The following is a 52,432-nucleotide window of genomic DNA, read 5'->3' on the forward strand; positions in this document are numbered from 1 at the left end:
GGGGTTCTACGCCGGAACCCCAGAAAATTCCGTCATTCCACATTGTGAACGTCAATCGGTTTGTTGCCTGACGTGCCGAGCGAGTAACTCAGTCGGTAAATGCCTGCCCGAACTGCCGTGCCCGCTTTACATCGTCGGTATGCAAGTAAATCGACGTGGTCGAAATCGACGCGTGACGCAGGTTATCTCGTACGGCGCTCAGCTCAACCCCTCTGGCGATCGCGTGGGTCGCATGGGTGTGCCGCATCCAGTGCGGAGAGGCCCGATGCAGCTTTTCAGCCAGCACCGGATGGTCGTTCTTGATAATCTGCGCGACGAGCCGAAAAAACCGGCGCATGACTTCCCACAGCCGCAAGGGCTTGATGCCGGCATCGGCGTCGTCAAGGCTGCCAATCAGGGACGTGGTCGGATTCCAGTGAGCACGGCTGACAGGAAGCCCCCGCTCCTGCAGATATCGGTCCAGCGCTGTGCGCGCTAGGGGTGTCAGGGTAACGCGGGCTGGCTTGCCGCCCTTGCCGACCACGTGCAGCCAGTGATCACCGGCTGCGTCGACTTCGATGCTGCGCAGTGTGGCGTCAGCCAGTTCGCTGATCCGCAGTCCCGTTGCGTAGCCGAAATCCAGCATGAACCGCAACCGTTGCGCAGCGGGCGCCTGCCAGCCGTACGACCACTCGAGCCCGTTGGCGATGGTGCGCGTCAGCATCCATTCTCCTTCGGTGAAAGCGTGCGAGGTTTCAAGAGCCATGGCGCGCTTGCTGCCGCGTACCTTGATGCCGGAGAATGGGTTGGCCACGACGTAGCGCTGCTCGACCAGCCAGCGGAACATGGCGCTGAGCACGGCAAGCGCATGCGCAATCGAACGGGCCGAGAGGTTGTCGACAAACGGGCGCCAGTCCGTTGATGTGCGCGGCCGCGGTGGCCCGACCCAGCGTTCTCGCGGTGTAGGTCTGCGCAGAAACGCCCTGTAGTCGGTGGCATCCCGGGTGGTCAGCGAAGACAGCGCCTTGCCGCGAGCAACGATGCCCCAGAGAATCAGCCGTTCGGCTTCCTTGCGGTAGGCCCGCTGCGTGGCCGGGGATTCGTGCAACGCGAGCCATGCCTGGATAGCGTCGTAATCGTTGTCGACGCCGAGGATGCAGGCCGACACCGGTGCGCGGAAGGCGCCGGCGGATCCGTCGATCTCGTGCGGTAGCCGTAGTTGCTCCCAAGGCGTCACGACTGACTGCCGATCCGCGATGATCAGTGCGCGGGCCCGCTCCGTGAGCGCCGGGTACGCGGCAAAGAAGGCCTCGATCCTTCTTGCACTGGCCGGCCCGAGACCCGGAATGACGGTCCACCACTGCCGGCGACGCGGAATCCGTACCGTGAGATCGGCCAGGGTCCGGATGCCGGCCGCGTGCAGGGTGCGGGCAGCGCGATTCGGCAGCCAGTGCGCAATGTCGTCGCCGATCTGCGGAGCTGGCGCAGGCATGATGCGCAGTAGCTCGACAGCCTGCGTGGTGGCGCGCGCATGATGCATACGCTTTTGGGCCGGGCATTCGAACAGCGTGGCCAGATCTGCCCGCTGTCGGTTACGGGCATAAAGTGCCAGTTGCCGGCGGATCTGGCCGATGACGCCGCGGGCTGACTGGCTGTGGCTGAGCCGATCTTGCATGTACCGGTGTGCCGCCTCACGCGAGGATGCGCCCTCGTACCAGGCACGCAGCGCTGCCAGTGCATCAGCATCAGGAAAGTCGGTCGGGATGTCGGCGGCGGACGGGCTCGTGGGGCGCGTTTTCATGTCATCGAGTTTAATATGGAAACAATGCCACAGAGATAATAAAGCTTATCTCTGTAGAATGCGGGAGTTCAATATTTCTGTCGTACCCCATGTCGTGATATCACAAAATTGAAGGATCTGACGTTGCGTGGAGAGGATGGTCGATGATCAACAAGAATAAGCTGCTCAGCGTCTTTTCCGACGCCGAACAGGAAGCCCTGTATGGCCTGCCTGATTTCGACGATGCGCAGCGGCTGGAATACCTGGCATTGACCGAATCCGAACTGGCGCTCGCCAGTAGCCGGCCCTCCATACCCGCGCAGGTCTATTGCATCTTGCAGATTGGCTACTTCAAGTCCAAGCACGCCTTCTTCCGCTTCGATTGGGACGAGGTTGAGGACGATTACGATTTCGTGTTGAGCCGCTATTTCCACGGCGAGCCGTTCGAACGCAAGCCGATCACCCGGCACGAGTACTACGCCCAGCGCGAACAGATCGCTGAACTGTACGGCTATCGACCGTGGGTGGCCGCCTTCCTGCCGCAACTCATGCAGCAGGCCGCGCAGATCGTACGTCGCGACGTGACACCGGGATTCGTCGCCGCCGAGCTCATCGTGTGGCTCAATGAGCACAAGATGATCCGGCCCGGCTACACGACCTTGCAAGAGCTAGTCAGCGAAGCCCTGTCCGTCGAACGTCGGCGGCTGGGCGACCTGCTCACCGGCGTATTGGACGAATTGACCCAAACCGCGCTAGACCAACTTCTGGTGCGCGATGATACTCTGTCGAAACTGGCGGCGCTGAAACAGGATGCCAAGAATTTCGGCTGGCGTCAGATGGTCCGCGAACGCGAAAAGCGCGGCACGCTGCAGCCGTTGCACGAAATCGCCAGGACGCTGCTGCCCCGGCTGGATATCTCGCAGCAGAACGTGCTGTACTACGCAAGCCTGGCGAACTTCTATACCGTCCACGACCTGCGCAACCTGAAGGCGGATCAGGCGCAGCTCTACCTGCTGTGTTACGCCTGGGTGCGCTTCCGACAGCTCACCGACAACCTGGTCGATGCGATGGCCTTCCACATGAAGCAGCTCGAGGAAGAAAGCAGCGCGGGCGCGAAACAGTCACTCATCGCCGAGCAAGTAAAACGCCATCGGGAAACGCCGCAGATCGGCCGCCTGTTGTCGCTCTATGTGGACGACAGCGTAGCCGATCCGACGCCGTTCGGCGAGGTGCGTCAGCGCGCCTATAAAATCATGGCCAAAGATGTGCTACAAAACACGGCGCAACGCATGACGGTCAAGCCGCTGAGTCAACTGGCACTACACTGGTTGGCGGTGGACGGCCTAGCCAAACGTATTCGCCGTCACCTGCGCCCCTTGTACGTCGAGCTCGACTTCGTCGGCACCTCCCCAGACAACCCGTGGCTCGCGGCGCTGGCTTGGGTCAAGGGGGCCTTCGCCAAACAGCAGCGCCTGTCACAACGACCGCTCGCCGAATGTCCCGCGGCCACGCTGCCGAAGCGCCTGCGACCGTACCTGCTGATCTTCGGCGCTGATGGTCAGCCGACCGGTTTGCACGCCGATCGCTACGAATTCTGGTTGTACCGCCAGATCCGGAAGCGCTTCCAGTCGGGAGAGATCTATCTCGACGACAGTCTGCAACATCGTCACTTCTCCGACGAGCTTGTTTCGATGAACGAGAAGGCCGACGCGCTGGCGCAGATGGAGATCCCGTTCCTGCAGCAGCCAATCGATGCCCAACTCGATGCGTTAGCGGCCGAGTTGCATGCACAATGGCTGGCCTTCAACCGAGAGCTGAAACAGGGCAAGCTTACGCACCTGGAATACGACAAGGATACGCAGAAGCTGATTTGGCGCAAACCGAAAACCGAGAACCAGAAGGTGCGTGAGCAGGCATTCTACGAGCAACTGCCATTCTGCGATGTTGCCGACGTGTTCCGCTTCGTCAACGGCCAGTGCCAGTTCCTGTCGGCGCTGACGCCATTGCAGCCGCGCTACGCGAAGAAGGTAGCGGACGCCGATAGCCTGATGGCGGTTATCATCGCTCAGGCAATGAACCATGGCAACCATGTCATGGCGCGCACCAGCGACATTCCGTACCACGTTCTGGATAGCACCTACCAGCAGTATCTGCGTCAGGCGACGCTGCATGCGGCCAACGACTGCATCAGCAACGCCATCGCCGCGCTGCCGATCTTCCCGTACTACTCGTTCGATCTCGATGCGCTGTACAGCGCCGTCGATGGGCAGAAATTCGGCGTCGAGCGACCGACCGTGAAGGCGCGTTACTCGCGCAAATACTTCGGACGAGGCAAAGGCGTCGTCGCCTACACGCTGCTGTGCAATCATGTCCCGTTGAACGGCTACCTAATCGGCGCGCACGAGTACGAGGCGCATCACGTGTTCGACATCTGGTATCGCAACACGTCGGATATAGTGCCGACTGCGATCACCGGCGACATGCACAGCATCAACAAAGCCAACTTCGCTATCCTGTATTGGTTCGGGTTGCGCTTCGAGCCTCGCTTCACAAACCTCGATGACCAGTTGCAGGAATTGTATTGTATCGACGACCCGGCGCTGTACGAGAAATGCCTGATTCAGCCGATCGGACAAATCGATCGGCAGCTCATCACCAGTGAGAAGACAAATATCGATCAGATCGTCGCCACGCTGGGCCTCAAAGAGATCACGCAGGGCTCGCTGATCCGCAAACTATGTACGTACTCGCAGGAAAACCCGACACGTCGCGCGATTTTTGAGTTCGATAAGCTCATTCGTACCATCTACACGTTGCGTTACCTGCGCGACCCGCAGCTCGAGCGAAACGTGCATCGCTCCCAAAACCGCCTCGAGTCTTACCATCAGCTTCGTTCGACCATCGCCCAGGTCGGCGGCAAGAAGGAATTGACCGGCCGCACCGACATCGAAATCGAGATCAGCAACCAGTGCGCCCGGCTGATCGCCAACGTCATCATTTTTTACAACTCGGCGATTCTGTCGCATCTACTGACGAAATGGGAGGCCAGTGGCAACGCCAAGACGCTGGCGCGGCTTACGCAGATATCACCGGCAGCCCGGCGGCATATCCTTTTGAACGGGCACTACACTTTTCAAAGCGACAACAAAATCGACCCGGACGCGCTCATTGCAGGGCTCGAATTGGAGTGATCGAATTTTCGGCGGTTCTGGCTTGGAATCCCTTATTCCTGTTACGGTGGAATACGATGCCACAACCAGGTAATCCTTTACCCCCAGCCGTGGTCAACACCTGGCGACTGAGCGTCGGCACGTCGCTGTTCGTGATCGATATCCTGGCCGACGGCAGCTGGCGACCGGCGTATATTGCGCCAAAGCGGCTGGGTGGCTGGACGATGGATGTGTTGCCGAACATGCCGCCGACGTTAGTCGATATCGCTCCCTCGGTACGCACCTGGGCGCGACAGTACGGCGCGAATGTAACGAACCGGCGCACGCCGGCGCGCCGGTTTCCCGCGCAAACCGCTTCTTCGAACAGGACGCCAGAATGAACATGCTGAAACGTCGTCTCGATGCGACAGACGAAAAGCTGCAGGAGCTGAAAACAGCCCGCAAAGCGGCAGCTAAGGCGCAGCGCCAGCAGGTCAAGCAAACGCGCGCGGATCGCGAGCGAAAGATCATGCTGGCCGGCGAGGCGTTGCTGCGGCGTGTCGATCGCGGCGAGTGGGATGAAGCCGATTTCCGCGCGATGATGGACGATTATCTGTCGCGGCCCGCCGATCGCGCGCTGTTCGAGCTCGACGATGTATAGCCTTTGATGTTCGACGTCGACGCACCGCACAGCCAGGTCGGCAAATGTTGATTTGATTCACGATGAAGGATGCCCGATGCTGCCAACGCTCCGCATGAACCGGAATTTTGTCGAGGCCTTGCTGGCCGAGCGCGCGCCCTGCTTTGCGATGGGACTCGTGGCCGAGGGCCAGACGCACTATGCTTGCCTGGCACTGCGGCCGGTGGATGACATTCCGAACGACGTAACACGCAGCGGTTTCAACTTTGGCCACTCGATACGCGGCACCGACGACTTCGAGGTCGTACACTTCGGCTTAGAGTTTTACGGCTACCGCATCTTCAATGCGCTGATCAATCCGAGCAACTTCATCGCCAGGACAATCCTGTCGCACATGGTCGACACGAAGGCGTTTTTCTTCTTCGCGGTCAACCCGTCAGGCGGTGTGACGGTGTTCAAGTCCGGCATCGGTGAATGCAGCCTGGACAGCATCGAGTCTAATCTCGAGCGGATACTGCGCTCGAGCACGTCCGATGCTCAGTACGACGCGGCGCTGACAACGTTCAGCGACCATCCAGATCCGGTCGGGCCGATGCTGCACTGGGTTTGCCGGGACTGCGAAGATTGTCTCGACCTGTCCCACAATGTAATCGAACTGGGCCCCGCGTAACGGTCCTGATGGTCCGTGTGACCGAGACCGTCATGTCACTCACCGGACGTCGCTCCAACATTCTTCGGCTGGAATAAGCCGATTAATGTTCACAATGTGGAACGACGGAATTTTCTGGGGTTCCGGCGTAGATCCCCCACTACGAGGAAGACACCGGAGAGGGGTACTTCGTTGTGGTTGATGGCGATGCGCCCGCATACGGGGCAGTGGTCAAGCTCGCCGGCGACGATGGTTTGTCGGTCTACCGTCAAGCGAAAGCGCAGGAGCCGCAGGTCACTTATCCGTCCGTGGCCATCGAGCAGTATTTCGATGATCTCGACCGACACGATTGGTATTGCGACTTCTCCGATGACTACAGCGTGCAAAGACGAGGTAGTGAGGACTACGCCCGGCTGAAGGGTGTGGCGTCTCAGAACGGGAGAGATCACGTCGCGCTCTTGGAGGCGTTTCGGCGACACTATTTCTCTGGCGAGCCGTGGGGCACTCCGCGGTGGGATAAGCCGGCGCGTCCGGTCGATGGAGTGCTGCTGCTGCCACCCGAGCCGACACAATCCACCCCTGAACCATCGGCACCTGGCGCGAATGATGTGATCGACGTGATCGATGCGTCCGGGCTCGTTGATGCGCAAACTGGTACGGAAGCGAAGTCGATGCCGGAAACGGAGTCCGCGATCGTGGACGAGTCGGGCAAGGAGGCCGGGGAAGGGAAGCTGCCCGGCTGGACGCTAGCGGTGCATGTCGGCATGCCGCTGCTCGCCGCTGCGATTGCAGTGGGATGCCGGGGCGTCGGCGTGTCATGGTGGATTGCCGCACCGGTCGCGGCCGCAATTGTCATCGGTGGTCTTCTGTGGGAGCGCTCCATCGAGCGCAAGTACCTTTCGGCATGACGTTGCCGGTAATCAAGGAGAGATACATGCAAATTAGAGATTCCATAAAAGCGTGGAGACGTAACGAGGACAGAAGGGAGCGGGTGCGCGGAAAGGCAACTATCGCGTTCGCAGTTATGGCCGCGGTAGTGCTTTTCGCAGTCCGCAACCATCATCCGTATCTGATTGTTTTCGGCGTGTTCTGCATGCTCGCGACAATCGTATGGTGCTTCTCGTCTTCGTCGTTGCCGGACGCGAATGTCGCTGTGTTCGATGACTGTCTTCTGTGGATTGCGCAGGACGCAAAGGTTCCCGAATTCGCAAAGGCTTTGATTGCAATCGAAGTCAATGAGGCGACGCAATCGGCACGCCCGTACGTCTTCGACAAGCTCTACGCGCTAGATGACAGGCTCGCTGAGCAGGCATTTATCGATAGAGTGGAGCGGGGGGAGGGGTATCGCGCAATCATGACGAAGCGGCCGCCGGTCGATGACGAGTCAGCGGGAGTGGCAAATGGCTAATGTTCGAGATCAAATCGCTGCCCGCTATTCTGCCGACGATGCGCCTTGGTCTGCGGCTACTGGAGACTTGGCTCACGCGATTCTCGAGCGTGCATTGTCTATGCCGCTGGCCGAGCTGCGCGCGTTTGTCGCCTCCACCGCGAACGGGGCGGATCTCTCAGCTACCGGCGACGGGGCGTTAAGCTCAATGGTTCAGATGGCCCGGATTGCGCTTCTCTGACCAGAGTAACGAGATAATTTTTCTTATCACAACGGCACTGTTTTCGTAAAAAGGAGTGGAGGTAGATATGTGGACACAGGCAAGAGCGGAGCTGCGTGAGCTGGTGGAGGTGACTGCATGGCTCGCTACGTACGAAGCCACGCTCGCTGCGAAGCGAGAGATTGAGCCGACAGCTGAGGCTCGCGAGAACTACCACCGCAAGGTAATGCGCAAGATGGAACTCATGGGCAAGTACGAGCTGTGACTATGGAACCGACCTCATGTTCTCGGCGGCATTCGGATGACGAACGTGCATAAATGGGCCTCTTGGTTCGTCGGCCTCGGGCTGCTCGACCAAGTGGCGTATGCGATCCTTGTGGGTACATGGGCGGCGGTGGTTCTTTCGCTGATTCGCCGTATCCCGCGTTCTTTGCGTGGGAACACTGACAGGAGGTAGATATGACCCGGATACGTGCATTGCTCCATGCGGTCGCGCCTATCAGGTACGCAGCATATGTGGCAGCTTTCCTCGCAGTAGTTTGGTACGGATTCAAATGGCTATTCGTATTTTTCTTTCAAGTCTTCGATTGGTTGGGAGCCGACTCCTGCAACCTGGGGACGCCCGTAGCGGAAAACATGTGTGCTGTTGTTCGCGACAACCAGCCATTGCTTCACATCGGCTTTGCTGTCATCGCGGTTGGTGTGCTGGCGCTGTGTGTGCGGCGGTACATGACGGCAAGGAACGAGTCGCCGACTCCCGGCGTCAGATGGCCGTGGGTCTGACTTCATGATGGAGAGTGGTTCGGATATGGCGACAAAAATTTTCGGAGTCGAGCTGAATCGACCGACCTCTGGACGCGCGACGGCGCTGGCCGTCATATATGCAGTCGGATTGATCGGCTTGCTCTACTGGACACGGTATTGGGGTTTTGACGTCAATCTACCCGCCAAGGTCTTTCTGTCAGTGTCGGTGTTGTGGGCCTATGTGACGAGTTTGGTCGGCGTTCGGGTTACTGATGGGTGGCGGTCGTGGGCGATTTACTTGGCTGGCCTGGTGGTGTTCAACGCGATAGCCGGCGCAGTGTTGGTGATCGAAAATTGATTGGAGAGAAATCCCGATGAAGGCATTGACAGATTCGGCCGTGCTCAGCCTGGCGAAGCTCGGTGTAGCCATCGTGATATTCGCGGTAGCTTACGTTCTAGTGTTCTTGAGCACACGAAAGCACATGGATAAGCGGTTTGCTGATCTAACCGCAAGGGCGGCGGCCGCTCTCTGCTTCATTGTCGCCATGTACTTCGGATTTGTGGTTGTGGCACACGCATCGCCGGCTGGAGACGTGAAACCGCACGCTGATTCAACTAACGGCGTCCTCATGGCGGATGAGAAATCGGGCGCTTGGTGGGGCTACAGCGAGCAAGGCGGAGTCACCATCTGCTCGCGTGATGGCGTCGATGAAATGTCGCCGGGGTGGACTAAGCCTTGCAAGTCGAAGGCGGGAGGGACGCCAGCGGCGTGGCAAATCGCGCACTTCTGGCGCTCATTCGGGGGTGGTAGTCCCGGCCTCTTGGGGCTGGTTGACTAAATCGCGTAAGGAGAAAGGGATGTCGAGACAGAAATTTGCGGCGTGGGCGTGCCGATTCGCCTCAGAATTCTGCGCAGGAGCGCCGAAATGGAAGGTCGGATGTATTTTGCTGACAGCAATTGCGCTTCTCGTTGCGCTTGAATTCCTTCCGCCCCCGCCGTACCAGAGCCCCCTTTGAGGGGTATCAATCACTGAACGGAGAGACAGATGCGCAAGGAATACGAACTGCAGACCGATGTGCTCGCGACGATCGTCGCGGCCACGCCGGTGACGCCTAAGCACGCGGAGTTGCTGACGACGTTTGCGACTCGCACAGACTATCGCAGCGCGCGCTACGCGGTGACGCGCTACGAATTCTCCGAACGGCCGGCGCGTGTGATCGATGCCGACGGCCGTGAGATCGCGGCTGACTATCACGCGTGGATAGACGCGCAGCTCGACGCCCACGGCGGGTCGGTGGGAGATGTGTTGCTCGCGCACCAGGATGCCGGCTACCAGCTGGTCGAGGTCCAGCCGCTGTTGCACTACTTCGTGCTTGACCGCGGCGGCGACCAGGACAATTTCGTGCAGCTCGAAATCTGGGAAGAGCAGGAATTCGTCGAGCGCGGGGTGTTTCCGCGCACCACGCCGTGGCGCTTGCCGGATGCGCGCGAGTTGCGTTCCGGTTGGCACGACATGCCGGTCGAACGGTTCGAGCGGCGCGAGCTGGGCGCTCCGCGCTATCGGCTTGAGACGGTGATCGACATGCAACGCTTCGTGGCACTTGCCGAGTCGACCTACCGCGAGCGGCGCGAACGCGACGGCGATCGGAAGCTGATCGAGCGGAACGTGGAGACGGCCGAAGAGCGAGTGGTGAGCGTGCGCGAACTAACGCCCGGCTACGATCGCCAACAGTGGTGTGGCCGCCGCTTCTTCGACGACTGGGCCGCGTCGAGCGCGGGTCGTGACGGCGAGCGCGCCTGCCAGCGCTGGGTGTTCAGCACCCAGGACTACACCGATCCGCGCAGCGGCCGCGACATGAACTTCGTTCCGCGCTGGACTCACACGCGCAAGATCGCGGCGCTGAAGAATACCGCGAAGCTGGACGTGTACAGCCTCTACGGCAAGCTGACGCAATTCGACGATCGGATTGGTCATCGCTTCGCCTGGTACTTCTACGGCCTGCACGGCAACCTGATCCTGAGCGGACAGATGGAGCGCGTAATCGAGGCGGCCGAAGCGGGATTGATCGTGTTATCCGAACACGACTATCAAGTGCTGCGGCGCTGGGCAGACGATCAATACGGCTTCTGAAAAGCTACTACACACCAAAAACGCCGCTAGATACCATTATGTTAAATCGAGTCTTAATCTTGTCCACGAAAGCGCTTGGCGCGCTCATCCTAGCTGCCGTGGGCACGTACGCTTACGGCGGTTCGGTGTCCGTGATCGACGGCGCTGCGCTCGCCCGCGCAGCCTCGATGCCTTCCGCTTCGATGGTCATGCCACAAGCCGATCCAGTGCCGGTTACGCAACGCGTCGCAGACGGCAAGATGCACGTTACGCGTGATGGCCGGCTTGTCGAATGTGATGGAACCGGACAGGCGTATGAAATCACGATCAAGACCTTTGTAATCCGCGACCCGGTTTGGAAGGACGGAAAGCCCGTCAAATGCCGGCGCGATATGTTCTTATGAAGTGCCTCAAAGGAGAATTGATGAACAAGATCCGACGCGTAGGAGCTGCTGCCATTCACGTTGCAGGGGCCGTATCCGGTCTCACATTGATGTGGCATGCCGTGCGCTTTTGCAGGGGCGAGGTAGGCGCGCCGATCGTAGACCAAGTGAGAGCGATGATTGAACGGGGTGCCCCCGATTGGCCGATTGCACCATCGCTCCGGGGATTGATTGTGATCGATTGGGTGAGCCAGCTCTACTATTACCTCTTGGGCGTCGTCGCGTGGATCTCGCTCGGCGCGTTGGCGTTGCTCATTTCTCAGGCAGTCTCTCGTATCGTCCTGGTCGGCTTCAAGCAATTTTTGGATGAAGAGAAGGCGGCTCGGGAGGAAGACGCACGGATCGCGAAGATCGAAGCAGCACGGGCACGCCGGCGCGAGCTTAGGAGAAAGCTCACCGAGCCGAAGTCATCCATTGGTTCGGCCATCCTTATCGGAACTCTCATCGGCTTTTTCTTTCTCTTCCTCGCGCGATAAGCCCGCGCAGCTACGCTGGCAGTATTCGCCAGAATAAAATCTCTTGATAGCGATAGACAAAGTGATTGACGAATGTAATTCGAGTCGTCTATCCTTTGTCTATGTGTTCTTCTGGAGACGAACGGTATGAAAGTAGTTGGCGTGGCGGCTGTTCTCATCGCGGTACTGATCCTGAGTTACATCATCAATGGCGTAACTCATCTCCTTTAATAAACCACCATCGGGGAATATGTGGACTACGGAAATCTGAAGATTGCTTTGTGGGTTCTGGGCGTCGTGCTCGCGTTCGGCGGGCTGCTCGTGTGGTCGCGGCCGCTTGCCCGTTCGGTGTGCATCCTGGGGGCGATTCTCTCGGGATGTGGCCTGATCGTGTTTCATGGTTATGGAACCTACGCCGTGCCGGATCGAGCACTGGCCTACAACCATGCTGTCGAACTGGCTCTTGTGAAAACGGGAGTTCAGGTGACGAAGGATCTGAAGAGCATGCGTTGTACGCCGGATCGCTCGAAGGTTGCGGGGCCCGTGTATGGGCTGAATGACGACTATGAGTACAAGTACACATGCGTAGTTTCTCTGGATGGAATGAAGGGTGACTTCGTGGTGGAAAAGATCGACGTCGAAGCGCTTTTGCGAGAAAGCGTCGACGGCAAACTCAACCTCAAAGTAACGAGACTGACCACGAAAGACGGTATTGAGTTGCCGCGGGTCGAGGTCTACGCGATGCCTGAGCGAGTGAGTGCCGGGCAGGCGGCCGACTCGATTCGCGCTCTTATGGCCTACGCTCTTCCAAGGGCGATTGCGAAACGCGATGCTGATGTGGCCGCTGAAGAAATCGAGAAAGCAAATCGCGCGAGCTGGCAGGGGAAGTCCGATGGATCGTAACGAGCCGGCCGTCGCGCGGCGTGTCTTGCGCGTAGTGAAAACCGCGATCATCTGCGGCGTTTCTCTCGCCTGCGTGTTCAACGTGCTTGAGCGTTTGTATCTCATCAACGGGAGCTACTATCCGCGAATCCTGGGCGTCGACGTTGGTGCGATCGACTACCAGGCGCTTGGCACCCTAAGACGCGATAGGTGTCCGGACGAGCCGCTTGAGGTCTATCAGAAGCAGGCTGGTACGGTCGTGATCCGATGCGGTACGCAATGGTTGTTCGGTCATACCTTCATCAGCAGTGTGAACCCCTTCCGCGACGTCGCGAGCCAGTAAGCAACACGCGGACGTTGCTTGTAGGTGTGTTCAGTAATGTGTATAGTAATCAAAGATACGCCGTGATTCGGCGGGGCTCACATTGCTGGACGCGCCATGTTCCGTTGGGGATTGTTTGTGATGTTTGGGATACCTGCGATGTACATCCTGTACCACTGGATGACTCGCTGATCGCCCTGCCCGATCGACGGCGGGGCATAGGAGAAATAGATGAATGCCTTTCGCCTTTTTGTCGGGATGGTTTACGGTGTGCCGTTCTGCGTGGTGCTTATGCACTGGCTCGCAAACGCGGCGCGCGTGGTTCACTGAAGAAGCTCATTTGCAGAGGTACAGCATGATTCGGATCGAGAACATCGAGACTATGACGCCGCAGCAAGAGCGCGATTTCTGGACGCTGTTTTCCAGCGATATCGCACGCGACGATGGGGCCGTTGCCCGCCGTCATCTCGATGCTGGAAACCCGGTGTATTGCAAAACCGAGAACACGCCGAAGGGCACGATCGAGAAGCGATTTCCCGATGGCCGCCGGCAACTGGTGACGTGGGACAGTAAGGGTGAGCACGTCGTCTCGGAGCTGGCCCTGTCGTGAGCGTGGAACAACCTCACCGACCACAGCTATGGGTTGTCGCTGGGCCAAACGGCGCAGGCAAAACCACGCTGACCGGCCAGCATTTCGCCGGCCGCATCCCTGTCGTCAATCCTGACGACATTGCCAATCAGATCAATCCGGGGCATCAAGGCTCGCCCGCGACGATGGTTGCAGCCGGTCGGCTCGCGATCGCGCAGCGTCAGGCGCTACTGTCCGAAGGCAAGAGCTTCGCGGTCGAAACCACGCTGACCGGTAAAGGTGAGCTGGAGCTGATGCGCCGGGCCGCTGCGCAGGGCTACAAGGTCAACCTGTTTTTCGTCGGACTGGATGACGCGCAGCTCTCGGCCGGTCGTGTCGCGCAACGGGTCAGAAGTGGCGGCCACCCTGTTCCGCTTGATGACATTTTTCGCCGCTTTGACCGAAGCCTCTCCCATCTATCCGAAGCCCTGACGCTGGCAGATCGAGCGTACGTGCTCGACAACAGTGGGCTCAGGCGGCAGCTACTGCTATCGATGGAGAACGGCCGCGTCAAGCACATGACCCGACAACTGCCCGATTGGGCCAAGACGGCCATTCCGACCGGGATGCAACATGCGGCGAAGCATCACCGCTCGATGGGGCGCTAGAACTATGACCTCAAACGCAACAGAGGCGGCACGGGCCGACCGTGATCGACTGAGCGCGATCGAGCAGCTTCGAAGCGGAGCAATGCGCCTGGCCGACGCGCCGGATCTCTCGAAGGCCGACGTGAAATTGCTGTCGGGCATCGTTGCTGCGATCGACAAGCTCGAACGCAACTTCAGCGGCTCGATTCCGCCGGCGACGTCTCTACCCCGACCACGCGGCCGGAACGGCGGGGCCAAAGAGCGACTGAGCGAAGCAGATCAGAAACGGCTGCTTTCCATGTACGGGGCCGGTGAAAAGGTCTCGAAGGTCTGTCAGGAATTTGGGGTGACGCGAGGCACTGTGTATCGGTATCTGCACAAGCACGGGGTCATCGCGGAAGCGGTCTGAAACATCAAAAAAGAGGCCGTGCCAAGAGTCGACACGGCCCAATCTCCTGTTAAGGAGCAGAGAATTGAAGAATACCATGCAGGCTACATTGCTCAGCGAGGCCCGGCCAAGCCCGGTCGTCCGCAGTTCGGACGAGGGCGACACGTCGACGCCGCGGCGGAAACGCAATGTCGGCCAGCCCCAGCAACTTGAGCTGGTTCTTGCCGACATGGTGGACGTCGCGCCGAAGGACGATTTGGCGTCGATGGAGATCCCCCTTTACTCCCTCTCGAAGAACAAGGACACGGAGACGCGGGTGTATCAGCGTGGGAACCGCTCCGTCCGGATTATCCCGTCCGGCGAGGGCGCGGCAACGGTCTTCGACAAGGATCTGATCCTGTACGTCGCATCGCAGCTTGTCGAGCGGATGAACCGGAAATTGCCCGTCTCTCCGACTGTGCAGATCCAAACCTACGATTTTATCAAGGCCACCGATCGGGACGACAGCAGAGGCGGCTACGAGAATATTCTCGGCATGCTGCGCCGGCTTCGCGGCACGACGATCGAAACCAACATCCCGACCGGTGGCGAGCGCCAGGCAGACGGTTTTTCGCTGATCACCAACTACTCGGTCATCTCCGGTAAGCGCAGCTTCAACAAAAAGAAGGGCGAGAACGTCGAGCGCGTGCTGTCGTTCACTGTCACCCTTTCCGACTGGATCTATAACGGCTTGCTGGAGCTGGAAGTGCTCACGCTCGATCGCAAGTATTTCCAGCTCGGCAAGGCGATCGAGCGCAAGCTGTACGAGGTCGCCCGAAAGCACTGTGGGACAGATAAGGCGATGTGGGAGGTCGGAATCGACCTGCTGGCCGAGAAGATCGGATTCCGGCGTGATCGCCCCAAGTTTCGATCGGAGCTGCGTGCGATCATCAAGGCCGACACGCTGCCCGAGTACCGTATGGCCCTAGATCAAAGCCGGCGGCCGGATATGGTGGTCTTCTACACACGCGATGCCGCTGCGCTTTCCAAGCACATCCGTACCCAAGGGTGCTACGACTGGTTCAGAGCCCTTGAGACCAAGGAAACGCTGACCGCCTGACCCCCACCCCCTCCTGACAGTTCTACCAGCATCCGCGCCGTTCCGGGTTTCGCGGATGTTTTCGCTCGCCCTCACCGTTTGGACGAGCTGGCCGCCGGTGCGCGGCCGGCTCGCGTCAGTGCATCTTTTCTCCGTACGTCATCGCTGCCGATCCACTGCAGGCGCGCCTACTGGCCTTTCTTCGTTCCGGGTTTCGCGGATGAAAGCACGAATCACGGATTCGGGTTTCGCGGATGTTTTTTCCGGGTTTCGCGGATGTTTTCCAGCGGTATCGACGTCGCCAGAGGCCAATACGGGCGGGGATTTCAGCGATTTAGGCATCAACAGGCAACAAAGTGCGCCTCTTTCGTTCACCGAGCGAGTAACCGGGTTTCGCGGATGTTTTCGGCACTTATCCACAGAGGCCGCGCGAAAACCGGGTTTCGCGGATGCCTCTGTCGGGTTTCGCGGATGCCATTTGTCGGGTTTCGCGGATGCTCGGCTTCGGGTTTCGCGGATGAATTTCGGCCGCTCAGGCGCGCCACACAAGGCTTCCGCGAAACGTAACACGCGCGCGGTTTTTAACGCTTCTTTTTTTAACGTTGTAACGCGCCGAAGAGGCTCCCGCCTCTTCTCGATCCCACCCGACCGGGCAAGCCCGGTCTCCCATCTCCGGGCGGTCTAAGCATCCGTCGCGGCAAGCCGCGCCAGATGCAAGACCGAAGACCAAACCAAATCCACGCCCCAAAGGGGCCAACACGGCGCTTCGCGCCTTGACGACCCCAACCCTCGTCAGCTCTCCCTCGCTTGGGGTCTAAGCTCCCGCCGCGGCTACGCCGCGCCAGGAGCTAAGACCGGGATAAATCGCGCCCGCAGCGTCCGCTACGCAGCCGCTGCGCCCGCTCAACCCGGCTAGGCCGGCTACGCCGTCCTTCTGAAGCCCCTGCGAACACCTCACACGAAACACCAACGCCCAAAAGTCTACAGAGAGGGGGGCGCGCCCCTCGTCGTCGCCCTCTCTGGCTCAACTACAGCCTCTAGGACGGGCTGATTGCCACCGGGCAATGGGTAGCCGTGGTCAGGGCCCACGCGCGGCGCTATGCCCGCGATTCGCGATGCCCTCATTGCGGTCATCCAGCTCGCTACCCTCAATGACGGTGCATGTGCTGCCGATAAAGTCCTATGCCCTTCTTCGCACGCCCACTAAAAATAAACATTTGGTTATCTAAAAGATGACGTTTAGAATGCTGTTAATCGATCTTTGGTAACGTCATGTCGACACCAACTATCAAACCTACCGCCGAAATGTCCGCCGAATTGCAGGCGGCATTCGATCACTTCAACGAAAACCTGTTCGGTGGGGATATTCCGCCGACACTGCTCACCTTGCAGCGGCAGAAAATGACTGCCGGCTATTTCACCGCAGAGGGATGGGTCAATCGAAAGGGGGCGCAGAAAATCGATGAGATTGCACTGAATCCCCAATACTTCGCCGTTCAGACGCTGACGGAGAGCATGAAGACGTTGGTGTTGCAGATGACGTTCGCTTGGCAAAAGCACTTTGGCCAGCCTGGTCGCCGTCGCTACGCAAACAAGAACTACGCAGAGAAGTTGCAGAGCATCGGCCTTATGCCAAGCCACACCGGTAAGCCGGGCGGGCGCATGACGGGCGAGAAGATCGACGCCTACGTGATCGAGGGCGGACTGTTCGAGAGAGCCTGCGAGAAGCTGCTTACCGAATCGTTCGCGCTGTCGTGGCTCGATCGCTTTCCCGTGACGGTTCAAGAGCTTTCTCGAGTCCTGCACCAACTGCCCGAAGAGACGCGGATCGGGCTGACGGAAGACGAGGTGAAGAAGCTCGATATCAAGGTTGTTGAGAAGGCCGAACCGGCGTCCGGTCAGTGCCGCTACCACTGTCCGCTGTGTCTGAAGCGAGTGTGGGGCAAGAAAGGCATGGAAGGCGAGTTCGTTCACGTTCCCTGCGGTCAGGTCATGGTGACTGGCGACATTCCCGACGAAGAAGAGTCCGACGCATAAGCCGGCGGACGCAGACGATATTCCACTTTCATAAGGAGTTCAAATGTCTCTCAGGTTTCTCCCCATCGGTTCGTTCCTTTACCTGATCGGAGGAATGGTTTTTGGCTTTGGAATCGGCTTCGCCGCGATCATGCCCGGCTACGTATCGCTGGTGAGCACTGGTGTGGGATCGCTCACGATCGTAGCCGGGTATTTCACTCTTCGCCCCCTCTTCCGTCGCGCCAAGGCAGAGATCAAAGCGCGTAGTAAGGCTTCGTCGCTGCCGGCGGCCGCTCCGGGGGCATCTGGCGAATGACGCTGCTTATTCGTCTCCTGATGGTCGGTTTGCTCGGGCTGGGGCTCTTCTTCGGCTATATCAAATGGGGCGAACCGACACTTCGTGCGATGCAGGCTGAAGAGCAGCACGGCCCGGCCAGCGGGACCGTGCCGCGGGAAATCTCCCGCCTGTTCGGCAAGTACACGGCATCGAATTCGAACGGCCGCTACGTCTTGATTCTCGATGGTAGCGGTGCAGAGCTGCGATTTACCGACAACAAGCGCCAGGAGTACGCCTATCGCGGGCATTACACGGTAGATGGCAACAGCCTCGAAGTTGCATGGGCTGAGCAACGGAACGGCACTAGCTGGGTGTCGATGCAAACCGTGGCCGACAAGATGCGAGTGACGTCGGCCGATACGATTGCGGCGGCCGAAGGGACGTTTACCCGCGCAAAGAATTAATTATTCCGCATCAGTTCGATAGTTTTTCAACCAGAGCATTCAATGATGAAGAAACTTGCTGTCGCCATGCTGTTCGTCATCCCGGCCATCGCGTCTTCGGCCACGTACTCCGTTACCGAACGATCAGGCATGACTACCACCGGCGCGCAGCTCACTGCACTCGGTAAGACCGGCTGCGTCTATGCGAACGTGCCCATCGCGTTGGGCGACATACTGAACTATCCGGACGGGACGCGTCAGGTATGTGCGAGTGGGCCGAACGGCCCGCTGATGGTCAATGTGACATCCGAAAGAGCGGCGAAGCACTGATCACGGCCGGCTGTCATTCAAATAACCCCGATCACTCCAAGGAGAGAATCTAGATGAAGAAAATCGCCATCCTTTTTGCATCGCTTGCAATGGCGTCTGCGGCAGTTGCCGAGCCGGTTCCAGCTCAGGCGGTCAAGGCTACTGCAACTGCGTGCACACCCGGAACCGTGACGATCGACGCTGACGGGCGGCTGCTCAAATGCGGAGCGGATGCCGCCTGGACGCACAGCGCAGATAGCGCGATCGTTGAGCAACTGGCTCAACTGAACGCAACGAATGTGCTGATTCTCAACCGCCTTACCGAAATCGCCGCCGAGCGTTCGCAGGCCAAGTAACAAGGACGAAACCGCTATGAGTACAACATCGTATAAGCAACTTCTGAAGCAACGTGAAGAACTCGAAGCAGAAATTGCGAGGGTGCGCGAAAGCGAAAGGGCCGATGCCGTTGCGAAGATCCGCGAGCTGATGGAGATGTACAGCATCTCCGCCGACGAGCTCGGGGATCGCCGTCGTACCCGCAAGCACAAGCCCGTGGAGGCAAAATACCGCGACCCGGATTCCGGCGCGACGTGGTCGGGGCGTGGAAAGCCGCCTCGCTGGATCGCGGGAAAGGATCGCGAGAGCTTCGCAATCTGACGCCAGTGTGCGAACAAAAGAGCCGGGGAATCCCCGGCTTTTTTTATGTCTTTGCTTCCTTCGTGTATCTCGAAATGTCTATTGCTAAAGTCTGCATTGCTCACGTAGAATGGAGTTGCGATAGACAATATGAAATACAAAGGAGCAGAGATTGACGAACTATTTGGAGATCCCGTACGAGGCACTTGGGCCTGACGGCCGAGAACGAAGCCGCTACGCCTGCACAATCGGGGAGCTGCCGCACTCCATGCGGTTGCAGGCGTGCGAAGACGCGACAAAGCGCATTGCGCACCTGATTGGGCGCGAGAGCACGCGTCGCATTCCGTTCGGGATGCCGGTGTATGTGGCGTTCTCGATGCGCCCGGCAGACGCGGATCGGCACAAGTTTCGTGCGGTGCTCAGGATGCGTGGGGCGGATTTACCGTTGACCTACTGCATGATCGAAGCGATCCGTGCTGTACCGGTAGCTGCCGAGTGACGCGTTACGACGGAACGCCGGCGGGGACTTCCCTTCCCTGTCCGGTCGCTGGCTTTCGGGGTAAACCAGTGGTCTTCGAGGAAGATCCGCGAGTGGGGGATAATTACGGGATTAGCAACCATATGATGACAACCAACATGGCGACGACACGTCTGAAGCCGAAGCAGTTTGACGCGCTTGTGATGAAATCGAGAATGAAGGAAGACGCGGTAGCGATCGCGCGCTCGGTGTTGGTCGAGGGCCGCGGCTATGCCGAGGCGGCGGAAGAGCATGGGCGTAAGCGCCAGTACGCATACCAAGTTGTTACGCGCCTGCTGGCTCTCGAAGAGCCGCAGATGCACACCTACACGGGGTCTCCGGAGGTCTTCGTGCAGATCGACCTGATCGTAGAGCGGCACAAGGGACGCAAGATGCTGACGCGCAAGCAGTTCAATGCGCTCGAAAAGTTGTCGATGCTTGAGCCGCACTCGCTCGAACTAGCGAAAGGCGTGCTGGTCGATGGCGTCGAGAACATCGAGCTGGCGAAGAAGAACAACATCGCCCGGCATCTTCCGTGGCAGGCATCCCAGCGGCTGATGAAGCGATTCGATCCGTCAATGGAGGACACGCGCGTCTACAGGGGGCCGGCGGAAATGTTCGAAGAGATCGACGCGCTTATCAAGGGGCACGGTGGCAAAAAGGAGGCGGTATGAGCAAGGAGCAGTACAAGTCTTCGTCCGGCCGGTACAAGTCTATGTTCGAGCGTGTCGCGCATCAGTTCAACGATGGCGCAAACTTCGCGCGCTGCAATATCCGTATCCGCAAGCCGCAAGCGCATATCGTATTCGGACGCCAGCATCTTGACGACGGCAAGCTGCCGTTTGAACTTTCGACGGACGATGCTCTGAAGATGTGGAAATGGGCATACGAATGGCTTTCCATCGACTCGTCCAAGCAACCCGTGTTTGTTAGCAGTGCGCGCCAGTCGGCTCGCCTCCGAGTGGAACACGATAGCGGCGTTATGGTTCTTGCGTATGAAGCGATTCCTACGGTCGACGGCCTGACCGTGTTGTTGGGAAGTACGTGGATTCCGCCGGAGTTCTTCGAGAGCCTGGTACGTGATGTGGCGGCTGAGCTGGAGGCGAACGCCGTGCAGATTGTTTCCGTTGACCGCAATGTGATGGTGCTGCAACCCGGCGCTTCGGATGCGGACGTAATTGCACGCTTCAGGGAGGCTGCTTCGCATGGACGGCCGGTGTTAGTCGCTCCCGTCGCAGATTCGAGCGACACTGAATGACGACACCGAAGAGGCCGCCACGTGATCGAATACAACCTGAGCGCGCTAGATAAGGCGCTGATCGAACACTTCCACGCGCAAGCTGGTGTAAGCGGCTTCGATGGCGTTTCGTCGCTTTCGCAGACCGATCGAGGCGTGCTGGCCGTCGCGGATTTGGTTCGCCGGCAAACAGTGGTGCAGGTCTGCGAATCCTTGCATCTGAATGGCGAGGACGCTGCACGTCTCTGGTTCCATCTGTCCGACTTCGAGCCACCTCTATCTGACGGTGAGGCGCGATCGGCGCTCAACGAGTTGGTCAAAGCAAGGTGACACCCATGAACAAGCGAGCCGTCGTGCGGGCAGCACGCCTGTACTCGATCGCAGTCGTCGCACTGATGGACAATGGCGGCGCAGAAACGGCCGAGGAAATCGCTGTTGTGCAGGCGGCGGCTGACGCAGCAAGGGCCAAGCTCGATGCAATGCGGCTGAGGCTTGGCGATGTGCGATCGATTCGGGACTGCATCGCACTGGCGAAAGGAATGGAGGGCCAGTGAGCGAGTGCTCCATGAAGGCTGCGGCGCGGCCGTGTCCATCATGCCCGTGGCGCGTTGACCAGGATGCTGGCGACATTCCGAATTTCAGTCTCGCGCTGGCTGAATCCCTGGCGGGTACGTGCCCCGACGAGCGCGGCATCGGGCCGGACTTCGGTGCGTCGTTTTTCGCGTGCCATCAGTCGAAGCTAGGCAGCGAAATCCCTTGCGCTGGCTGGCTCGCGATGGTCGGCCACCGCCATCCACGCGTGCGGATGGCCGTTAGGCGCGGGAGCATATCGCCCGACGCGCTTACGCCCGGCGAGAACTGGCCCGAGCTACACGACAGCTATCCCGACGTGCTTGCGAAGCTGCGTGCGACGTGCGGCAACGAGGAGTGGTGAGACTTTTCGGGAATGCCGAGGGTTATTGATTTGCCATCGGCCCGGTGGTCGTTGCCCCGCCCTGCAACCTCATGAGCTGCCCGTAGATCTTCCGTGCATACGCGTCACGCTTGCTCGGTGTGACGGCGTTGTACGCACCAATGGCCGTCCAGTTGTAGCCGAGCTGCGCAATGTTCTGCGCCATGATCCACGTCCCCACATACGCGTTCTTGCAGGCGTCTAGTAGGTCTTCTTCCCCGATGCCGTATTGCTTCAGCCGCGGAAGCCAAGACGAGTTGATTTGCATCAGGCCAATGTCGCGCGAGCCGTTGGTGTTTTTCGAAACGACGCGTGGCCGCATTCCTGATTCCTGCATCGCGACCGCTCGCGCCAGCGACGTCGGCACGCTCCAGTAGTTCGCGGCGTCGTCCAAGCAATCCGCCCTGGCCGCCGGCAGCGAAGTTGCCCAAAGCATTCCCATCCCGATCGTCATCACGGCCGCCCGGAGCAGCCGATCGTTCAGACGGTCTTTCATCTCTTTTTCCTCATTAGACGTCTACCAAAAGTGCATAAAGGGTTCAGGAAACATGCACTTATGCCGTTATCCCTTTACGGCATGGCGGACTGTTCCTTGAGGCACTAGCTGACCCTTGCCGCCCGACTCCCCGAGGTCTCACCTCCCCGAAGCGCTCCCCCGAGTTGGCGGCTATCCCGGCGCGTATCAAGCAGTGCCCGACCCTTTCCGATACAAATGCGTCTTTTAGGCCACTAAAAGCTATCTTTTAGTGGTCGGTATGATAGCATTTCGTTGTCGGCAGGTGCTATCTCGCCGCTGGTGTGGAGTCGGGCTTAGCCGTGTCCCTTCAACGAAAAAAAGGAATGCAATGAGGAAGCTATTGGTAGCGCTCGCTCTGGTACCGGCGTTCAGCCAGGCCGCGCTTGTCATCGAGGGCGGCCCGGCGCAGAGCGCGCCGCAACCCGCATCGAGCAATTCGAGCGCCCCTGTCGTGAAAGCCGCGAACCCGGCTGCTTCGAGCGTTACCACTGCGCCAGCTCCGGCCGCTGGTGCCGCCGTGTCGGCCGCAACGCCCGAGCTGCAGGGTTTCGTTGTTGCCCCGCTTTGGGAGGCGACGCCGGCCGATCAGACGTTTCAAGGGCTCTTCGCTCGTTGGGGCAAGCAAGCGGGCTGGACGACGTTTTGGGAAGTCGGGCAGGACGTTCCCGTTGTCGCCTCGTCACCGTTCTCTGGCTCGTTCACCGATGCGGTTCAGGCAGTGCTCGATACCACGTTGAGCACGGATTTGCCGGTGCATCCGTGCTTCTACACCAACAACGTGGTGCGCGTGCTTCCGACGAGCACTGAATGCAATCCCAAGTGACCAAGGCACGCACATGAAAGCACAACGATTCGTCCTCTACCCTCTTCTCTCGTCGCTCGTCCTGTCCGGGTGCGTTTCGCCGCAGCTCACTCAATCCACGAACAAATTCGTTACGAACGCGGGTGCAGAGACTGACACGGCATCGCGCAGTCTCATCAGCCAGATCACGAATGGTCGTGAAGAGCGGCGTAAAAGCGCATTTGTCGATCACCCCTATCTCGCCGGCAAGAGCGTAGCTCTGCCGCCGAGCGCAACGCTTCCGCTTCCGTTGCAGCGCGGCGTCAAGGTCAAACTGGTTTTTCCGAATAAGCGCGTCAACCTGCCGGTCGCTGCTGAGCAGATCACGCTTGCGACCAAGATCCCCGTTGTCATCTCGTCCGACGTCTACCTGCCGGCCAACGCGTTGCTTCCGCGCACGCAGAAGCTGGACGATAGCCCCAGCGGCGGCAACGGGCCGGTTCCCCCGGTTATGCCGGCCGGCCCCGGCCGTCTCGCGTCCGGCCCCCTGCCCGCCCTTTCGAGCGTGACGGGGGGCGGGGGGTTGGTCTCGTCCGGCTACTCCGGGCAAGACTCGCCGCAAGAGGTCGAGATTACGCAAGACGAGATGCCGCTCAACCAGATTCTTGACCTGATGACGACACGCATCGGCGTGAATTGGGAGTGGGACGCAAAGAAGGGTGTCATTCGCGTCTATCGCATGCTGACGAAAACGTGGCTGCTGCCGGTTCGGCCTTCGAGCATGAGCTATTCGACCGACCAGATCAACAACACCGCGCTGTCGAACAACCAGAATGCTTTGCAAAACCAAGGGCAGGACAAGGCGGCCCTGAAGAGCGAGGCTCAGAACGTCAATGAAATCACGTCGATCCTCAACGATGTGCAAACGGTGATGACCCGATCGGGATCGGTCAGCGGAAACATTTCGCAAGGCACCATCACTATCACCGACACGAAGGATGCAGTTGAACGAGCGGAATCGATCGTCAACTTCCATCGCGCTTTGCTTTCCAAGATGGTCGCGGTCCATATGCGGCTCGTTCAGGTGACGTTGAACGATACAGGGCAACTCGGCGTTGACTGGCAGGCTGTCCTGACGAAAGCTTTGAACAAGGTTCCGGGCTTCATCCTCACGTCTGCGTCACCGATCTCGCTCGTTTCCGCGAACGCCGGAGAGCTGGGTGCGAAGATCACCTCCGGACAGTTCAGTGGCACGCAGGCGGCAGTGAAGGCGCTTGCCGAATTGGGGAATACGGCATCGTCCGATGACATTCCTCTCGAAGTGCAGAACCGTCACACGCACTACTACAACAACCGCGTTCGCTTCTCCTACGTTTCGCAAACGACCCCCGCGACGGCAACGGCGGGCGGTACTGGTGGCATTCCTGGTGTCACGACGGCCCAAGATCAAGTCGGCCTGAAGATGCTGGTGTATGCGAGCGTCACGAATAACAACTCGGTCGCCGTAACGGTTTCGCTCGATACGTCGGTGTTGCAGAGCATTCAGCCGTTCACGTCGGGCTCCGGTTCGAATCAGCAGACCGTCCAGCTCGTCAATACGACCGGGCAAGGTCTCTCTACCGACGCGATCATCCGGAACGGGGCAACAACCGTGTTGACGGTGTTCGATTCGAACACGGCGCAATACGATCGACGTACGCTCGGCCATAACATTCCGCTGCTCGCCGGCGGATCGGTCAATGCTTCGCGCACGCGTACCGCAACGCTGCTGGTCATGAGCGCGACGATCAAGGACACGGACGCCGGACAGCAAGGGCCAGCGCAATGATCAGCGAAATCAACGGGAAAAAACTCGCCTTCGGGATGGAATGGCGGCTGCTTGTTGAATCGGGCTCGTATGCCACGATCGCGGCGAGGCGAGCCCGCGAGATGCGATCGCCACTGCTTTGGCACGCGGACAAAGCGGACTACGCTGGGTTTCTGCCGAAGTCGGATTCGTCCGCTTCGCAGGCTGGGCAGATCTTCGCCGCTGCCGCCGCGTTTCTTCGTGTACCGGGGCTTCCCGATGATGCCCTGCTGCTGATCCGGACACCTGACGACAAGATTTCTCTCATCGGTGTGCGGCAGCGCAGGCCGTTGCGTCGCTTCGATCAAATCGGCCTGACCGAGCAGCAGGCCCATGAGCTGTATATCGAGTTCGGCAAAAAATGCGGTGAATCCGGGTTTGCGGTCGTGGGTGAAACGAATCTGTCGTTCGTTGGCGAGGCAACGCCGCTTACGCTCGCGGAGCTGGCGGAACATGCAGACAGCACTTGTCTGTTGAAGCCACCAAGCCGATCGGCGCTCTACAAGAAAGTCGCCGTCGCCATCGTCGCTGTCGGCGTGCTGGCAGTTATGGCGCCGAGGGCTGCTGACTACTTCTTTCCCCCTGACCCGGTTGCGACGAAGACGCCGACGGAGTTGTACGCGGATAGCCTGAAGGCGCACGCACTCGATCCCGTCGTAAGGGCAAGCGATTTCTCGTCGTGGTACGACTGGATACGATCGCTCACCACCATGTACGGTGGATGGTCTCTATCCAAAGTGTCGTGCAAGTTCAGTGCTCCTGGCTCGCAGGGCGGATCGTACCAAGCGTGGGATGGGCGCGCGCAATGCGCTCTCACCTACGACCGAGACTTGAAGAGCTACGCGACGAATCAGACCTTCATCGCAGCCGCTCCGAAGGAATACGCATCGAGCGCTACGTATCTCCCAACGGCAGACCAGATGATCGTCAATGCGTCGCCGCAAGCGGTCAAGAAGGTAACGCTGAATACGGTCTTGACGTCAGCAGGTACGGCCGCCGATCGGCAGATGCGTTTCACGTCGACGCTGCAATCGGCAAGCCAGCTCGTCAAGAAAGCGTCGCTCAATGATGCCGAGGCGTTTCTCATTCCTCCCGGTGTCCAGCCCGCAGGAGTCGCGGCAGTCGCCTACAAGGCGTCGCACTGGACGATCGAGGGCGCATCTCACTTCGTGAAGCTGCTTTCTGATTTTCCCGCATACGCGACGTTGAGCAAGGCGGAGCTGACGATCAACAAATCCACCAGCGCTTCCGACGACACGCCATATCAGATTTCGATCGAGGGCGAAGCCATCACACGCAACTGAGACCACTATGAAGACCAGACAAACCACTATCGCAGCCGCCGCGCTTTGCATGCTGATCGGTGTGCCGCTCGCCGCATCGGCGTCGCCGTCGCTCAACCTGCCGCTTGGCCAGAAAACATCCGCCACCGCTCAGCAAGCGCCCGTTGGCCCGGTGCCGAAGGTGGTCGCTTCAACGCCGCCTGGACTCGGTGCGCCGACGAGCGCTCCCCCAGCTCCCGCCCCGGCACCGGCCACGAAGCCGGCTTTCGCCGCACCGCAGCCGCCGGTTGCGTCTGCGCCCGTCCAAGTGGCAAAGGCCAGCACCACGACGCTGGTTGCGGCGCAAGAACCTGCCAAGACTGTCGCATCGGTAGCCGCGCAGGAACCTGCCAAGACCGTAGCACCGCAACCCGGCGTTGATCGTGCGCCGTCGCTGGGTGATTGGGAGGATCTGTACCAGCGAAAAGCCTATCAGGCCCAGCTCGCGACGTTGAAAGGCAGTGAGTCGACGGTTGCTCCGCAAGGTGCGCAACAGGCCATGTTGCCGCCTCTTCCGCCGCCGAATCAGCAGGGTATCGCTCAGCTTGGCGACGCACCCGAGAAAAAGACCAATCGGCGGTTCAGCGCTGCGTGTCCTGACGACAACAAGCCGTGCTTCTTCTCCGTGTACGGCGTTCACGTCGACGGAGGCGAAAACAATTTCCGCGGCCAGCTCGCGATCAACGGCCGCGTCATCTCAGTCTACAAGGGCAAGAAGTTCGAGGGGTACACGATCACCGACGTGTCCGACTCGGCGCTTACGGCGACGAAAGGGCGAGCCCGCTACGTGTGGCCGCTCTATGCGCAGGGTGATTTCGAGGCCGATCCGCGTCCGCTCGAAGCGGCTCGACCGCAAGCACCGACGCCGGGGTTCCCGGTGATTCCCAACAACCCCTACATGCGCTGAGCCATGCAGATCCAATTCCCGAAGCTGTTCTCGCGCTTTGCGCGTCGTCGCGGCGAGGAAAAGGCGAATGTGCCCGTCGACGCTCCGGCCACGCCGGCCGTGGCGTCGACTCGCCAGTTCTCGCGCGTGGTGGTGGCAGAGGACGCAGGCGACGATCGAGCCATGCGGCACGGTGAGTATGTCGTCGCGTCTCAAGAAGTGATTCAGACTGCAGATCTGCCCGAGTTCCGTCGCACTATCCAATCGACGGTAATTCGCGCCGAGTATCGGCAATCCATCTGCCCGATCCAGATTTCCGGCGATCAGTTCGCAATCGTGCTGACGCGGAACATGCTCAATACCGAAGTGGTTGATGAGGTGTACTCGGAGCTTCAGAAGCAGCACCGTCCGCATATTCCGGCGATCTACGTTGCAACGCAATCTGTCGTGTCTGAGCTGGCACGCGCGGAGAGCGGCAGTAACGCAACGCGCGTACGCAGCTCCGATCGAGATAGCCCGCTGTTCAAGCTCTTTGTCGAGATTGTCGACTTCGCACTCGATAACGGCGTATCCGACATTCACATGAAACTGAAGCTCGATCGCGAGTATTCGCAAGTCGGATTCCGCATGGACGGCAACGTGATCCGACCGAGAAAGTTTCGCATGACGACCGACCAGATGCAGCGCATGCTCGGCTTCATGTACTCGTTCAAGGGCAACTCAACCACAACCAGTAGCTACAGCGTCACCTTGGCGCTGCAATGCCAGCTCGAAGAAGTCATATCGGGGCAGTCGCTTAGCTTCCGATGGGCTCAGTTGCCGACCCACAAGGGGCTGAAGGTTGTGCTGCGGGTTATGAAGGTCGACGTGAACGATGCATACACCTCTGTAGGGATGCAGCCGAACGGGGCGGGTCTTCCGCCCTATCAGGAGCGGGCGATCATGCGTGAGCTGTATACGGACGGCGGTGGATGGGTATTTTCCGGGCGCGTTAACTCCGGCAAGTCCAAGTTTCTCCAAACGCTGATCAATCTGATGCCCCCGTACTACGAGATCAATTCGGCAGAAGATCCGATCGAGTATTTGCACAACCACGAAGGTTCGAATCAGCATTCCGCGTCGCGTGGTCTCAACGACGATGAGGGTTCGGATGCGTTCGCGTCTTTCAAGCTCCAGAACAAGCGAACAGACCCCGACGTGACGGTGATTTCGGAACTGCGAGACCCCAGCACAACGGGCGCATTTCGCGATGCTGTGCTGGCCGGTCAACGCGGTTTCACGACGATTCACGCACCGAGCGCCCTTGCAATTCCCAATCGCTTGATGAGTGAAGAGTTCGCCCTGGCCCGCGACATTGTCACGCTTCCTGGCTTCCTGAAGATGATGGTTCACCTCGCGCTCGTCCCGAAGACTTGCCCGATATGCTCGCTGTTGGCGACCTCGCATGAAACGTCCGGTTTCCTGCGATCGGTGATCGAGAGTCATAGCGGCGACTCGGCAGTTGCGACGATCGCGGCCGAATCACTGCGGATTGCGAATAGCGAATTCCTCGCACGTCTTGAGCATCTTTTCCAAATCGATGTGAGCAAGATCCGAGTGCGGAATCCGATCGGCTGCTCGCACTGCGCGCGTGAAGGTGTCCCGGAGCTGAACGGTATCCGTGGGCGCACCCTGATCGCTCAGATCATCGAGCCGTCCGATGACATGATGCGCTTAGTGCGCGACGCAAGGAGCATCGAGCTGCTGCACTACTACCGCTCTCTCCGTGTTGCCGGATTCGACAGCGATAACTCCGATGGCAAGTCGCCGCTTGAAATCTCGATGTACAAGGTTTCGCTCGGAGAAATTTGCTTAACAGAAGCCGAGAAGCGATTCCAGTCGATCGACGCTTACGAGCACGACCTGAAGCGACTCATGCACCGATCGTCCACGACGCACATAACCGCCGGCAACCTCGAAGTGGTTGCGTAGCCGATTAAGCGTGATAGCGGATACATCAGGGAATTCACCGGAATAGATAACTATGAGCGACATACTTGAGCAGATCACGAAACCGTTTAGCGACGGAATCAGGCGCTTGTTTCAACCGCTTTGGGATCAGTTCGCCCGAGACAAGATGCGGTTCGAGAAGAAGCGTGCCGCATTCTATGTCGACCTTGCGGCAACGATGGAGAGTCAACCGCGCGTGAACATCAGCGTTCACATCGAGCGTATCGCTGACCGCTACCCTGACGAGCCCAAGGGACGGCTCGCCGCTCGATGGCTCGACAACTACATGATCGACGGGTCATTCTCGGAAGCGATTCGCGACAGCGTTCCGGAAGAGGACTACGCGCCCCTCATGGTCGCTGAGCGAGCCGGGGATTTGACCAAGGGCTTGAAGGAGCTGGGAGGGGTCGTTACTGCGCTCGATGCGACTAAAGAAGCGGTTGCATCAATCTGGTTGTCCACTCTCTTCGTCTTTGTTGCGGCTCAGATCTTCATCGGCATGTACTCGTTCCGAATCGTGCCGGACATTGAAAGCTCGCTACCGCCCAACGTGCCGATCTCTGACCTCGGCCTCATTGCGGTCATCATGCACTGGATGAGCGTGTCGATTCGAACAGTTTGGCCGCTCTGGATCGTCTTCATCGTGGCTTCGATCTCGATCGTGAAGTGGGCCGTACCGAACTACGTTGGAAGGTGGCGGCAGTGGCTCGATCGACACGTTTTACCCTTCCGTCTGTACGCGGAGTTTCAGGCCGCATCCTTCATCGTAGCCCTTGCTGCCGTGACGCAACGGGTCAACAACAAAGTAGTTTCCGTTCCCAAGGCATTGCAGATGATGGAGCCCAACGCCAGCGTGTGGCTTCGGCATCACATTCTCCGGATCGTGCACAACCTCGAAGAGAACCCACACGGGAAAGGCGAGAACTTTCAAACCGGTATGGTCGATCGCGATACCGAGTATCGGATGATGGACATTGCCGACTACGCTGACGTGTCCGAGATGCTAAAGCAGGTTGGCGGAACCATCCTGGAAACAGCGCCGAAAGAGCTGGAGAAGCGAGCGAAGCGCATTCAGAACACTTCGCGAGCGGTGCTGGTGATTCTCGTTGTCGCGATTCAGGGGGGATTCAATTACATGGGATGGCAGTTCCAAGACGCGGTGTCTACGAGTGGTTATTCAAATGCGCCGGCACAGATTTCACACTAGTTAACGGGGGGTAATTCTAGTATGATTGTAATGATCTGATTTTGATTTGCATTCCGAATTATTAGGAGCAGAGCGAGCTTTTTTGGCTCGATTTTTTGAGATCAATGTAAAGGAACAAATGATGAAAGAGATGAAGGTGTCCGCTGAAGATGTGGTTGTGTTCGACAGCGAAGTTGGCGACGTCGAAAGGAGCGATGGTGCGAAGCGTCTGTATCGTGGCGGCCCGATCAATCATCGGCTCGCGCGCGGGCAGTCCGGCGCGACGATCGGGGAGTTCATGTTTTGGGCGATTCTCGCCGCGGCGGTGATCGTGACGGCGATCTACGGGTTCAACCGTGGACGTGCCGGGCAGAACGGTGCCGACTTCGTGAAGGAGTTCAACGAGCTGGGCGCTAATGCAAGCAACCTGTACGTCGGCCAATGGTCGAAGTTCACGACGGCAAACGCGTCGCTGTCGGGGCTGTTCAAGAACTTCTCGACCATCGTTGACGCCGGCGGTGGTGTCGTTACGCTCAAGGGTGGCGGTACGCTCGCAGTTGCGCCCGGCCAGGTCACGACGGCCAACGATTCCGGTCAATACACGGTCGCGGGCGTGACCGACGAGACCTGCAAGAAGATCGTCGCTGGTGTTGCCGGGAGCGCAGCAACCATGTCGCTGAACGGCACTTCGGTCAAGGCATTTGGCGGTCAGCTCGATCCGACTGCATCGTGCCAACCGACCAATAACAGCATCGTCGTACAGCGTCAGTAAAGCCGTCGAGCTGCCGACTGCACTTCCGGGTGCGGTCGGCTTTTTTTGCGTTTACAGAACCTACGGGGAAAGTTATGACGACGATGTTCGAGGCCACTCTCGGCGTTGCTCTGATGACCATGGCGCTTGCTAACTCCAACATGCAGGCAGTGAGGGCGAACGAGCGTTCAACCGCGATTCAGACGGGCCAGTACATGAGCGGCCTTCAGGCAGGGATCAACAAGTTCATCGCGGGCAATGGAGACCAGCTCTCCGGCCGCACGGCGACGGGATATGTCGATCCGAACGGCGCACCCATTACGCTCGCGAACCCGACTTCACCCACGATCGCGGAACTTCAGAAGTACGGCTTTTTGCCGATGGGATACACCACCAACAATCCGAGCAACCTCGCATTCAAGATCACAATCACCCCGACGAACTGTCCCGGCGTCGGCTGTCAGTTGCCCGCCCTGGTCGAGTCTTCGCCGTATCGAGACGTGCAAGGCAACGTGCGAAACGACCTGCTGGGGTTTGCGGTGAATGCGGCCGGTCTCGATGGCGGTCAGTCGTTGCCAAACAATCCCGGAACCTACTTCTCGCGCGGGGCGTCGTGGAATCTCCCCAACACGTATAGCGGGGCCGCCGGCGCGCTCGCGATGCGAGCCGGGTCATTGACGACGGGGTACGTCGATACCCTGCCCTTCTACAAGACCGACGGTAGCCGCGCGTTGACCGGGCCGATGAATGCAAACGGAAACGACGTGAACAACGTTGCTACCCTTGCTACTACCACCATCAAGAACGTTGGCGACGTGGCCACAAACTCGGTTACGGCATCTGGTCGCATCGCGACGTCGGGATATAGCCCAACGGACTTGCCGAACGGATGGAGTGGTGGTGTTAGAACGTGGGACGTCTACGCAGGTGGATCAATTGGTGTCGGGCCGAGTGGCGGCGCAGCCCCGGTTGCGTACCTCAGTAGCAACGGCTTTGTCGTGGGTCAGAACGTGGTGGGTGGTAGCTCGGTTACTGGTGGATGGCTCCATTCGACGGGAAGCGCGCAGGTCGACGGCGACGTGTACACGGCTGGCAATCAGACCATCAACGGCGTGTTGACCGCTCGCAACGTGGTCAATCTGCCTGCCCTTGCGTGGTCGGGTTGGGGGTGTGGCGGGAACGCGATCACGACTGATCCGAACGGGCAAATACTCTCTTGCCAATCGGGAGTGTGGACTGCATCTGGCGGCGGCCTTGGCGTCGGCCAGTCGTGGTCGAATCCACCGCGCGCAATGAACGTCACGTATCAGAACAACTCAGCGAAGCCAATTGCTGTCTCGATCACTGGCTATTGCGGCGCTGGCGGGCCGGGCTCGCAAAACTTCGTTCGAATGTTCGTCAATGGTGTGATGGTAGGTGGGTGGTACGCGTCTTTGAGCGACGCCGCTGCCGGCGGGTCTGCCACGGGCATTGTGCCGCCGGGCGCTACGTATTACGTCACGTACAACAACGGTCTCTGCGGACTTTTTTCGTGGTCCGAGCTGAGTTGACGACGCGGGCGGAACACTACGTTTCCGCCCGCTTGATTTGCTCACTAGAAGCGCAACCGCTTGTAGTGTTGTCGAGTCAGCATACCCTTCCGCGCCAGTAAAAAAGCCCGGTGATTGCCGGGCTTTGGGTCTCTCTATTCGTGTGCTTCCCGCTATAGCATTAGCCGACGTACTTCGATCGGTTGTTGGTCGGGATCTTCGCGCTGATCGTGTTCATGTTGCTGGTGTACGTGGCGCACGTGGTCGAATCGAGATAGTCCGACTGCCCTGCTGCCAGCGGGAAGCGCGCATAGAACGCGGTGTGATCGCCGCTTGCGCACGCTTGGGCCGCGTTCATCTGCTGGACGATCGAGGCGACGGCATCCTGCACGGAGATCCCGCCGGCCATGCTTGCCACCGTGAGCGGGGCCGATTCGTTGAACACTTGTCCCGACCACGCGCCGACATTGACGGCTTGGCCGTTCTGGTCGGTCACGCCGTTGTTGCCGGCGATCGACGTCGCGATGAAGATGCGGACAGTGGTGTGGGACGGCAGGTCATACTTGACGCCGTAGTATTCGAGCGCCTTGAGCGTATCGGCATAAGCGTTCAGCGTGTCCTGCGAAGAGCCCGGTGTGATCGAGAGATAGTCGACGCCGCTATGTGCGCGATTGGTCGACGCGATCGCATCGAGACCGGACAGAACACTGACGGCGGCCGACGACGCCTTGGAGTAGGCCGAGATCAGCGATTGGCCCTGCTTGACGAGAAACGAGATCCGCTGCGACGCATAGTGCGTGACCGGCGTAACAATGAACGTGTTGAGCGCCGTCGTGACGTAAGGGGCGACCAGTTCGAGCGACGCGTTGTTCTGCGTCGACGCATCGGCTTCCGATATGAACGTGCCGCCCGTCGCGACGATACGGATCATGCCGGTGGGCGCCTGGCGCAGCGTTGCCGTGAACGCGCCCGAGGCATCGGTTATTGCCGAGCCGATGGCGTTGCCGTTCGTGCCGTCGTTGTTCAGAGCGTAGATCGTGACAGTTGCGCCAGCCGTTGCGCCATTCACGACGGAGCCGGAAATCTGATTCGTCGCGGAACCGGCCGCCGGTTGGCCGGTGTACGGATCGGTCGCGTTCTGCTGAACAGGCGTCGGGTTCGAGCCGCCGCCGGACGATCCGCCCGAGCTGGCGCTACCGCCGTCACCACCACCGCCACCGCAAGCGGCCAAGAATGCCGCCATCGACGTGGCGATGATGAGCTTCGCCACCTTCTTCATTTGTTCCTCGCGCTTCATGGATTCTCCGTTGGAAATCTGTTGGCCTCTCGATGCGTTTCGAGCACCGTGGTTAAATCGTACTTCATGTAAAACGATATGTCTATCGTCGCGAAATGAAAAGTAACTATCACCCGCAATATGCGATAGACGAAAAGATATACTTATCCGCCGATTGAGTCGATGACCGTAATGCTTTTTTTGTCGAGAGACGCTCTGAAGTCGAGCTGTGGGGCGGCAGACGCGAGCGCTCGAAGCGCATCTATGAACGTGCCGCGGATCTCACCACGACCTTGGAACGGATTCTTCGCATTCCACGTCGGTTCGTTCCATCCGGCGATCTTGGCCCATGCGGAAAGTGTCTGCTGCGCGGTGTAGTCCGGGCGGAAGGACCAAGTCAACACGGGATCGGGGGCCGGCGTCGAGGGCGCAGCCGATTCCGAAGCGGTCTTGGACGTTTCTTTCGTTCCGGTCTTCGCGGCGTCTCTAGTCGTCGATGCGGCTACAACTGCCGGAACCCCTGTCGAATCATTGGCAGGTCGGGACTCCCCTTCCCATGTCAGGCCATTGCCTTGACTTTGAATGAGGTGAAAAACCGCATTGAGGCGATCGTTTGTCCGCGTGTCGTTTGTATAGCGGCGGTAGACAAAGCGGTTGGTGTCGTCGTTCAGATTTGCCGGTTCGTCGCTGGCTACTTGCGATTCCGGGTCGGTCGCTGCGCTATGTGCGGCCTCTTGCGCTTGCGCGATCGATGCCGAACCAAGCAGGACGGCCCCGGTCGTGATGATCGAGGTGGCGATAACGCTCCGAAGCGAACGCGCGGTGCGATAGTTGGTCATGAGTTCCCCGCAGCGCCGTTGCTGGACGGCGCGTGTTCGTTACAAAGCCGCGCCCATTCTCGGAGCGCGGTTCTCTCTGATTGTTACCTGCATATAGGTGTGTCAGGCGACACCGACCGGCAGTCCGATCGTTTCGATTGTAGCGCATCCATGATACAAATGCTGCATGTATGCGGCATTGTGATGGGTCTAGCCGCCTACGACGGCCAGTCCGCGGTACGCGTCGGCAACTTTCGGGGGGACAATCTGCCCCGTCTTCTCATATCGGCCGATTTGCGCGCGACTTAAGCCCCAGCGATCAGCAAGTTGCTGCTGGGTGAATCCGGCCTTTTTCCGCAGCGCTGCCGCGTCTTCGCCGTACAGGGGCCTGGTGTCGCTCATGGATTTGCTAAGGTTCTCAACTTTGGCCGGGCACGGCCGATAATCCTGATTCTTGCGTCGTGCGATTGTACCGGCTATATCAGCCACCAGTTCTAGGCATCGGAATTTTGCGAGGATGTGCAGAGGATAGGGTTATCTAAGAATAGATAGACAATACGAAGTACCGTGAGTATGCTCACGGTGATCTGAACGTTGGAGGGTGCATATGAAGGTGCTGGATATTCGGGTAACCGGGGCTTTGATGTTGTTCGTCGGCTTCGTTCTGTGCGGGCTGGGTGCTTTGGGCGCGCTGGGTTCTCTCGGCAGCTTTTTCTTCTCTTCGGTCGTTTCGGGGCTGGATTCAGCTCTGAGCGTGCTGATCTCCGCTGTGCTTCTCGTTGCTGGTGGTTGGATGATGAAGCGCGCGCGGCTTCAGTAAGGGATCAGAGTGTTCTCGTAACGCCCCAGCCGTTCGTCGTGCTGGGGCTTTTTTTTGTAACCCTGCGCGCCTGGTGGTCTGCGCGATTCGGCGGCCGCCGGAGTCCTGCGCCGGGCTACGGGGGTCGTGGCCGCTCACGCGGCCCCGAGGTCTACCGACCCGGCCCCCTACCGTCGCACCCGCCCGTCCACTGGACGGTCGGGCAAGGGACGGCACCGGCGGGGCGAGCGCCTGGTGGTGATCGACGTTCCGGATTGGCTTTGCAGGAAAGGGGGTCTGCCGGGCGTGTCGCGTAATTCGCAACGTCTATCTATGTCCGCCCGCCATTGGGACAATCAATCGCCAAACGATAGACGTAACGAGATACGAAGAGTAAAATGGTTTCCATGGCGGTTGGGAATCGAAAGACACGAATAGGAGAGGTGAAATGAAGGTTCATTGCTCGCTCAAGCAGGCGGCGGAAGACAAGGAAGATCCGTCTGTCTCCAAGCGCACGGAGTTTTACGTTGATCCGGAGACTCTGGTGCTCGAAGAGGGCTACAACCTTCGAAGGGAGACCAAGGCACTTCGCGAATCGATTCAGCAACTGAAGATCGCGTACATCAACGGGGCCACGTTCCCGGCCATCGACGTGGAGATGGTCAACGGTAAGAGAGTCGTTCGCGATGGTCATCGCAGAACTCGCGCTGTTCTGGAAGCCATCGCTGAGGGGTATCCGGCGCGGCGATTGGAGGCGCGAGAATGGAGGGGCAATAGTGTGGAAAGCCTCCTTCATATGCTGGGTACGGCGGATGCCATGGCCCTCTCGACTCTTGAGAAGGGGATCGGCTATCTGCGACTTGTGAAATTCGGCTGGACAAAGGCTGAGATCGCAAGCAAGCGGAACGTATCGCTGCCGCACGTCGATCAAGCCCTGATGCTCGCGAATGCGGAACCGGATGTGCAGCAGATCGTCGCGGAAGAGCTGGTAACTGTGAATGTGGCAATTGAGACGTTGCGTGAGCATGGCAAGAATGCCGGGGCCGTGCTTCGTGAGGTCATCGAGACCGCCCCGATCGAGTTAACAGAAAGTGGCGAGGAACGCCGGAAGAAGGTAACGAAGCGCGAAGTGAAAGCAGCCCGCGCGCCTGCGAAGCGACGTACCCTGCCCCGAGCGCTGGCGGACCGATACGTGTCGAATGTGAACGCCCTGTTCTCTTCGATGCCCGATGACGTGCGGGCTCAGGTGGCGGCCGCTGGTGACGAGGCGACAATTCCGGTATCGGCGCGCTTCCTGAAAGAGCTGATGGCGGCTCAGCTCGAAGCGCAGCAGATCTGCCAGCCGGTTAGCGAACCGGAAAGCGATAACGATCCGCGACAAACTAGCCTGCTGGTCGACGGAGATGGTTAAACCAGTTTCCCCGTCCTTTCTCTCGTTTGCCCCTGCCTAGCAGGGGCTTTTTTTTATCCGCGTTGCGCGGACTATCGAGATGGAAAATCGATAGAAAAAAATCGGTCTGCGAAAGGATAGACGAAGTGAGTTACATGGCATACGATAGACGCAACGTTATACATACAAGGAGAGGGCGTGTGTCAAAACTCAAAGATCTTGTCATCAGGCATAGCGCAGAGATTCGTCAATTGCAGCGGACGACGATCGAAACCATATCCGGAGCGTTGGAGATCGCAACGAGCCTACCGCAGCTCAAGACGACGATTCAGGAAGCGCTAGATACGCTCGCGCACCGTCAAAGGGCTGCTGAAGAGCGATACAGTATCAAGCTGCAAGAGATCGACAGGAGTGCGCGCAAGCGGCCGGAGAACTGACGTGCGTTCTCTATCGAGGTCAAAAAAATGGGGAAGCGCCCGGCCCGCAAGAGGCAGGGGCGCGGTGCGGTTGTCCACGGGACGCTGGCGGCGGCCGGTGGACAACCGCATCCCCATTTCCTTCCTAGAGCGAAGTGATGTGAAGCGGGATCTGGTGTGAGGGGAGCTAACGCTGACGTCGTTCGGCTGACGATCGAGGCAGATCACTTACCGGGGTTGCCACCCGCCTTCGAATTGCCAAAGTCCCCAGCTCGCCACCGCTCGTTCTGAGCGAGGCAGCGTAATAGATTCATCGCAACCAGTCCGTCGCCATACTCACGGCGAATGATAGTAACCAGATGCTCGATCTCGGCCATTACACGCCGCGCACGCACGACCTCGAGGATTACGCGCCTCACGTCCGGGTCGCGCTCGCGCCGGTATAACTCAACCAGTTCGCCGTGCATAGGCGGTTCGAATTCGGGCAGCGGCTTCACACCACTAGGCTTTACTTTGAACGCTTCCCGCCATTCTGGCGGTCCTACGCGCTCACGACGCGTATGGTTTAGGCACCGTCCCCATGCCTCTGTAAGCGTTTGAGATCGCAAACCCTCGCTCCTAGTTAACCAGAACGGGTACAGCTTTACCTGCCCGTTATCGAGATCCGTGTACTCCCACTGATATTCCCAAACAGTCCCCATTTTCGGCACCAACACTGTATGGATATCCAGTGTATCCCATCGACGCGCTACACACATGCGCGCCGCGGTTGTGTGCAAGCGGCGGCGGCCGCCGGAGTCCTGCGCCGGGCTACGGGGGGTCGTGGCCGCTTACGCGGCTCCGAGGTCTACCGACCCGGCCCCCCTACCGTCACACCCGCCCGTCCACTGGACGGTCGGGCAAGGGACAGCTCCGGCGGGGCAAGCGCCTGGTGGTGATCGACGTTCCGGATTGGCTTTGCAGGAAAGGGGGTCTGCCGGGCGCGTCTCGTAATTCGCAATGTCTATCTATGCCTGCCCGCCATTGGGACAATCAATCTCCAAACGATAGACGAAACGAGATACGAATAGTAAAATGGTTTCCGTGGTGGTGATGACCACGGAATACGACGATGCCCCGGCCACTACCTTAACTACTACAGGAGAAACAATGGATACGTTGCATGTTGCGCGTCGTGTTACGCGCAAGTTTGTCGGCACGTTCCGCCACCTGGACGCATGGGACGAGCTGGGCACGATCCGGCACACGCCATTCCGCAAGGTGTACAACCCGGCACGCGATGAAGATTTGTCGGACGGCCCCAGCTACGTCGCCTTCGCCCGCCTGCCCGCCGGCGCGGACGTCAAAGAGTGGTGCCTCGCCATCGAGGACAGCATGTCGTCGCACGGCTGCTCGCACGAGTACGACTGCTGCGGCTGCGCCTCGCACTACGCGCGGGTGTATCCGTACCGCGGCCGCGTGGTGCGGATCAGCGTCGGCGTGTCCTACAACTACTGACCAACGCAACGCCAAGGGGAACGACGATGGCACGAATCAAGGCTGACGAGGTTTGCGTGGGCGACAAGATCGTCCGCCCCGGCGATGCGATTTACGAAGTCGTGGCGCTCGAATGGTTCACGGTCACGGTGCATCTGCATTGCGTCGAGCGCCGCGTGGCCAAGCTCGACCGACACGAGACGTTCTCGTACAACCGCGACGAAAAGGTCGAGGTTGCCTAACAACCGCTCCCGCTACAGGAGAACGACATGTCAATCACTATCGAATTCGAAGATCTCGGGCAAGACTTTCTTGTGTGGACGCTCAATGAGAACGGCGTCGTGATCGAGTGCAAGCCGTTTCAGGCGTGGCTGTGGAAAGGTCGACAGGTAGTCGACTACGCAAGCCTGAAGCGCGGTGACGTTGTGCACTTCCTCGACAACGACAACCACATGCGACCGCTGAAATACCGCATTGCGCGCATCACGCACTGATCAACCGCTCTCGCTACAGAAGAAAGACATGGACGACTTCGGCAACTCGATCAACAACTACGCATTCCTGATGCACGACATGATCTGGAAGCGAATCTACTTCTTCACCAGCGCTATCAGCGGCGGTTCGCACGTCGACGCGGCCGACAACGTGATCTAACCAACCGCTACCGCTACAGGGGAAAGACCATGCCAGAAGAACAACTCGCGAGCGCAGTGGAACTGCTGATGGCGCTCAAACGCGACCTGATGCACGCGCGCCGGTTCGGGCCGGACACACTCGCTAACTACCGGCGCGCTTGTTCGTCGGCAGAAGGTGACGTTGAAGCGTGGCTCATCGAACATGGCCACCTCAAATCGACCGAGTAGCAAGGGACAGATCCGGCGGGGCAAGCGCCTGGTGGTGATCGACGTTCCGGAATGGCTTTGCAGGAAAGGGGGGCTGCCGGGCGCGTCGCGTAATTCGCGCCGTCGATCGAAAATCGCCCGCCATTGGGACAATCAATCACGAAGCGATAGACAAAACGAAGTACGGCACGTAAAATGGTTTCCATGGTGATTGTGACAATTTTTGGAGAAAGTACCGTGCCGCAAGCGACGACAGACCTGGTTAAGAGTGTGAGTGTTGAGAACATGCTCCGGCAGCGTGACGCCGTAATGGAGCGTATCGCAGAAGCGAAGCGGCTGATTGGCGAAGCTGACGAAATTGCTTCGAAGGCCGGATTTGGCGCAGTGAGTGGCTATATCTCGGACAGATATTCGCACGGTGGTGCGCGCTTTGGTCATGCTGATTTCGTGGAGCAGATGCGCAAGCATGTTGATGCTTCCGGTTGGAAGCATCTGATGAACGAGTCAGGAATTCGAACCCTGATGGATGCCGAGGCGCGGAAGCAATGGGACAGCAGCGTCTATGAATTGAAGACGCCGGAGCTGACACTTGCAAACGTCACTTCGACCTTTACAGTGCTGCGCGATGGCCGGGAAGAACTGTTCGAACGAGGCGTGATCGCTTGCTTTCGCGGACTGTCGTGGGACTATAAGACCAATCAACCGTTCAAGTTTGGTAAGCGTATTGTGATGCGATGCCTCTACCAGGCTCAGGTTGGCCCCTATACGCAGAGTGTCAACCACCACGCGGCCGACAAGCTAGACGATCTTGTGCGCGTGTTCAGCGTGCTTGATGGGAAGCCGGAACCCGACCACCGGAACGGCATGTATATGCACCTGAGCAATGCTACGTGCAAACGTCCCGTTGAGCGCTTCATCGATCTCGAATATTTTGAGATTCGCTGGTTCAAGAATGGTAACGGACACTTGACATTCAAGCGGCCCGAGCTTGTCGAAAAGATCAATCGAATTATCGCGAAGTGCTACCCGCACGCACTCGCATCCGAGGTTAGATAACCCGGCACCGCTGAACGGCCACGCCAGCGCGGCATTGATCTGACGGAGCCCCCCCACACACTAACGCCCCAGCAGCTTGCCGCGCTGGGGCGTTTTGCTATCCAGCTCGCGCGTTGCGCTCGATGGGGACGGCGCGCCGCTGCGCGTCGCGATCGCGGGCCGGCCGCCGGCGACGCGGGCGGGGGCTCTCGATCCAGCTCGCGCGCCCTGGCGGCCGCGCTCGATGCCGACGACGGGCGGCGCATTCGCGCCGCGGTGGTCTGCGAGCGGCGGCGGCCGCCGGAGTCCTGCGCCGGGCTACGGGGGTCGTGGCCGCTTGCGCGGCCCCGAGGTCTACCGACCCGGCCCCCTACCGTCTCACCCGCCCGTCCACTGGACGGTCGGGCAAGGGACGACACCGGCGGGGCAAGCGCCTGGTGGTGATCGACGTTCCGGATTGGCTTTGCAGGAAAGGGGGGCTGCCGGGTGTGTCGCGTAATTCGCAACGTCTATCTATTTCCGCCCGCCATTGGGACAATCAATCGCCAAACGATAGACAAAACGAAGTACGTAGCGTAAAATGATTTCCATGGTGAGGCGTTGACAAGGAGATGAGAAATGCAAGCCAAGATTGAAGTTGCAGCCGTTCTGGACAGCCTGCGCATCCAGGCGTCTACCCGCGTCTTTGCGGAGAGCGATGATCGGCAGTATTTCGTGAACAGCAGCTACATCGAAGATCGTGACGTGATTCTTCGCATCCTGATCGAGCGCGCCATCATTCGCCGTGCCGTGAGCGACATTCTGGCCGACAGTGAAGGCTATACCGTTCGCGTGTGGGACGGCGAAGCATATGCCATCAAGTCGTCTCGCGATCTTATCGAGATCATGGGTGCGATCATGGCGACGGACGAGGAAACCATCATCATCCACCGTCCCCACACGGAAGAGAATCGGAGCAAGCCGGTGCGTGTCGGATCGTTGTCTCTGGTCTACGGTAACTCCGGCTGGGACGTCATTTCCGACAACGCGGACAACGACGAGACGAACCGCCTGATCGCGGGAGCCGAGAAGCTCGCCAGCGCCTTCGCCGCAGTGCTTTGATCGAAACGGCCTGCCTGATGCGGGCCGACCTGATGAGGAAGGGATTATGTATCTGTTTCTGATCGTCGCTAGGCTTAGCGGTAGCGATGCAGAGTTCGGCACGTTCTTGGAACCGGCCGAAGATGAGCAAATCGCACAAGATCTTGTGCTGTCCAGATTCACGGACGAGATGGAAGAGATCGAGAAGCGAGAGAAGTCGCTCGAAATCGAGGTCTCGGTACTGATCGGGGAGTATGTCGCAGAAGACACGCTACGAATCCCGACCGGTGTTGACTGGATGCTCGATCGGCAAGTGTGGCTGCGGTCTGTTGTACAGCCGCGCAGGCTCGGCTACTAATCAACGTACCCGAAGGGGAACGACCATGAACGCAGCCAAGCAAGCAGTGATCGCAGACGCGGAGCGCGCCGGCTACACGATCGAACGTCATGAAACGTGCGTTGACATCGTGAAGCGCACGAAGCATGCGAAGCCGCGCGTTGCAGTGGCGCTGCGCATCTATGAGGACGGCACGGCGTTCGATGCAACGATGGACCTGTCGGCCGCGAAGGCCATCCGTAACGCGGCCGACATGCGGGCGTTCCTTGGCATTTAACAACCGCTCCCGCTAGAGGAGAAAGACCGTGAAAGTCGAAAAGGTAGTGCTGCCGGACGGACGTGAGCGTGTGCGAGTTACAGGTGATGACGGCCGCAAGTCCTATTGGTGGCACATCCGCCAGCGGCCGCGCGAAATCACGTCGGCAAAGCAACGCGTGCTGATCGACGCAGCAATCGCGCGCTCCGCCTGACCAACCGCTCCCACTACAGGAGAAAGCCATGAACAAGCCGCAAATGACGCTTCGCTGGAACGACGGCGAAGAACAAGCGATCAGCCGGGCGAAAGCCGCCCGCGAGATTCGCAAGAACCGCAACGCACACCCTGCGCTTGGCGTGCGCGTTTTCCGGAAATTTCGCGAGACGTACATCGTCAGCGAATTCCTCGGTGTCGGCTGCTGCATCCATCGCGCATGAACAACTGGCCGCGCGTCCCGACTGACAACCGTAGTCACTATAGGAGATGGGCGAAATGAAGATGCGTAAGCGCCGCATCAAACGAGGGCTGATTCTCGGGCCGTGGAAAGGGCAGCCAAACGCCCGACCGCTTCTGCTGTTATGGTGGCCGCATCACCACCGTAAAGCCTGAAAAACCGCCCCCGCTACGACGGACATTGAAGTCACGCCCCAGCAGCTTGCCGCGCTGGGGCGTTTTGCTATCCAGCTCGCGCGTTGCGCTCGATAGGGACGGCGCGCCGCTGCGCGTCGCGATCGCGGGCCGGCCGCCGGCGACGCGGGCGGGGGCTCTCGATCCAGCTCGCGCGCCCCGGCGGCCGCGCTCGATGCCGACGACGGGCGGCGCATTCGCGCCGCGGTGGTCTGCGAGCGGCGGCGGCCGCCGGAGTCCTGCGCCGGGCTACGGGGGTCGTGGCCGCTTGCGCGGCCCCGAGGTCTACCGACCCGGCCCCCTACCGTCGCACCCGCCCGTCCACTGGACGGTCGGGCAAGGGACGACACCGGCGGGGCAAGCGCCTGGTGGTGATCGACGTTCCGGATTGGCTTTGCAGGAAAGGGGGTCTGCCGGGCGCGTCGCGCAATTCGCATCGCCTATCTATATCTGCCGACCATTGGGACAATCAATCGTCAAACGATAGACAAAACGAGATACGGATAGTAAAATGGTTTCCATGGTGATAGACATGGGGAACGACGATGAACAAACCGACTTTCGCAAAGCTGCTTGACGCATGCGACTGCGCGACACGCGGTCTGATGTTCAACGTCTGCTGCGCGCTCAGCGAGGCCGCTGACAACGCGATCCACAGCGAAGTGCTGGTCAGCAATGAGTTCGTTCGCGTTGGTGACAACTGTTCGCCCCTGTTCGACGGAGCCGCGCTCGACAGCCTAGCAACTGTCATGTCCTGCAACGTGCTAGGTTGGTCCGACGCAGAACACGCCGACGTCGCTGCATGGCTCGCGGCCCGTGGCTTCACTTTTTAACAACCGTACCTACCAAGCTGGAGATCGCAATGTTCGAAACTACAGCGGCCCTGATCCGATGGATCGACACCCATTACCTGCCCGAGCCGACGATCGACAACGGCGACGGCACCCTGACCGTAGCTTGCGCAGTGGTCGCGGCCGACAGAAGCGTGTTGATCGAGCGCTCGAAGATCCCGGCGACGCGTAAGGCCGCTCGCGACTGGCTCGGCTATTGATCCGGTCGTACTGACCGACGACGAAGGGGAGTGACGATGGAAAAGCTGAGCGCAATCGCGAAGTGTCAGGAAATGAAGCCGGTTCTGTCCAGCATCCAACAATCTGGATTCGCGGCGCAGATGATGCAGAACGGAACTATTGAAGTGCAAGACCCGGTTCTCTGCCTTGGCGTCGGCGGCAAGAACCATACGGAATACCGCACGATCAAGCTGCACGGTGCCAAGGCCGCGCGGCATTTCATTATCGAACGCAGCTAACTAAGGGGAAGAGTCCATGACTACCGATACGATCGATCTGACGCCCACATGGGGTGAAGTCGGAAATATGTATGTCCGACTGGCAGAGTCGGGGGAAGTGGCCGCGATTCGGAGGATGCGATCGGAGGCTGCAAAGGCGTTTGCCGCAGCTCAGGCGTTCACGGCGATTCAAGCGACGCTCTCGGAAGAGCAGCGCGCGATCGCAAGTGGCGTACTGACCACTGAACTTTCGAAGATGGGCTACTGAAAAATGACGTTGCTTAACCAAACCATGAGCGCTCGCGCGGTTCAGCTTCTGGTCGATGCCGAGGCGCAACGCTACGGGGAGCTGATTCGCGATCAAACGTGGTCACTGGAACACGCGCATTACGTTCTGACTCACATCGATCAGGAAAAGCTCGACCTCTTCTCTGTTGCAGGGCTCGCGATGGCGATCGCTTGGTATCAGTGCAGCGACAGCTAACCGCCCCGCCCTGCCCAACCGACGCCCCAGCAGCTTGCCGCGCTGGGGCGTTTTGCTATCCAGCTCGCGCGTTGCGCTCGATGGGGACGGCGCGCCGCTGCGCGTCGCGATCGCGGGCCGGCCGCCGGCGACGCGGGCGGCGGCTCTCGATCCAGCTCGCGCGCCCTGGCGGCCGCGCTCGATGCCGACGACGGGGCGGCGCATGCGCGCCGCGGTGGTCTGCGAGTGCCTGCGGCCGCCGGAGTCCTGCGCCGGGCTACGGGGGTCGTGGCCGCTTACGCGGCCCCGAGGTCTACCGACCCGGCCCCCTACCGTCGCACCCGCCCGTCCACTGGACGGTCGGGCAAGGGACAGCACCGGCGGGGCGAGCGCCTGGTGGTGATCGACGTTCCGGATTGGCTTTGCAGGAAAGGGGGTCTGCCGGGCGCGTCTCGTAATTCGCAGCGTCTATCTATTCCCGCCCGCCATTGGGACAATCAATCGCCAAACGATAGACAAAACGAAGTACGTATCGTAAAATGGTTTCCATGGTGATCGAGACGATCACCGCAGCAGAAACGGCAAATTTTCGGAGATTCCACCATGCGCCTCGCTTCCCGCTTCGCCCCCAACGCTCACCAACTCCGCGCGAACTCCCCGCTTTCGGATGACCAAATCGCGCGCGTTGCTCCGTCGATCTTCGCGACGGAGAAGCACGAAAGCCGCTCCGACCGTTACACCTACATCCCGACGATCGAGGTGCTGAACGGCCTGCGTGGCGCTGGCTTCCAGCCGTTCATGGTGGCGCAAACCCGCGTTCGTGATGCTGGCAAGCGCGAACATACCAAGCACATGATCCGCCTGCGTCATGCAGATCAGATCATCGGCGCGGAAGCCGACGAAATCATCCTGCTTAACTCGCACGACGGGACGAGCAGCTATCAGATGATCGCGGGTCAATTCCGTTTCGTCTGCGCGAACGGGATGGTTTGCGGCGAGACGGCGAGCGAGATCCGCGTTCCGCACAAGGGCAAGATCGTGGATGACGTCATTCAAGGCGCGTTCGACGTGCTGGACGGGTTCCAGTACATCCGCGAGGTCAAGGGCGAAATGAAGTCGCTCACGTTGAGCCGTGGCGAACAGGAAGCGTTCGCTACCGCTGCGCTCCAGCTCAAATACGAGCCGAGCGACGTGAAGCCGGCACCGGTCACGGAAACGCAAATTCTCGAAGCGCGCCGCTTCGAAGATCGCAAGGATGACCTGTGGACGACGTTCAATCGCCTGCAGGAGAATCTGATTCAGCGCGGCGGCCTGCCCGGACGCACGGCATCCGGCCGGACGACCCGGACGCGCCCGGTCGAGGGCATCGACCAAAACGTCAAACTGAATCGCGCGTTGTGGACGCTGACCGAGGCGATGGCGGCACTGAAGAAGTAAAGAGTAAGCGGGCCGGGAGACCGGCCCGCAGACCGAACGGAGGGAGAGAATGAGCGAAACGAACGCACCGAACCCGGACGGAGCCGCCGGAGGCTGGTCGGAAGTCAATGAGTTTTCGTTGACGCGGAACGGGCACTACCTGACGCGCTACATGGTTCATGGCGTTGCGGGTTATCTGTTGTGGGATAAGGCTGGAAAGCCGCATGGGCCGTTCGACACCGTGAAGGCGGGAATGGATCACTACGATTGCATCGCTCCCACCGACGAAGGCGAAGGTAACGACGGAACGGAGGTGCAGGATGAGCAGTGATGAGCTGACGCCGGACGACGTGGACGGATTTCGTGCGCAACTCCGTGCGGGCGATATGGTCGGCGCGTTCGGGGCAGTCAAGAAGCTGCCGATCGAAAGCGCCGCCAACATGATGTTGCGCGCAGGGTTCAGCGTCGCGTACGACAGGCGAAGCCCGCGCGCATTTTGGGAGCGCACCCAAACCGATATAGTCCGCGCATGTAGACAGAACACGGACGGTTACGGGCTTCGGCCGAAAGACTCCTTCTAAGCCACTCCCCGCTTTTCATCACGCCCCAGCAGCTTGCCGCGCTGGGGCGTTTTGCTATCCAGCTCGCGCGTTGCGCTCGATGGGGACGGCGCGCCGCTGCGCGTCGCGATCGCGGGCCGGCCGCCGGCGACGCGGGCGGGGGCTCTCGATCCAGCTCGCGCGCCCCGGCGGCCGCGCTCGATGCCGACGACGGGCGGCGCATTCGCGCCGCGGTGGTCTGCGAGCGGCGGCGGCCGCCGGAGTCCTGCGCCGGGCTACGGGGGTCGTGGCCGCTTGCGCGGCCCCGAGGTCTACCGACCCGGCCCCCTACCGTCGCACCCGCCCGTCCACTGGACGGTCGGGCAAGGGACGGCACCGGCGGGGCGAGCGCCTGGTGGTGATCGACGTTCCGGATTGGCTTTGCAGGAAAGGGGGTCTGCCGGGTGTGTCGCGTAATTCGCAACGTCTATCTATGCCCGCCCGCCATTGGGACAATCAATCGCCAAACGATAGACAAAACGAAGTACGTAGCGTAAAATGGTTTTCATGGTGACCGACAAGGAGAAACGTGATGTGCAGCCGGAGTCTTGCTCTTAACGCTCGCGCTAGTTGGGCGCTTTATACGTGTGCGCTGCTTGCTGGCGATGCACGCGCCGAAGAACTGAAGCTCGATGCGCAAATTTTCGCGCAGGAAAGCGGCATCGACTCCTTTATCGAAAAATCTGGTCTTCCGCTGTTTCTTCGAGACGTGCCCGCCCTTGCTGCTGAATGGGATCATGGGTGGAAGTTGTGGAGCGACATTCGAGAGTACGCATAGTTCAGGAGGTGCGGCCATGAAACGATTGGCGATTGCAGAGATCGAGACCGCGATCAACGTATGGCGTAATCGGTGCCCGGTAGCAGATGACGAGTCTTTCGCACTCTGCCGGGAAGCCCGCTTGCTCGCGGATGTATACGGGCTGATGATCGTGAGCGGCATGGCGGAAGTTGCGATTGCCACCCTGTCGGCGGATCAAGTTTCCGCGCTGAACGGTGCGGGAATCACGGTGTGATGATTGCGAGGCTTATAGCATGCAGATCGGATTCGATTTTGGGGATACTGGAGCGGTCAAGGAGGTTCGCCCGTCGCCGGTATGGAAACCGGCGCGGCCGTCACTGCGGGAATGGGGGCGACTGCTTGACGATGCGAAGCGCGCAGTGCAGTTGCTTCCCTACGTTGAACGCGCAATCTTCTCGGCTTGCATCGAGGCGGCCAGGACGCACCGGGGGGACGAGATCGAGCGCTCGATGACGCGCGCAAAGACGGACGCGGAGCGCGAAGCGCTTATGAATGGCGATGTGTGGTCGCCGCACTCCTGTACGACGGTTGAGGCGACCGACGAGGCACGCGCGAACCTCATGCGCCACTGCGTTACAAGGGCCGAAAGCGGGCAGGACGTCCCCGGCATCGAGTACAAGACGCGACACGACGAAAACGTAAAGGGCGGCGCAATCCACGCGGTAGGCGTCGGCACGGTCATTGTGCGGGAGTGGTGTTCCGTCGGGGTCGGCTCAATCACTTTCGAGCCGAGCCGATCGACGTTCTTTCTCGCGAGCTTTCGTGATGATATGCCCGCACACTACGCACCTGCATCGCTCTGGAGGCCCGCATACTGCGCCGACAAGATCGCGTTTTCGAACGACACGGCCCCGAGCGTCCCGACGTTTCTTTTCAACGGGCGAGAGTACGTCAACACGGGGAGCGTGAGCATTAGCGGTAGGGAGTCCTGTACCGCATGGAGTATCGCCCCGCTCGATGGCTGGAGCGAGCAGACGTACAACTATCGCAGCAAGTGCGCGGCATATGACCGCTACGAGAAGGAGCGCGGCGACTCGCGCGGCATGGTTGTGAAGGTGCGCGGCCAGCTCTGCGTGCTGGACAAACCGATTTGCTTCTTCGATGACAACGTGACGCACAACTATTCGTTCATTGACGAAAAGGAGGACGGCGAAGCTGAACAAGATGATGCGGTGAACTACGACGATCGCATCGAGGAAGACGCAGACTTACTTGCCGCATAGGAGGAACGATACGAGAAAGGCCGGTGATGAACCGGCCTTTTTTATTTCGGATAACGATGCATTTATCCTATTCTCGGCGCTTTCCAGTTAACACTTTCAATCGAATAAAGGATAGACGAAACGAGATACCGCGAGTATAATTTATTCCATGGTGATCGAGTGATGTAGCAGGGTTCAACGGAGATAGATCATGGTGTCGGCCAGCACGAACGTAGTCAGCATTGCGCAGTTCAAGAGCGCTAAACAGACCGCTGTTGCGCAGCAGGAGATGACCTTGTCGACGGCGTTCGAACCCGAGGACTCGGAAGACATTCAGTTTCGCGTGGGTAGCGATCGGAAGCCCGCGCACCTTTCCCACTCATGGGAGAACCGGACGCCGCGCGCCCCGTTGACGTCGAGTACCCCGTTGGGCGACGCCGCGCTTGACGGCATCTACCGATTGCTTCGGGGTCAACGCGCAGCTCCGGCACGCCGTCCCGCGCTCGATGTTCCGACGTGGCAATTGCAGGGCAGTTGAGAATAGCCGCCCGCACACCGTTGTTGAATGGCGCGCGGTGCGCCCCGAACTGGCCGGTAGCCATAGAAGGATGACGATGAATACTCAGCCGACGCCCGAGGAAGTGGCGAGCTACTTTGACCAAGATTACGGCGAACGGACGCTGATTGAAGCGATGGGTCGTATCGGCCAGACATACGCTCACAGCGGTCACTACGGGCCGGACGGAAGCTATCAGATCCTCGCCATTCGAACCGATCACATCGGCCCGGTTCGTCGGTTCGTCGCTGTAACGTTGATGAAACTGATCGGATGGCTGGCGCGCCCGGAGTCTTACGAGGCCGCGAGCGGCAAGGACGGGATCACCGAGACGTCGCCCGACCGATAACCCCCCCCACTGGAGATAGGCATGACGAGCGAAAAGGAACTCTACGAGCTGATCGAGCGCGCCCAAAGCGTCGGCGCGATCGTGACCGTAACCCACGACGGGAACAAGGACGCCCGCGACCCCCGCGGATTCATCCAGTCGATTCAAGTGTCGAATCTGGATGGTATCGGGCCGCATCCCATGTCACCGCTGCATGCTGCTGAACGCCTGCGCGAAGCGCTGCGCGAGCCGTTTGGCTGGCTGATCGCCGGGACGAGCCACCCGGACATGGAGGCCGATCGCTCCGTGAAACACTCGTAGGGAAACGCGACGCGCGAAGAAGTCTTTATGTATCAAATGGATAGGGCCGATTTTCGGCCCTTTTTCATTTGTGTTTCACGGCGCGGTAATTCACTCACACGTTTTTTTCTGTGCCGGAACGACTCGCTGTATCGAATGATACGAATACCGTTTCATTTGAGACGAAATCGTGTTTCGGGCCGGAGTCGCGGCGGGCGCGTGGGCGGTACTAACGGGGAAATGGGGATGCGGTTGTCCACCGGCCGCCGCTGGCGTCCCGTGGACAACCGCACCGCGCCCCTGCCTCTTGCGGGCCGGGCGCTTCCCCATTTTGCGCGCGCGCGAGAATGCGGCCCCATGCAACAAAGCCCCGCTATTGCGAGGCTTTGTTGATGGCCGCTTGCAGCTTCGCCTGCGTTACCGCATCGAGCAACGGAAACGCTGCCGTCACGGCGCGGCCGAGCTTGGCCTCTTCCTGCCCTTTGCCGAAGATTTGCATGCCGCCGACCACCACGACGCCGGCGACGAGTCCCGCGACCAGCGCGGCGGCGATCGCCACCGTCAACGGGTTTGTCCTCTTCGGCTCGATCATCGGCACCGGTTTATCCGGCATGGCCGCTAACAACTTCTTAGCGGCCATCGTGGCTTCCTGCACGGATCGAGCGGTGTCCTTGGTGCTCGCGTCAATCTCCTGCACCCTGTTCGTCAAGGCTTCCGCCTTGCCGAACAGGTCGTGCATTTCTCCGAGCACGATTCTCAGGGCCGCATCCCGTCTTGTCTGAGGCCCCGGAGCCGTCTCCGTGTCGCTCATTTGCCTTTCGCCTTGCCGAACAGCAGATCCGTTGAGCGCGCGAGGTTGGCTTGCGCGTCGACGGCCAGATCGTGGTCGGCTTGTGCCTCAATCGCGGCCAACTCCGCATCCAGGTCGCCCGCTGCCTTGGCTTCGGCTCGCTTTGCGCGCCAGTCCGTCTGGTCTTCCGCCAGTTCACGGATGTTCTTGCGGCGAACGAGATCGAATACTTCGCTTTGCTTGATGACGATATGCGGTTCGTAGGTTGCCTTGTTCTTGCCTTCCGTTGCCGCGTATCCCGCGATTTGCGCGTAGACGTGTTCCACCGGCAAATTCGCTTCCCCGCCATCGTACATATTGAAGACGAGACGGATTTTACTCGACGGGAAACCGAGCTTCGAAAGCCATTCGATCGTTGCGATCGTGTCTTTCTGTTGCTTGTCGGCCGGAACGGTCGGGACGACGATCAAATCCAGTTCGCCAATCGCACTTTTATAACGCGTCAGTTCGCCCATGAATTGAACGACATTCGATGCGCCGACGTCTACGATTACGTCATCGTTCAACATGATTGTTCGGAAAATATCACGGAACTCGGATGCCGAAAACTCTTCGGCTTTCGTGCTCTCGATTTCATTCGCCACCGAGGCGTTGTGAAGTTCGACCGAAACAAATTTTGCGTCCGGACGACTCGCTTTCAACCAGTTGGTCGCCAGCGTGGTTTTTCCGACGTTACCGCTCAGGTTGATGACGGCGATTTTTTTGCTCATGTTCATTTCCTTTGGCTGCGTGCGAATTTTCGATAATCGACTTGACTTGCTTTCTGAGCTTCTTGCAATGCGTCTTTCACTTCGAACGCACTGCCGACGCTATCTGATTCCGGGGGCGTAACCTGCTCCCGTGGTTCCGCTGATCCACTCCCTTTTGGTTCCACTGATCCACTAACGTTTGGATCATCTGATCCAACCCGGATTGGTTCAGGTGATCCATGCGTGATTGGCTTGACCGATCCAGCCTGTTCCGCTCGCTTGCGCACCCGCTTCAAGGTCGTGTTGTACACATCGAACGTCATCTGAACACCGGCAGCGACCAGCGCTTGATGAATGGTTGCGTGTCGATGCCCGAGGTTGTTTGCCCGCTCGATTAGCGGGAACAGTCGTTCGAGCAACACTGCCTTCGAGCGGAGGTTTTGCGCCTGCAACTTTCGGGCGGTTTCCTCTAGTTCGATCAGTTCGTCTACGGTTTGCATGGAAGTCATCGTAACTTGTCGTGTACTTAAAGGCAACTAAAAAGGAACAAAATGTATCGTGAATTTTCGACAAGGTAACACGACGGGAACACTTTTGGAACTGAGGCGGTACAGACGTGGAACATTTGAGGGGTCGTCGCGCCCCTAATCGGCCTCGCCAGGGCCGCAAAAGCCCCAAAAACCGGGTTGAAATACGCTTTTTCTGGCCTGATCAGACCATCAAATGCCCTCGCACGGGCCGAAATCGGCGGTCGACCGACTGTCCTAGAACCCCAACACACCATACGCACCTCTTGCGAGGTGCTGCAAAGCCAAGCTGCGCTTGGCTTTAAAGGCAAAACCGGCGCCAATTTTTGGGTTATCAGGTAACACGTTAGGGTGTAGGATGCCCGTGTTTTAAGGGAGATCGTGTGTTATGCGTCGTACAACTAGTATTAGTTTGAGCAGTGAGGAA

At 59.4% G+C, this 52,432-nt stretch carries 75 protein-coding genes; 66 read left to right on the forward strand and 9 right to left on the reverse strand.

Features of this window, described 5'->3' with window-relative positions; all coding sequences use genetic code 11:
• Positions 1–88: 88 nt before the first annotated feature.
• Positions 89–1,780: a site-specific integrase gene (locus tag LXE91_RS43120; protein WP_007180429.1), complete on the reverse strand. Its 1,692-nt coding sequence runs from the start codon at positions 1,778–1,780 to the stop codon at positions 89–91.
• A 143-nt stretch (positions 1,781–1,923) separates the two neighbouring features.
• On the opposite strand from LXE91_RS43120, the gene LXE91_RS43125 reads away from it, so the two are divergent.
• The 30 genes from LXE91_RS43125 to LXE91_RS43270 all read left to right on the forward strand — a co-directional run bounded on the left by LXE91_RS43125 (position 1,924) and on the right by LXE91_RS43270 (position 21,811).
• On the forward strand, positions 1,924–4,950 hold the full coding sequence (locus tag LXE91_RS43125) for a Tn3 family transposase (RefSeq protein ID WP_278068203.1): 3,027 nt from the start codon (positions 1,924–1,926) through the stop codon (positions 4,948–4,950).
• Complete coding sequence (locus LXE91_RS43130; protein WP_156903410.1) at positions 4,947–5,309, forward strand: hypothetical protein; 363 nt, start codon at positions 4,947–4,949, stop codon at positions 5,307–5,309. Before LXE91_RS43125 ends, LXE91_RS43130 begins: the two co-directional genes overlap by 4 nt.
• Positions 5,306–5,569, forward strand: a complete 264-nt coding sequence (locus tag LXE91_RS43135) for a hypothetical protein (protein WP_007180432.1) — start codon at positions 5,306–5,308, stop codon at positions 5,567–5,569. Before LXE91_RS43130 ends, LXE91_RS43135 begins: the two co-directional genes overlap by 4 nt.
• Positions 5,570–5,645: 76 nt before the next feature.
• The gene (locus LXE91_RS43140; protein ID WP_007180433.1) at positions 5,646–6,218 is read left to right on the forward strand and encodes a hypothetical protein; all 573 of its coding nucleotides are present in this window, start codon (positions 5,646–5,648) and stop codon (positions 6,216–6,218) included.
• Positions 6,219–6,424: 206 nt separating this feature from the next.
• A complete protein-coding gene (locus tag LXE91_RS43145; RefSeq protein ID WP_143274585.1) occupies positions 6,425–7,105 on the forward strand; it encodes a hypothetical protein in 681 nt (226 codons plus the stop codon).
• A gap of 26 nt (positions 7,106–7,131) precedes the next feature.
• Positions 7,132–7,605 (forward strand): hypothetical protein, encoded by a 474-nt coding sequence (locus LXE91_RS43150; RefSeq protein ID WP_141715654.1) that lies wholly within the window; start codon positions 7,132–7,134, stop codon positions 7,603–7,605.
• Between the two features lie 287 nt (positions 7,606–7,892).
• On the forward strand, positions 7,893–8,069 hold the full coding sequence (locus LXE91_RS43155) for a hypothetical protein (RefSeq protein ID WP_157644982.1): 177 nt from the start codon (positions 7,893–7,895) through the stop codon (positions 8,067–8,069).
• Positions 8,070–8,612: 543 nt separating this feature from the next.
• Positions 8,613–8,906 carry a hypothetical protein gene (locus tag LXE91_RS43160; protein WP_039341491.1) on the forward strand — a complete coding sequence of 98 codons (294 nt, stop codon included), beginning with the start codon at positions 8,613–8,615 and terminating at the stop codon, positions 8,904–8,906.
• A 16-nt stretch (positions 8,907–8,922) separates the two neighbouring features.
• Positions 8,923–9,387, forward strand: coding sequence for a hypothetical protein (locus LXE91_RS43165; RefSeq protein ID WP_039341488.1), 465 nt, complete (start codon positions 8,923–8,925; stop codon positions 9,385–9,387).
• A 207-nt stretch (positions 9,388–9,594) separates the two neighbouring features.
• On the forward strand, positions 9,595–10,680 hold the full coding sequence (locus LXE91_RS43170; protein ID WP_039341486.1) for a hypothetical protein: 1,086 nt from the start codon (positions 9,595–9,597) through the stop codon (positions 10,678–10,680).
• Positions 10,681–10,739: 59 nt separating this feature from the next.
• The gene (locus tag LXE91_RS43175) at positions 10,740–11,063 is read left to right on the forward strand and encodes a hypothetical protein (protein ID WP_039341484.1); all 324 of its coding nucleotides are present in this window, start codon (positions 10,740–10,742) and stop codon (positions 11,061–11,063) included.
• A gap of 20 nt (positions 11,064–11,083) precedes the next feature.
• The gene (locus LXE91_RS43180; RefSeq protein ID WP_039341481.1) at positions 11,084–11,578 is read left to right on the forward strand and encodes a hypothetical protein; all 495 of its coding nucleotides are present in this window, start codon (positions 11,084–11,086) and stop codon (positions 11,576–11,578) included.
• A gap of 231 nt (positions 11,579–11,809) precedes the next feature.
• Positions 11,810–12,460: a hypothetical protein gene (locus LXE91_RS43185; RefSeq protein WP_046196917.1), complete on the forward strand. Its 651-nt coding sequence runs from the start codon at positions 11,810–11,812 to the stop codon at positions 12,458–12,460.
• Positions 12,450–12,782 (forward strand): hypothetical protein, encoded by a 333-nt coding sequence (locus LXE91_RS43190; RefSeq protein WP_069301968.1) that lies wholly within the window; start codon positions 12,450–12,452, stop codon positions 12,780–12,782. Before LXE91_RS43185 ends, LXE91_RS43190 begins: the two co-directional genes overlap by 11 nt.
• 334 nt (positions 12,783–13,116) lie before the next feature.
• On the forward strand, positions 13,117–13,371 hold the full coding sequence (locus LXE91_RS43195) for a hypothetical protein (protein WP_083264185.1): 255 nt from the start codon (positions 13,117–13,119) through the stop codon (positions 13,369–13,371).
• Complete coding sequence (locus LXE91_RS43200; protein ID WP_039341476.1) at positions 13,368–13,997, forward strand: ATPase; 630 nt, start codon at positions 13,368–13,370, stop codon at positions 13,995–13,997. Before LXE91_RS43195 ends, LXE91_RS43200 begins: the two co-directional genes overlap by 4 nt.
• Before the next feature lie 4 nt (positions 13,998–14,001).
• Complete coding sequence (locus LXE91_RS43205; protein WP_157644983.1) at positions 14,002–14,385, forward strand: helix-turn-helix domain-containing protein; 384 nt, start codon at positions 14,002–14,004, stop codon at positions 14,383–14,385.
• 64 nt (positions 14,386–14,449) lie between these two features.
• Positions 14,450–15,463 carry a replication initiator protein A gene (locus tag LXE91_RS43210; protein WP_223274457.1) on the forward strand — a complete coding sequence of 338 codons (1,014 nt, stop codon included), beginning with the start codon at positions 14,450–14,452 and terminating at the stop codon, positions 15,461–15,463.
• 1,251 nt (positions 15,464–16,714) lie between these two features.
• Positions 16,715–17,479, forward strand: a complete 765-nt coding sequence (locus tag LXE91_RS43215) for a hypothetical protein (protein ID WP_069301969.1) — start codon at positions 16,715–16,717, stop codon at positions 17,477–17,479.
• Between the two features lie 43 nt (positions 17,480–17,522).
• A complete protein-coding gene (locus tag LXE91_RS43220; protein WP_039341469.1) occupies positions 17,523–17,774 on the forward strand; it encodes a hypothetical protein in 252 nt (83 codons plus the stop codon).
• The gene (locus tag LXE91_RS43225) at positions 17,771–18,199 is read left to right on the forward strand and encodes a hypothetical protein (RefSeq protein WP_039341467.1); all 429 of its coding nucleotides are present in this window, start codon (positions 17,771–17,773) and stop codon (positions 18,197–18,199) included. Before LXE91_RS43220 ends, LXE91_RS43225 begins: the two co-directional genes overlap by 4 nt.
• A gap of 42 nt (positions 18,200–18,241) precedes the next feature.
• On the forward strand, positions 18,242–18,508 hold the full coding sequence (locus LXE91_RS43230; protein WP_039341464.1) for a hypothetical protein: 267 nt from the start codon (positions 18,242–18,244) through the stop codon (positions 18,506–18,508).
• A 53-nt stretch (positions 18,509–18,561) separates the two neighbouring features.
• Positions 18,562–18,843, forward strand: coding sequence for a hypothetical protein (locus tag LXE91_RS43235; protein WP_039341462.1), 282 nt, complete (start codon positions 18,562–18,564; stop codon positions 18,841–18,843).
• Positions 18,844–18,859: 16 nt separating this feature from the next.
• On the forward strand, positions 18,860–19,144 hold the full coding sequence (locus LXE91_RS43240) for an H-NS histone family protein (protein WP_039341459.1): 285 nt from the start codon (positions 18,860–18,862) through the stop codon (positions 19,142–19,144).
• Between the two features lie 151 nt (positions 19,145–19,295).
• Entirely contained in the window at positions 19,296–19,622 is a 327-nt protein-coding gene (locus tag LXE91_RS43245; protein ID WP_039341454.1) for a hypothetical protein, read from the forward strand.
• A 122-nt stretch (positions 19,623–19,744) separates the two neighbouring features.
• Entirely contained in the window at positions 19,745–20,314 is a 570-nt protein-coding gene (locus tag LXE91_RS43250; protein WP_069586055.1) for a TrfB-related DNA-binding protein, read from the forward strand.
• Positions 20,311–20,898 carry a hypothetical protein gene (locus LXE91_RS43255; protein ID WP_039341447.1) on the forward strand — a complete coding sequence of 196 codons (588 nt, stop codon included), beginning with the start codon at positions 20,311–20,313 and terminating at the stop codon, positions 20,896–20,898. The genes LXE91_RS43250 and LXE91_RS43255 overlap by 4 nt, the downstream gene beginning before the upstream one ends.
• 21 nt (positions 20,899–20,919) lie before the next feature.
• Positions 20,920–21,207 carry a hypothetical protein gene (locus tag LXE91_RS43260; RefSeq protein WP_046196920.1) on the forward strand — a complete coding sequence of 96 codons (288 nt, stop codon included), beginning with the start codon at positions 20,920–20,922 and terminating at the stop codon, positions 21,205–21,207.
• A 5-nt stretch (positions 21,208–21,212) separates the two neighbouring features.
• Complete coding sequence (locus LXE91_RS43265; RefSeq protein WP_039341443.1) at positions 21,213–21,431, forward strand: hypothetical protein; 219 nt, start codon at positions 21,213–21,215, stop codon at positions 21,429–21,431.
• Positions 21,432–21,442: 11 nt separating this feature from the next.
• Positions 21,443–21,811, forward strand: a complete 369-nt coding sequence (locus LXE91_RS43270; RefSeq protein ID WP_141715653.1) for a DUF6283 family protein — start codon at positions 21,443–21,445, stop codon at positions 21,809–21,811.
• Between the two features lie 22 nt (positions 21,812–21,833).
• Here the strand turns inward: LXE91_RS43270 and LXE91_RS43275 are convergent, their stop codons facing one another.
• A complete protein-coding gene (locus LXE91_RS43275; protein ID WP_095145691.1) occupies positions 21,834–22,325 on the reverse strand; it encodes a lytic transglycosylase domain-containing protein in 492 nt (163 codons plus the stop codon).
• Positions 22,326–22,674: 349 nt separating this feature from the next.
• Between LXE91_RS43275 and LXE91_RS43280 the strand changes: the two genes are divergently transcribed.
• From LXE91_RS43280 to LXE91_RS43315, 8 genes are all read left to right on the forward strand, one after another.
• Entirely contained in the window at positions 22,675–23,169 is a 495-nt protein-coding gene (locus tag LXE91_RS43280; RefSeq protein WP_069586053.1) for a toxin co-regulated pilus biosynthesis Q family protein, read from the forward strand.
• Positions 23,170–23,182: 13 nt separating this feature from the next.
• On the forward strand, positions 23,183–24,955 hold the full coding sequence (locus LXE91_RS43285; RefSeq protein WP_039341440.1) for a hypothetical protein: 1,773 nt from the start codon (positions 23,183–23,185) through the stop codon (positions 24,953–24,955).
• Positions 24,952–26,277: a hypothetical protein gene (locus tag LXE91_RS43290; RefSeq protein WP_039341437.1), complete on the forward strand. Its 1,326-nt coding sequence runs from the start codon at positions 24,952–24,954 to the stop codon at positions 26,275–26,277. The genes LXE91_RS43285 and LXE91_RS43290 overlap by 4 nt, the downstream gene beginning before the upstream one ends.
• Before the next feature lie 7 nt (positions 26,278–26,284).
• Positions 26,285–27,202, forward strand: coding sequence for a hypothetical protein (locus tag LXE91_RS43295; protein WP_141715652.1), 918 nt, complete (start codon positions 26,285–26,287; stop codon positions 27,200–27,202).
• Positions 27,203–27,205: 3 nt separating this feature from the next.
• Positions 27,206–29,152, forward strand: coding sequence for an ATPase, T2SS/T4P/T4SS family (locus LXE91_RS43300; protein WP_039341431.1), 1,947 nt, complete (start codon positions 27,206–27,208; stop codon positions 29,150–29,152).
• 52 nt (positions 29,153–29,204) lie between these two features.
• On the forward strand, positions 29,205–30,377 hold the full coding sequence (locus LXE91_RS43305; RefSeq protein WP_039341428.1) for a hypothetical protein: 1,173 nt from the start codon (positions 29,205–29,207) through the stop codon (positions 30,375–30,377).
• A gap of 121 nt (positions 30,378–30,498) precedes the next feature.
• Positions 30,499–31,128: a type 4 pilus major pilin gene (locus tag LXE91_RS43310; RefSeq protein WP_039341425.1), complete on the forward strand. Its 630-nt coding sequence runs from the start codon at positions 30,499–30,501 to the stop codon at positions 31,126–31,128.
• A gap of 74 nt (positions 31,129–31,202) precedes the next feature.
• The gene (locus tag LXE91_RS43315; protein WP_039341421.1) at positions 31,203–32,657 is read left to right on the forward strand and encodes a hypothetical protein; all 1,455 of its coding nucleotides are present in this window, start codon (positions 31,203–31,205) and stop codon (positions 32,655–32,657) included.
• Positions 32,658–32,817: 160 nt separating this feature from the next.
• Here the strand turns inward: LXE91_RS43315 and LXE91_RS43320 are convergent, their stop codons facing one another.
• From LXE91_RS43320 to LXE91_RS43330, 3 genes are all read right to left on the reverse strand, one after another.
• A complete protein-coding gene (locus LXE91_RS43320) occupies positions 32,818–33,933 on the reverse strand; it encodes a hypothetical protein (protein WP_069586052.1) in 1,116 nt (371 codons plus the stop codon).
• A gap of 143 nt (positions 33,934–34,076) precedes the next feature.
• A complete protein-coding gene (locus LXE91_RS43325; RefSeq protein ID WP_141715651.1) occupies positions 34,077–34,751 on the reverse strand; it encodes a hypothetical protein in 675 nt (224 codons plus the stop codon).
• Between the two features lie 189 nt (positions 34,752–34,940).
• The gene (locus LXE91_RS43330; RefSeq protein WP_039341418.1) at positions 34,941–35,132 is read right to left on the reverse strand and encodes a helix-turn-helix domain-containing protein; all 192 of its coding nucleotides are present in this window, start codon (positions 35,130–35,132) and stop codon (positions 34,941–34,943) included.
• A gap of 205 nt (positions 35,133–35,337) precedes the next feature.
• Here LXE91_RS43330 and LXE91_RS43335 point away from each other — a divergent pair, with 205 nt between their 5' ends.
• The 3 genes from LXE91_RS43335 (at position 35,338) to LXE91_RS43345 (ending at position 37,356) form a co-directional block, all read left to right on the forward strand.
• On the forward strand, positions 35,338–35,550 hold the full coding sequence (locus LXE91_RS43335; protein WP_039341415.1) for a hypothetical protein: 213 nt from the start codon (positions 35,338–35,340) through the stop codon (positions 35,548–35,550).
• A 427-nt stretch (positions 35,551–35,977) separates the two neighbouring features.
• Entirely contained in the window at positions 35,978–36,940 is a 963-nt protein-coding gene (locus tag LXE91_RS43340; protein WP_039341411.1) for a hypothetical protein, read from the forward strand.
• A gap of 179 nt (positions 36,941–37,119) precedes the next feature.
• A complete protein-coding gene (locus LXE91_RS43345; RefSeq protein WP_039341407.1) occupies positions 37,120–37,356 on the forward strand; it encodes a hypothetical protein in 237 nt (78 codons plus the stop codon).
• Positions 37,357–37,559: 203 nt separating this feature from the next.
• Here the strand turns inward: LXE91_RS43345 and LXE91_RS43350 are convergent, their stop codons facing one another.
• Positions 37,560–37,832, reverse strand: a complete 273-nt coding sequence (locus tag LXE91_RS43350) for a hypothetical protein (protein ID WP_223274498.1) — start codon at positions 37,830–37,832, stop codon at positions 37,560–37,562.
• Positions 37,833–38,484: 652 nt separating this feature from the next.
• Here LXE91_RS43350 and LXE91_RS43355 point away from each other — a divergent pair.
• From LXE91_RS43355 to LXE91_RS43475, 25 genes are all read left to right on the forward strand, one after another.
• Positions 38,485–38,832, forward strand: a complete 348-nt coding sequence (locus tag LXE91_RS43355) for a hypothetical protein (RefSeq protein WP_039341404.1) — start codon at positions 38,485–38,487, stop codon at positions 38,830–38,832.
• A gap of 26 nt (positions 38,833–38,858) precedes the next feature.
• Positions 38,859–39,053, forward strand: coding sequence for a hypothetical protein (locus LXE91_RS43360; RefSeq protein WP_157644984.1), 195 nt, complete (start codon positions 38,859–38,861; stop codon positions 39,051–39,053).
• A 27-nt stretch (positions 39,054–39,080) separates the two neighbouring features.
• Entirely contained in the window at positions 39,081–39,305 is a 225-nt protein-coding gene (locus tag LXE91_RS43365) for a hypothetical protein (protein WP_070162874.1), read from the forward strand.
• A gap of 28 nt (positions 39,306–39,333) precedes the next feature.
• Positions 39,334–39,465, forward strand: coding sequence for a hypothetical protein (locus LXE91_RS43370; protein ID WP_256103123.1), 132 nt, complete (start codon positions 39,334–39,336; stop codon positions 39,463–39,465).
• Between the two features lie 29 nt (positions 39,466–39,494).
• Entirely contained in the window at positions 39,495–39,674 is a 180-nt protein-coding gene (locus LXE91_RS43375; RefSeq protein WP_046196928.1) for a hypothetical protein, read from the forward strand.
• A gap of 174 nt (positions 39,675–39,848) precedes the next feature.
• A complete protein-coding gene (locus tag LXE91_RS43380; protein WP_306453739.1) occupies positions 39,849–40,709 on the forward strand; it encodes a DUF4942 domain-containing protein in 861 nt (286 codons plus the stop codon).
• Between the two features lie 597 nt (positions 40,710–41,306).
• The gene (locus tag LXE91_RS43385; RefSeq protein WP_083268431.1) at positions 41,307–41,789 is read left to right on the forward strand and encodes a hypothetical protein; all 483 of its coding nucleotides are present in this window, start codon (positions 41,307–41,309) and stop codon (positions 41,787–41,789) included.
• A 46-nt stretch (positions 41,790–41,835) separates the two neighbouring features.
• Positions 41,836–42,126, forward strand: a complete 291-nt coding sequence (locus LXE91_RS43390; protein ID WP_039340493.1) for a hypothetical protein — start codon at positions 41,836–41,838, stop codon at positions 42,124–42,126.
• A 25-nt stretch (positions 42,127–42,151) separates the two neighbouring features.
• On the forward strand, positions 42,152–42,382 hold the full coding sequence (locus LXE91_RS43395; RefSeq protein WP_039340495.1) for a hypothetical protein: 231 nt from the start codon (positions 42,152–42,154) through the stop codon (positions 42,380–42,382).
• Between the two features lie 28 nt (positions 42,383–42,410).
• Positions 42,411–42,575, forward strand: coding sequence for a hypothetical protein (locus LXE91_RS43400; protein ID WP_175048468.1), 165 nt, complete (start codon positions 42,411–42,413; stop codon positions 42,573–42,575).
• 28 nt (positions 42,576–42,603) lie between these two features.
• Complete coding sequence (locus tag LXE91_RS43405; protein ID WP_039340496.1) at positions 42,604–42,798, forward strand: hypothetical protein; 195 nt, start codon at positions 42,604–42,606, stop codon at positions 42,796–42,798.
• 735 nt (positions 42,799–43,533) lie between these two features.
• Positions 43,534–43,821: a hypothetical protein gene (locus tag LXE91_RS43410; RefSeq protein ID WP_046196906.1), complete on the forward strand. Its 288-nt coding sequence runs from the start codon at positions 43,534–43,536 to the stop codon at positions 43,819–43,821.
• A 29-nt stretch (positions 43,822–43,850) separates the two neighbouring features.
• Positions 43,851–44,039: a hypothetical protein gene (locus tag LXE91_RS43415; protein WP_039340170.1), complete on the forward strand. Its 189-nt coding sequence runs from the start codon at positions 43,851–43,853 to the stop codon at positions 44,037–44,039.
• Positions 44,040–44,075: 36 nt separating this feature from the next.
• Positions 44,076–44,297, forward strand: coding sequence for a hypothetical protein (locus tag LXE91_RS43420; RefSeq protein ID WP_070162875.1), 222 nt, complete (start codon positions 44,076–44,078; stop codon positions 44,295–44,297).
• Positions 44,298–44,313: 16 nt separating this feature from the next.
• Positions 44,314–44,544 (forward strand): hypothetical protein, encoded by a 231-nt coding sequence (locus LXE91_RS43425; protein WP_039340171.1) that lies wholly within the window; start codon positions 44,314–44,316, stop codon positions 44,542–44,544.
• A gap of 3 nt (positions 44,545–44,547) precedes the next feature.
• Positions 44,548–44,760, forward strand: a complete 213-nt coding sequence (locus LXE91_RS43430) for a hypothetical protein (protein ID WP_039340165.1) — start codon at positions 44,548–44,550, stop codon at positions 44,758–44,760.
• A gap of 582 nt (positions 44,761–45,342) precedes the next feature.
• Positions 45,343–46,176 carry a DUF932 domain-containing protein gene (locus LXE91_RS43435; RefSeq protein WP_039340166.1) on the forward strand — a complete coding sequence of 278 codons (834 nt, stop codon included), beginning with the start codon at positions 45,343–45,345 and terminating at the stop codon, positions 46,174–46,176.
• A gap of 49 nt (positions 46,177–46,225) precedes the next feature.
• Entirely contained in the window at positions 46,226–46,486 is a 261-nt protein-coding gene (locus tag LXE91_RS43440) for a hypothetical protein (protein ID WP_039340167.1), read from the forward strand.
• Complete coding sequence (locus LXE91_RS43445; RefSeq protein WP_039340168.1) at positions 46,476–46,736, forward strand: hypothetical protein; 261 nt, start codon at positions 46,476–46,478, stop codon at positions 46,734–46,736. The genes LXE91_RS43440 and LXE91_RS43445 overlap by 11 nt, the downstream gene beginning before the upstream one ends.
• 550 nt (positions 46,737–47,286) lie before the next feature.
• Positions 47,287–47,532, forward strand: a complete 246-nt coding sequence (locus LXE91_RS43450) for a hypothetical protein (protein WP_070162876.1) — start codon at positions 47,287–47,289, stop codon at positions 47,530–47,532.
• Between the two features lie 16 nt (positions 47,533–47,548).
• Positions 47,549–47,767 carry a DUF3717 domain-containing protein gene (locus LXE91_RS43455; protein ID WP_039341551.1) on the forward strand — a complete coding sequence of 73 codons (219 nt, stop codon included), beginning with the start codon at positions 47,549–47,551 and terminating at the stop codon, positions 47,765–47,767.
• A gap of 19 nt (positions 47,768–47,786) precedes the next feature.
• Positions 47,787–48,776 (forward strand): hypothetical protein, encoded by a 990-nt coding sequence (locus LXE91_RS43460; protein WP_069586070.1) that lies wholly within the window; start codon positions 47,787–47,789, stop codon positions 48,774–48,776.
• Positions 48,777–48,966: 190 nt separating this feature from the next.
• Entirely contained in the window at positions 48,967–49,293 is a 327-nt protein-coding gene (locus LXE91_RS43465; RefSeq protein WP_039341550.1) for a hypothetical protein, read from the forward strand.
• Positions 49,294–49,369: 76 nt separating this feature from the next.
• Complete coding sequence (locus tag LXE91_RS43470; RefSeq protein ID WP_070162877.1) at positions 49,370–49,660, forward strand: hypothetical protein; 291 nt, start codon at positions 49,370–49,372, stop codon at positions 49,658–49,660.
• Positions 49,661–49,681: 21 nt separating this feature from the next.
• Positions 49,682–49,960 carry a hypothetical protein gene (locus LXE91_RS43475; protein WP_039341545.1) on the forward strand — a complete coding sequence of 93 codons (279 nt, stop codon included), beginning with the start codon at positions 49,682–49,684 and terminating at the stop codon, positions 49,958–49,960.
• 352 nt (positions 49,961–50,312) lie between these two features.
• Here the strand turns inward: LXE91_RS43475 and LXE91_RS43480 are convergent, their stop codons facing one another.
• Genes LXE91_RS43480 through LXE91_RS43490 form a run of 3 tightly spaced genes read right to left on the reverse strand, consistent with a single transcriptional unit; the run spans position 50,313 to position 51,987 of the window.
• Positions 50,313–50,750: a hypothetical protein gene (locus LXE91_RS43480; protein ID WP_039341542.1), complete on the reverse strand. Its 438-nt coding sequence runs from the start codon at positions 50,748–50,750 to the stop codon at positions 50,313–50,315.
• The gene (locus LXE91_RS43485; protein WP_076841750.1) at positions 50,747–51,499 is read right to left on the reverse strand and encodes a P-loop NTPase family protein; all 753 of its coding nucleotides are present in this window, start codon (positions 51,497–51,499) and stop codon (positions 50,747–50,749) included. The genes LXE91_RS43480 and LXE91_RS43485 overlap by 4 nt, the downstream gene beginning before the upstream one ends.
• Positions 51,500–51,501: 2 nt before the next feature.
• Positions 51,502–51,987 (reverse strand): hypothetical protein, encoded by a 486-nt coding sequence (locus tag LXE91_RS43490; protein WP_141715656.1) that lies wholly within the window; start codon positions 51,985–51,987, stop codon positions 51,502–51,504.
• Positions 51,988–52,432 lie beyond the last annotated feature (445 nt).

It is taken from the genome of Burkholderia contaminans (genome assembly GCF_029633825.1).
Taxonomy (GTDB): Bacteria; Pseudomonadota; Gammaproteobacteria; order Burkholderiales; family Burkholderiaceae; genus Burkholderia; species Burkholderia contaminans.

What these genes read in the sequence shown, in the direction of transcription:
- LXE91_RS43160 (WP_039341491.1), top strand. Translation starts at nt 8,613, where the DNA reads ATGGCGACAAAAATTTTCGGAGTCGAGCTGAATCGACCGACCTCTGGA.
- LXE91_RS43405 (WP_039340496.1), top strand. Translation starts at nt 42,604, where the DNA reads ATGAACAAGCCGCAAATGACGCTTCGCTGGAACGACGGCGAAGAACAA.
- LXE91_RS43215 (WP_069301969.1), top strand. Translation starts at nt 16,715, where the DNA reads ATGTCGACACCAACTATCAAACCTACCGCCGAAATGTCCGCCGAATTG.
- LXE91_RS43445 (WP_039340168.1), top strand. Translation starts at nt 46,476, where the DNA reads ATGAGCAGTGATGAGCTGACGCCGGACGACGTGGACGGATTTCGTGCG.
- LXE91_RS43285 (WP_039341440.1), top strand. Translation starts at nt 23,183, where the DNA reads ATGAAAGCACAACGATTCGTCCTCTACCCTCTTCTCTCGTCGCTCGTC.
- LXE91_RS43275 (WP_095145691.1), bottom strand. Translation starts at nt 22,325, where the DNA reads ATGAAAGACCGTCTGAACGATCGGCTGCTCCGGGCGGCCGTGATGACG.
- LXE91_RS43140 (WP_007180433.1), top strand. Translation starts at nt 5,646, where the DNA reads ATGCTGCCAACGCTCCGCATGAACCGGAATTTTGTCGAGGCCTTGCTG.
- LXE91_RS43430 (WP_039340165.1), top strand. Translation starts at nt 44,548, where the DNA reads ATGACGTTGCTTAACCAAACCATGAGCGCTCGCGCGGTTCAGCTTCTG.
- LXE91_RS43460 (WP_069586070.1), top strand. Translation starts at nt 47,787, where the DNA reads ATGCAGATCGGATTCGATTTTGGGGATACTGGAGCGGTCAAGGAGGTT.
- LXE91_RS43415 (WP_039340170.1), top strand. Translation starts at nt 43,851, where the DNA reads ATGTTCGAAACTACAGCGGCCCTGATCCGATGGATCGACACCCATTAC.
- LXE91_RS43165 (WP_039341488.1), top strand. Translation starts at nt 8,923, where the DNA reads ATGAAGGCATTGACAGATTCGGCCGTGCTCAGCCTGGCGAAGCTCGGT.
- LXE91_RS43235 (WP_039341462.1), top strand. Translation starts at nt 18,562, where the DNA reads ATGAAGAAAATCGCCATCCTTTTTGCATCGCTTGCAATGGCGTCTGCG.
- LXE91_RS43310 (WP_039341425.1), top strand. Translation starts at nt 30,499, where the DNA reads ATGAAAGAGATGAAGGTGTCCGCTGAAGATGTGGTTGTGTTCGACAGC.
- LXE91_RS43190 (WP_069301968.1), top strand. Translation starts at nt 12,450, where the DNA reads ATGGATCGTAACGAGCCGGCCGTCGCGCGGCGTGTCTTGCGCGTAGTG.
- LXE91_RS43225 (WP_039341467.1), top strand. Translation starts at nt 17,771, where the DNA reads ATGACGCTGCTTATTCGTCTCCTGATGGTCGGTTTGCTCGGGCTGGGG.
- LXE91_RS43240 (WP_039341459.1), top strand. Translation starts at nt 18,860, where the DNA reads ATGAGTACAACATCGTATAAGCAACTTCTGAAGCAACGTGAAGAACTC.
- LXE91_RS43120 (WP_007180429.1), bottom strand. Translation starts at nt 1,780, where the DNA reads ATGAAAACGCGCCCCACGAGCCCGTCCGCCGCCGACATCCCGACCGAC.
- LXE91_RS43305 (WP_039341428.1), top strand. Translation starts at nt 29,205, where the DNA reads ATGAGCGACATACTTGAGCAGATCACGAAACCGTTTAGCGACGGAATC.
- LXE91_RS43320 (WP_069586052.1), bottom strand. Translation starts at nt 33,933, where the DNA reads ATGAAGCGCGAGGAACAAATGAAGAAGGTGGCGAAGCTCATCATCGCC.
- LXE91_RS43250 (WP_069586055.1), top strand. Translation starts at nt 19,745, where the DNA reads ATGATGACAACCAACATGGCGACGACACGTCTGAAGCCGAAGCAGTTT.
- LXE91_RS43125 (WP_278068203.1), top strand. Translation starts at nt 1,924, where the DNA reads ATGATCAACAAGAATAAGCTGCTCAGCGTCTTTTCCGACGCCGAACAG.
- LXE91_RS43205 (WP_157644983.1), top strand. Translation starts at nt 14,002, where the DNA reads ATGACCTCAAACGCAACAGAGGCGGCACGGGCCGACCGTGATCGACTG.
- LXE91_RS43360 (WP_157644984.1), top strand. Translation starts at nt 38,859, where the DNA reads ATGGCACGAATCAAGGCTGACGAGGTTTGCGTGGGCGACAAGATCGTC.
- LXE91_RS43335 (WP_039341415.1), top strand. Translation starts at nt 35,338, where the DNA reads ATGAAGGTGCTGGATATTCGGGTAACCGGGGCTTTGATGTTGTTCGTC.
- LXE91_RS43265 (WP_039341443.1), top strand. Translation starts at nt 21,213, where the DNA reads ATGAACAAGCGAGCCGTCGTGCGGGCAGCACGCCTGTACTCGATCGCA.
- LXE91_RS43230 (WP_039341464.1), top strand. Translation starts at nt 18,242, where the DNA reads ATGATGAAGAAACTTGCTGTCGCCATGCTGTTCGTCATCCCGGCCATC.
- LXE91_RS43365 (WP_070162874.1), top strand. Translation starts at nt 39,081, where the DNA reads ATGTCAATCACTATCGAATTCGAAGATCTCGGGCAAGACTTTCTTGTG.
- LXE91_RS43255 (WP_039341447.1), top strand. Translation starts at nt 20,311, where the DNA reads ATGAGCAAGGAGCAGTACAAGTCTTCGTCCGGCCGGTACAAGTCTATG.
- LXE91_RS43270 (WP_141715653.1), top strand. Translation starts at nt 21,443, where the DNA reads ATGAAGGCTGCGGCGCGGCCGTGTCCATCATGCCCGTGGCGCGTTGAC.
- LXE91_RS43485 (WP_076841750.1), bottom strand. Translation starts at nt 51,499, where the DNA reads ATGAGCAAAAAAATCGCCGTCATCAACCTGAGCGGTAACGTCGGAAAA.
- LXE91_RS43475 (WP_039341545.1), top strand. Translation starts at nt 49,682, where the DNA reads ATGACGAGCGAAAAGGAACTCTACGAGCTGATCGAGCGCGCCCAAAGC.
- LXE91_RS43355 (WP_039341404.1), top strand. Translation starts at nt 38,485, where the DNA reads ATGGATACGTTGCATGTTGCGCGTCGTGTTACGCGCAAGTTTGTCGGC.
- LXE91_RS43170 (WP_039341486.1), top strand. Translation starts at nt 9,595, where the DNA reads ATGCGCAAGGAATACGAACTGCAGACCGATGTGCTCGCGACGATCGTC.
- LXE91_RS43220 (WP_039341469.1), top strand. Translation starts at nt 17,523, where the DNA reads ATGTCTCTCAGGTTTCTCCCCATCGGTTCGTTCCTTTACCTGATCGGA.
- LXE91_RS43370 (WP_256103123.1), top strand. Translation starts at nt 39,334, where the DNA reads ATGGACGACTTCGGCAACTCGATCAACAACTACGCATTCCTGATGCAC.
- LXE91_RS43465 (WP_039341550.1), top strand. Translation starts at nt 48,967, where the DNA reads ATGGTGTCGGCCAGCACGAACGTAGTCAGCATTGCGCAGTTCAAGAGC.
- LXE91_RS43290 (WP_039341437.1), top strand. Translation starts at nt 24,952, where the DNA reads ATGATCAGCGAAATCAACGGGAAAAAACTCGCCTTCGGGATGGAATGG.
- LXE91_RS43180 (WP_039341481.1), top strand. Translation starts at nt 11,084, where the DNA reads ATGAACAAGATCCGACGCGTAGGAGCTGCTGCCATTCACGTTGCAGGG.
- LXE91_RS43470 (WP_070162877.1), top strand. Translation starts at nt 49,370, where the DNA reads ATGAATACTCAGCCGACGCCCGAGGAAGTGGCGAGCTACTTTGACCAA.
- LXE91_RS43450 (WP_070162876.1), top strand. Translation starts at nt 47,287, where the DNA reads ATGTGCAGCCGGAGTCTTGCTCTTAACGCTCGCGCTAGTTGGGCGCTT.
- LXE91_RS43295 (WP_141715652.1), top strand. Translation starts at nt 26,285, where the DNA reads ATGAAGACCAGACAAACCACTATCGCAGCCGCCGCGCTTTGCATGCTG.
- LXE91_RS43410 (WP_046196906.1), top strand. Translation starts at nt 43,534, where the DNA reads ATGAACAAACCGACTTTCGCAAAGCTGCTTGACGCATGCGACTGCGCG.
- LXE91_RS43395 (WP_039340495.1), top strand. Translation starts at nt 42,152, where the DNA reads ATGAACGCAGCCAAGCAAGCAGTGATCGCAGACGCGGAGCGCGCCGGC.
- LXE91_RS43150 (WP_141715654.1), top strand. Translation starts at nt 7,132, where the DNA reads ATGCAAATTAGAGATTCCATAAAAGCGTGGAGACGTAACGAGGACAGA.
- LXE91_RS43195 (WP_083264185.1), top strand. Translation starts at nt 13,117, where the DNA reads ATGATTCGGATCGAGAACATCGAGACTATGACGCCGCAGCAAGAGCGC.
- LXE91_RS43380 (WP_306453739.1), top strand. Translation starts at nt 39,849, where the DNA reads ATGGTTTCCATGGTGATTGTGACAATTTTTGGAGAAAGTACCGTGCCG.
- LXE91_RS43325 (WP_141715651.1), bottom strand. Translation starts at nt 34,751, where the DNA reads ATGACCAACTATCGCACCGCGCGTTCGCTTCGGAGCGTTATCGCCACC.
- LXE91_RS43385 (WP_083268431.1), top strand. Translation starts at nt 41,307, where the DNA reads ATGCAAGCCAAGATTGAAGTTGCAGCCGTTCTGGACAGCCTGCGCATC.
- LXE91_RS43340 (WP_039341411.1), top strand. Translation starts at nt 35,978, where the DNA reads ATGAAGGTTCATTGCTCGCTCAAGCAGGCGGCGGAAGACAAGGAAGAT.
- LXE91_RS43315 (WP_039341421.1), top strand. Translation starts at nt 31,203, where the DNA reads ATGACGACGATGTTCGAGGCCACTCTCGGCGTTGCTCTGATGACCATG.
- LXE91_RS43155 (WP_157644982.1), top strand. Translation starts at nt 7,893, where the DNA reads ATGTGGACACAGGCAAGAGCGGAGCTGCGTGAGCTGGTGGAGGTGACT.
- LXE91_RS43375 (WP_046196928.1), top strand. Translation starts at nt 39,495, where the DNA reads ATGCCAGAAGAACAACTCGCGAGCGCAGTGGAACTGCTGATGGCGCTC.
- LXE91_RS43435 (WP_039340166.1), top strand. Translation starts at nt 45,343, where the DNA reads ATGCGCCTCGCTTCCCGCTTCGCCCCCAACGCTCACCAACTCCGCGCG.
- LXE91_RS43390 (WP_039340493.1), top strand. Translation starts at nt 41,836, where the DNA reads ATGTATCTGTTTCTGATCGTCGCTAGGCTTAGCGGTAGCGATGCAGAG.
- LXE91_RS43455 (WP_039341551.1), top strand. Translation starts at nt 47,549, where the DNA reads ATGAAACGATTGGCGATTGCAGAGATCGAGACCGCGATCAACGTATGG.
- LXE91_RS43440 (WP_039340167.1), top strand. Translation starts at nt 46,226, where the DNA reads ATGAGCGAAACGAACGCACCGAACCCGGACGGAGCCGCCGGAGGCTGG.
- LXE91_RS43300 (WP_039341431.1), top strand. Translation starts at nt 27,206, where the DNA reads ATGCAGATCCAATTCCCGAAGCTGTTCTCGCGCTTTGCGCGTCGTCGC.
- LXE91_RS43425 (WP_039340171.1), top strand. Translation starts at nt 44,314, where the DNA reads ATGACTACCGATACGATCGATCTGACGCCCACATGGGGTGAAGTCGGA.
- LXE91_RS43480 (WP_039341542.1), bottom strand. Translation starts at nt 50,750, where the DNA reads ATGAGCGACACGGAGACGGCTCCGGGGCCTCAGACAAGACGGGATGCG.
- LXE91_RS43135 (WP_007180432.1), top strand. Translation starts at nt 5,306, where the DNA reads ATGAACATGCTGAAACGTCGTCTCGATGCGACAGACGAAAAGCTGCAG.
- LXE91_RS43490 (WP_141715656.1), bottom strand. Translation starts at nt 51,987, where the DNA reads ATGACTTCCATGCAAACCGTAGACGAACTGATCGAACTAGAGGAAACC.
- LXE91_RS43330 (WP_039341418.1), bottom strand. Translation starts at nt 35,132, where the DNA reads ATGAGCGACACCAGGCCCCTGTACGGCGAAGACGCGGCAGCGCTGCGG.
- LXE91_RS43420 (WP_070162875.1), top strand. Translation starts at nt 44,076, where the DNA reads ATGGAAAAGCTGAGCGCAATCGCGAAGTGTCAGGAAATGAAGCCGGTT.
- LXE91_RS43280 (WP_069586053.1), top strand. Translation starts at nt 22,675, where the DNA reads ATGAGGAAGCTATTGGTAGCGCTCGCTCTGGTACCGGCGTTCAGCCAG.